Genomic DNA, 52,396 nt, shown 5'->3' on the forward strand with positions numbered 1-52,396 from the left:
TCAGAATGCTTAAATTAATGAACCGCCGTATACGGACCCGTACGGACGGTGGTGTGAGAGGTCGGTAGCCTAGCTACCTCCTACTCGATCGGCTGAGGGCTGTATCCCCGGGCCCCTCCGCCTAGGGTAGTGCAATCCCCCCTTTGTTTGGTGGGGAAGTAGGTGCTTCCTAGATTTATGCGCAAGATTTTCTTTGGTTGATTACTGAGCTGCTTCTCGGTGCGCGGGACTAAAGCTCCGCTTATTTTGTTTCCTGACGTACCTTTGTTGTGCAATCTTTTCTTTCTTTTCTTGTTGGATAAGAGTTGATACTTTTTTTCTTCTCTTGCTTTCGCTTCTTGCTTGCGTGCTTGGTTCCCTCGCACTCTCGCCTGGTTCTGGTATTTGTTTTTTTGGTTATATTGTTTGTTTGATCTTTTCTGTTTTGATTGTTTTGATTGAGGTTGATTTTGTTTTTTTATCTCTTGCCTTCGCTTTCTTGCTCGTTTGCTCGATTCTCTCGCACTCTCGCCTTTAGGGGTGTCGCTTTTTTGGCTTTTTTTATTTTTTGCTGTTCGCTTCTCTTTTATATCGGTGTTTTTTTGTTTATCATATAGAGAGTTTGTTATTCAATGGGAGGTAGGTTTGCGCTTATGGCTGAGGTTTTTGATGGGGCTGCTGAGATTCGGAAGGTTTTGGATCTTTTTAAGATTGATTATGCACAGGATCAGACTTTTGATGGGCTTCGTTATGGGCCTTTGGATGCTTTGTTGCCGGTTGAGTTTTCGTTTTCTGTTCAGGGGCGGGAGCTGTTTGTTTTGTTTTTGACTGATGAGTTTGCTAGTGATCAGTTGGAGAAGCTGCTTAGTTTTTCTGAGGGGCATGGGAATTCATTGCTGGTGATCGACTCTCGTGATGGTGGTCGGATCCAGGAGGTTGTTTCTCGGTTTATTGATGATGCTCGAGCTGGTAAGGTTGAGGTTGCTGAGGATTATGCTGATTATTCTCGTGGTTACTTTTTTGCTTCTGTTGATGCTTCTCAGAAGCCAGCCAGTGCTCCTGTTAAAAAAATTGATTCTGATGATCGGCAGAAATTGCTGTTGGAAAATTTGGAATTGAAGCGGCAAGTTCGCGGTTATGAGGCTGCTTTGGCTGATTTTTCGGCACAAGTTAGTGAGCTTTCTGATTTAGTTTTGGCTAATAGTCAGAAGATCGTAGCGTTACAATCCGGTGATTTTTCAGCTAAATTTGATGGAGAATTCCGGTTGCATGGCTCTAAGTATGGTCATCTGACTGATTCTGCTAAGCGTTTAGTCTTTGTCGTTACTAAGAACTTGAATTGTAACTGGACTGAGATCCAACGGTACTTTAAAGACAATTATGATGAGTCGGTTTCGATCAGTTCGATCAAACGGATCTATCGCCAAAATACGGATGAAAAATAATATATTTCGTCAATTATATAAATAAAGCTGTTCAAACGTTTTCTAATGGTTTTTGTTCATTATTATAGTTAAAATCAAGATAAATAATGAATGTGGAGGCGTGTTATGTCAGATAGTTCAAAAGGCGAAGAAGCGGTTAATGATTTTTTAAAAGCGAAGAATGTTCTTTTTGAACGTGAACAGACTTTCCCAGAATTGAGATCTCCTGCCGACAAATCACTGTTACCAGTGGATTTTGCCATTAATATTAATGGTGCAGTTGGCATTATCGAATACAATGGCAGCCAACATTATAATCCAGTGGGTAATTCCCCTGAAGCAGCTGACGCTTGGATTCGTTTGTCAAAAAATGGATCAAGTAGATTAAATTTTTCAAAAAAGCGAAATATTCCTTTGCTGATAATTCACTATAAAGACTTCAATCGGATCCATGAAATTGTGGGTAACTTTTTAAAAGACATGCAAAAGAAGACTAAAAATAAGACGGTGAAATACACGGGACACTCTAAGGGATTTTTTACAGGATATCCTTACCAAACTTTTGAAAATGCGACTAATGTGGTTAAAACCAAGCCTTTTGAGCTGATCCGCGATGAAAAACACGATGTTTTTCAACTGCCTGATGATGCCGTGATCACTTCGAAAACTTACTTGAATAAATTGCAGAGCTATCATGATCTTCGCGAGCAAACGAAGCAAAAGTTCCAAGCAGCCGTTGCCGATTTGGTAGTGCGCGTTAACGAATTGCAAAGCGCCAATCAAGATTTGGAGCAGACTATCAATGAGTTGAGAATGCAGTTACATGAACAAGATAAGATTATTACTAGTCATAATGTCGTCACTTTTGACGGAGAATTTCGGATCTCGCCGTCGAGTCGAAGCCAACTGACAGACGATGCCCGCAATTTCATTAAACGTTTATCGCATCGATTCGACAACGATTGGAACAAAGTACGCAGTTTCATCGGTGACAATTATCAAGAGAAAATTTCGGTGAAAACTATCAAAAAAGTTTGTGCCACTCCGGAAGAAATTTAAAAAAATTCAAATTTTTTTAATTGCAATGAACCCGCTTATTTTAGGGATTTGTTTTCAGAAAATTAAAATTAAATGAAAAAAGCAGCTTGACTTTAAAAACGAATGACAGTACTATCCAAGTTAATCAAATACTTGTGTTGACGAGAAGAGTAAAAAGATGATTAAAGTTGGATAGCGACCACCGTCGGTGAAAGGGTGGACTGGAAAGTCTTTTGAAGATGAGCTCTGAGCAAATGCCGAAAGTGCAAGCTTGAGGCACGTGTGGATCACGATATCATCCCGGGCATGTTTGTGCCTCAGAGGCATAGGTGGTGACATCTATGTAAATTTGGGTGGTAACGCGAAAAAAATCGTCCCAGTACAGAATTAATCTGTACTGGGACTTTTTTTGTTTTAAGTATAGAAAGTGTGGCGAGGTTGGTCTGCCAAAAACAACTCCAAAAAAACCAACAATAAAAATGCGACAACACAATAAATAATTTAATATAAAAGATATAAGCAACAAAAAAACAGAGGGGGAAACCAAAATGTCAGAATTTGATACAAAGCTAGTTCACGGGAAACCACAAAACGACAACCACACTGGTGCAGTTAATGTACCGATCTACAACTCTTCAACGTACATCTACCCATCAGTTGAAGCTAAAATTCCATATGATTATTCGAGATCGGGGAATCCAACGAGAAATTATTTGGAAGATCAAGTCGCTGAATTAGAAAATGGTTACCGTGGCTTTGCCTTTTCTTCTGGATCAGCTGCCATTCACGGGGTATTATCGATTTTTTCACCGGGAGATCACATCATCATCGGTAAGGAAATTTACGGTGGGACCTTTAGATTGATCAACGAATTTTTGAAACGTTGGCAACTAGAATTCACCGCAGTTGACACTCAAGATCCAAAGGAAGTTGAAGCAGCAATCCAACCTAACACTAAAGCGATTTACTTTGAGAGTTTCACTAATCCGCTGTTACATGTGACTAGTGTCAAAGCTACTTCTGAAATCGCAAAAAAGCACAATATTTTAACGATTGTGGATAATACTTTTTTGACGCCGTACTTGCAACGACCTTTGGATCTGGGTGCTGATATCGTTTTGCACTCGGCCACAAAATATTTAGGTGGACACTCGGATGTCATTGCCGGGATCGCGGTCGCCAAAGATGAAAAAATCGCTGACCGGCTTTATTTCAACCAAAACAGTATCGGAGCTGTTTTATCGCCAGAAGATTCCAGTTTAGTTCGGCGGGGCATCCAAACTTTAGCCGTGCGGATGGATCGACACCTCAGCAATGCTCAAAAAATTGTCGAGTTTTTACAAAGCCGACCTGAAATTTCAAAAATTTATTATCCTGGCATTCTCGGATCGAGAAATTATGAAATCGCTAAAGAAGAAACTGACGGATTTGGTGGCATCGTTTCCTTCGAATTGAAAGATGGACTGGATTCAACCAAATTTGTCGAAGGAACGAAATTGATCCAACTTGCCGTAAGTCTTGGGGCAGTGGAAAGTTTGATCGAGCTCCCTTACAAGATGACTCATGCCGAGTTATCGCCGGAAGATCAATTGAAAGCTGGGATCACGCATCAATTAGTCCGCTTGTCCGTCGGCATCGAGGATCCAAAAGATCTGATCAACGACTTAGCACAGAGCTTAGATAAATTAGAAAAATAAGCATGAATGAGTAGATAACTAACAAAGCTACAGAGAGCCGCGTTTGCTGAAAAACGGTGCCGAGAAGGTTTTCGAATATGGTTCACGCACAACCGTCAATTCGAACAATTAGAGTTGGCCGGGCGTCTCCGTTATCAGACATTAGAAACTTTGGGTTTCTTTTTGAGGAGCGACTCGTGAGGGTCGCTCGAATTAAAGGTGGTACCACGCGAAAACGTCCTTGATGAAGCAATTCATCTGGGACGTTTTTTATTTTGTTTATTAAATTGTGTGGGAGATCGGCGAGTGTTGTTTTTGGAATGAGTTTATTGATCGGGCTGGATTTTAGTTTGGTTTTGCGGGGATTTTTTATACCAAACGTTGCCCGATTGATAGTGGAAACGCGTTCCAGGAGGCAGCGGCCTCCGGTTAACAAACTATCAGCAGGCACTGCTTCGCAGCACCTTTGTGCTGATAGTCCGTTAATCCTCAGCAGCTAACCGCCTCCTTCCACGCTCTAAATATATAGGGGGATTTGAGAATATGAATTTGAAGAAATGGATAGGATTTATCGTTGGTGTACTTGCACTAGCTTTTACGTTAACAGGATGTGCCAGCAATAATGCTTCTGGCAATGGTACGGATAAGGAGTATAAATACGGTTCGATCACGATTCCAGCTAAGGATGGTTCGGTCTGCAATGCTCCTAACTATATTGCTTATGAAAAAGGCTTTTTTAAGAAGAATGGTTTGAAGGCTGAGATCGTTGCTAATCCGCGGGATATTAGTGATTTGGAGGCTGGTTTTGCTAGTGGTAAATACGATGCTCAAAACGGGGACTTCCAATATTTGCCAGCTATTCAAAATGGAGCTCAGATCAAGGCAGCCGGTGGGATCCATCAAGGTTGTATCAAGCTGTTAGTTACGAAAAATTCCAGTATTAACAGTGTCAAAGACTTGAAAGGCAAGACGATCGGTATTCCTGCTCAAGGTTCAACGCCACAATACGTGACTTCGATTGCTTTGCAAAATGCCGGTATCGATCCTAAGAAAGATGTTACTTGGAAAGTCTTCAGTACTGACTTGTTGGCTAAGGCCGCTGAAAAGGGTCAAGTCGATGCTATTGGTACCGTTGATCCATATGCTTATCAAGCTCAACAAGAAAATGGTTTTAGAGCAATCATCGATAATAACAACTCCGATGGTAATCAAAAGATGGCCGACATGGGAATGAAGAAAAATGGTTCTTGCTGCTACTTGTACATTTCTAATAAGTTGATCCAATCGAATGAACCAAAGGCAAAAGCTATCGTGAAGTCTTACCAACAAGCTGCTGAATGGATCAATAAGCATCCCGAAGAGACAGCTCACATTGAATTGAGCAAGGGTTACGTTTCTAAAACGAAATTCATCAATGAAGAAAATGTCGCACAGATCTTGAAGGATGAACATTTCGAACTCAATCTTGATCAAGGTAAAGAAGACATGAACTACTACATTTCCCAACTTAAAAAAGCTGGCTATTTGAAGAAAGATACCAAAAACTCTGAATTGCTCAAGCAAGCTTATTGGAATCCTAACGAAGAAAAATAAATGGGGGAAAACATATGTTGGAATCCGTCACGGCATCACACAAAGTGCCTACAAAATTAGTAAAAAAATCGACTAGCCAAACGAAATATTGGAAACCGTATCAAACTCGCTGGAATTTGATCAGTTTGTTAACGTTAGTCGTAGCTTTTTTGGAAAACTTATTAGTTCCAGCTCAAGAATTAGTCAATAACGTAACTTATCGCTGGTTTTTGGTCGCTTACTTCGCCTATTTAACGATCGTCTACGTGGCTGGAGCAGTCGTTCACGGCAAAGTCCGCTTGTATAGTGGTCATTTTGCTCAATTGAATGCCTCAATTGGAATATTATTAGTGATCCAAGATCTTTTGACGGAAAAATATGCCAACATTCAACAACCTTTTTTCGTCAGTTTCGCCCAGATCCTCGATCAAATGAAGACCGATCACGCCTTATTGCTCGCTTCAACTTGGTCGTCACTAGGTTTGTGGCTAGTCAGTTTCGTTATTGGAACGATCATCGGGATCGCCCTCGGTCTATTCATGGGTAGATATCGTCAGTTCAACTACTGGGCTTTTCCATATTTGAAGGTCATCGGTATTATCCCAGCCGCTACTTGGATGCCACTGACGATGGTGATTTTTCCGACGAGTTATTTAGCCGAAATTTTCTTGATTGCTTTTTCCGTCTGGTTCCCAGTCGCCTTCATGACGATCGGCGGCGTGCAAAGCATCTCAAAAGACTACTTTGAGTCGGCCAAAACTCTGGGATTCAGTGAGTCGCAGATCTTGAAAAAAGTCGTGATCCCTGGAGCCTTGCCGAACATCTTCATCGGAATTTTTACCGCTATGGGCTTGTCATTTACCATGCTTGTAATTTCCGAAATGATCGGGGCCAAAGTGGGACTCGGTTGGTATATCAACTGGGCTAAAGGTGTTGGTAATTATACGCAAGTATATGCAGCTATCGTCATCATGGCCATTTTGTTCTCAGTGATTTTTTCATTATTAAATAAATTTCAAGAATACGCCTTACGTTGGCGTGAAAAAACTAATTAGGGGGTCGTTTCGATGGTGCAATTAGCAGTTGAAAATGTTGATCGTGTTCTCGACGACAACAACGGACAAAAGATCAATGTGTTAGAAGATATCAATTTAAACGTCGGATCCGGCGAATTTATTTCCATCATCGGACCGTCCGGCTGTGGCAAGACGACTTTGTTGCGACTGATCTCGGGGTTAGATACTCCGGAAAAAGGAAGGGTCGAAGTTGACGGCAATGTCATCGACCAACCTGACGTTTCCAGAGGCTACGTTTTTCAACACGGCAGTTTGTTTCCTTGGGAAACGATCAAGGACAACATCAGTTCCGGATTGAAAGCCACCAACGGGCGCAACTACGATAAAAAATTAGTCGATCACTACATTGAGCTAATGGGATTAAAAGGTTTTGAAAATGCCTATCCTCATCAAGTTTCTGGTGGTATGGCTCAAAGAGCTGCACTAGCTCGTTCGATCGTCTTGAATCCAGAATTATTGTTGCTCGATGAACCAATGGGAGCTTTGGATGCCTTCACACGTGCTGACGTCCAAGATGTCATCCAGCGTGTTTGGAAACAGACTAAAACGACCATGATCTTAGTAACGCACGATATCGACGAAGCAATTTATTTAGGAACGCGGATCGTAGTAATGACACCACGTCCCGGACGCATCAAGGAGATCGTCGATAATCCCTTGGAATTTCCACGGAAGAGAACTAGCGATGAGTTCTTACAGTTCAGACGGCAGATCCAAGATAAACTCAATTTTTAATCTATCGTATCAGGGGTGAACGAAGTGAAAAAACGTTATTTAATCAGCTTTTTAGGGGTAGTGTTTTTCGCCTTTTTGATCACTGGCTGCAGCAATAAGAAGAGCTCAGCTAGTCAAGCGGGTTACGCGAACGGCACGATCACCATTCCCGCTAAGAATGGTTCGATCTGTGGAGCTCCCAACTATATTGCTTATGAAAAAGGCTTTTTTAAAAAAAATGGTTTGAAAGCTAGCTTAGTTGCCAAGCCAACTAATATTTCTGACTTGGAAGCCGGCTTTGCCAGTGGCAAATATGACGCCTTAAACGGCGACTTCCAATATTTGCCAGCCATTCAAAATGGGGCTCAGATCCAAGCGGCCGGCGGGATCCATCAAGGCTGTGTCCAAGTCTTGGTACCAAACGATTCACCAATCAAGTCGGTCAAGGACTTGAAAGGTAAGACGATCGCCACACCGGGCCAAGGTTCAACGCCGCAGTTTGTCGCTTCGATTGCCTTGCAAAATTCCGGGATCGATCCTAAAAATGGCGTAACTTGGAAGACTTACGATTCCGATGTCTTGTCCACGGCTGCCGAAAAAGGCCAAGTGGATGCCATCGGAACAGTTGATCCATACGCCTATCAAGCCATCAAGGAAAAGAATTTCCGGATCATTATCGACAACAACAATCATGAAGGTAGCACCAAGATGGATAAGATGGGCATGAAAAAGGATGCTTCATGTTGCTACTTGTACTTATCCGATAAGTTGACAAAGCAAAATCCTAAGAAGGCCAAGGCCATCGTCAAAGCTTATCAAGAAGCGGCCGATTGGATCAATCATCATCCTAAGGAAACTGCCTCGATCCTTTTGAAAAAAGATTACGTTTCATCGAGCAAGTTCGTTAACGAAGAAAATGTTGGCAACTTGATCGCGGACTATCACTTTGGGCTCAAGAAGTCTCAAGGTAAATCAGATGTGAAATTTTATGCACAACAACTAAAGAAAGCCGGCTTTTTAAAGAGCGACACCAATGTCGATCAATTAGTCGAGCATGCTTATTACGAGAAATAGGGGAGTGAAGTCAATTGAGCAAGGAAAAATTCGATACGTTAAGAATTCACGGGGGTTATGACCCAGCTGAACACAACAATTCAGTCCAAATACCGATCTACCAAACAGCAGCTTTCACGCTAGGAACGGCCGCACAAGGGGATGCCGTCGCTTCTGGAGTCGTGACCGGTTCGTACACTTATTCTCGAGTAGGAAACCCGACCGTAGCCACTTTAGAAAAAAGAATTGCTGCACTAGATGGCGGAGTCGACGCCGTCGCAGTTGGTTCGGGAATGGCTGCGATTACCTACGCCATCTTGAATGTTGCCGAAGGAGGCGGCCGGATCATCGCACCGTATGATATTTACGGGGCAGCCTTAGATGAATTCGAAACGCTTTTTCCCAAGTTCGGGATCGATTTTGACTTGGTCGAAGACATCAATGACATTGCCACGATCAAAAAACTGATCAAGCCTGACACCAAGGCGATTTATGCCGAAAGTGTTTCCAACCCGACGACCGAGATCTCCGACATCGAGAAATTAGCCGAGGTAGCTCATAATGCCGATATTCCGCTGATCATCGATAATACTTTTTCAACACCATACTTGTTCCAACCGATCAAATATGGTGCCGACATCGTTGTCTATTCTTCAACTAAAGGTATCAGCGGCCACGGCAACGTCGTCTCGGGATTGATCGTCGACGGTGGCAATTTTGATTGGGACAACGGCAAATACCCGCAATTCCAAGAAAATGAATACAGCTTGAAAAACGTCAACTTTCCAAAAAACTACTCGTTCTCAAACGTCTTCGGAAAGCAAGCTTACATCAAACGGATCCGCATGAAATACGTACGCTTGATGGGAGCGGTCTTGGGACCAGTCGATGCTTATTTGGAACTGTTGGGACTAGAAACCATCACCGAACGGATCGACAAAGAAGTAGCGACAAGTTTAAAAATCGCCCAATTTCTAGCCGATAATCCTCACGTCAAAAAGGTTTACTACAGTGGACTTCCCGGCGCAGATCAATATGACTTAGCTCAAAAATATTTTCCTAGGGGTATCGGTACGGTCTTGTCTTTTGAACTAGATGGAACGTCACAACAGACGGATCAAGTCATCGATGCCACGCACTTATTCTTATACTTACCAAACGTCGGCGACAGTCGCTCATTGATCGTCAATCCTAGTAAGATCACACATCGGGAGATCCCCGAAGAGCGACGGATCAAGAGTGGCGTGACCGACCAATTACTAAGATTGTCGATTGGCCTAGAAGACGCCGACGACTTGATCAACGACCTAAATAGTGCAATCAACGCAACTTTCAAGTGAGGCGATAACATGGCAACATCAACCGAAACAGATTTTTTAACAGAAATTATTCAACTAAGACACGAATTCCACCAAAATCCCGAGCTGTCCAATCAAGAATTCCAGACAACAAAACGGATCACTGAGATTTTGACTGATTGGCAGATTCCCATTGAAAAAACCGATTTAGACACCGGACTTTTGGCGGTGATCGAAGGCACTGAACCCGGACCAACAATTGCCTTAAGAGCTGACATCGATGCCTTACCGATCCAAGAACAAACGGACATACCGTTCAAGTCGCAAAATCCCGGAGTAATGCACGCTTGCGGACACGACCTGCACTTGGCAAGTTTATTAGGAGCAGCTTACCAACTCAATCAGCAAAAAGACAGCCTCAAAGGCACCATCAAACTGCTTTTTCAACCAGCTGAAGAAGTTGGTCACGGCGGTGATCAAGTTTTGGATAAACACGTCTTAGACGGAGTAGAAGCTATCATCGGTTTCCACAATCAACCAGACTTACTGGTAGGAGAAATCGCTTTAAAATCAGGAGCCTTAATGGCTGGTTGCTATCACTTCGACATCACCATTGAAGGAAAGGGAGCACATGCGGCCCAACCCCAAAATGGAACGGACGTAGTAGTAACCCAAGCGGCCATAGTAACGCAGCTACAAACAATAGTAAGCAGAAACCAAGATCCCTTCCACGCAGTAGTAGTCAGCGTAACCAAAGTAAATGCCGGCAAAACCTGGAATGTCCTACCAGAAACAGCCACCCTAGAAGGCACAGTAAGAACCTTCAACCAAGCAGACACCGAAAAAGCCAAACAAAGACTGATCCAAATAGCCAAAAACACAGCAGCAACCTACAACCAAACGGCCACAGTAAACTGGACCACAGGAGCCGACCCAATTAACAACAACGAAAAAATAACCAACCTAGTAAAACAAGGCCTAACCAAAAAAGTAACCCAACCAAAACTAACCATGACAGCAGAAGACTTCGCCACCTTCGAAACAAAAATCCCAGGAACCTTCGCCTTCATAGGCTCCAACGGAGCAAAGAAAGCAAAAGGAGTCCACGATCCAAACTACAAAGGAAAAGACGAAACAATAAAAACAGGCATCCAATACTTCATAGAAAGCGCCAAAAGCGTACTAGAGGGGCTGGATAAGTAGATCAAAGAAATCAATCAAGATAGATATAAAAAGTTTTCAAGCGTTCGAGGTCTAAAGGTCTTTGGGTTTCCCAGAAATGAACCACTAACACAGATCGACAAGATAGAAATACAGCCCAAAATCGTAAGAACGAAACAAAAATAGACCAAAAAAATCAATCAAAGCAACATACCACTATAAAAATAAGTACCGTACCCCACCCAAAAAATTGGTTTAATTTAAAACCTAGGTTCTGGGGGGTGGAGGGAATTCGCTGTCAGCTGTGAAATTCCACTTAGCGGTTTACCGCTTAGTGGAAGGCTCGTATTGGAGATGTCCGGGCGAGCTTCCCGGATAGCTTCAATCGATGCCCACAGCGTTCCACAGCGCAATTCCCGGAACCCCCCAGAACCGGCAGTGAACCTCAACAAAAACAACAAAAGCAAATAAAACTCAAACACAAACAAAAAAAAGAGAGCAATCAGAAAAATCTGATTGCTCTCTTTTTAAATTAAACCAAAGAAGAATCTCCCGAAAAATCCATCTCTTTTATCCTTGACTTCCTCCGCATATAGAAAAGCATAGTAAGGAACATAAATACCAAGCCAATAGATAACAATATCAACATCTCAGGCCAAGCAGCGTTCCCAGTCATCAAAGTATCACGCAAACCTTGAACCGAATAAGTCATCGGAAGGAATGGGTTGATAGCTTGGAAGAATCCATCGGAAAGCTGGATCGGATAAGTACCGGCTGACCCACCAAGTTGGAGCACGAGTAAGATCATACTCAAGAATGCTCCGACTTTTCCAGCGACGAGGTTCAGCCACGAGACAATTTCCATGAAGGTTAGTCCCGTTAGGAAGATAACGCATAGTGTTGCGAATGGATGGATCGGTGCAAGACCATCGATCAATCTCAATAAGATATAAACTGTAATACTTTCGAACAAGGCGAAGCCTGTCTTAAGTGAAGCTTTACTTGCCCACCAGCCAATACTGCTGTGTGGGTATTTTCTTGGTGTGTAAAGATCAAACATCAAGTTGAAAGCTAAGGCACCAACGAAGAGTGATACGGAGATCATGTAAGGGGCCATACCAGTTCCGTTGTTTGGTGCATCATCACGTTCAGTGTGCTTCGTCGTAGTAGGCTTAGCAACTTGAGCGTAAGTTAATTTCGTTGGATCGACTTTCGACTTTTTAGCACCATTGGCTAATTGAGTCGTTAGATCAGTCGTTCCATCACTCAATTGACCAAGGCCGTCGCCCATTTGGGTTGAACCTGATTGCAATTGACCAGCACCACTCGAGATTTGGGTGGCACCACTAGACAATTGACTAGCACCGGATGTGATAGTTGAACCATTGGCGTTTAATTGAGCCAAGCCGGAATTCAATTGATCAGCACCGCTGCTTAATTGAGAAATACCACTAGTCAATGTTGGAACTTGATTGTTCAGTGAAGTTAAGCCGCTGTTCAAACTGCTTGCTCCATTGTTCAAACTAGCATTGTTATTCATTAATTCTAAAGTCCCAGCGGAAACTTGATTAGCACCGCTAGCTAATTGATCACTGCTTGATTGCAAGCTACTGATTCCGCTAGACAATTGACCCAGGCCGGCTGAGGCGTTTTGGATCTGACCAGTTAATTGTGCAGAAGCTGCAGCTAGTTGTTGGATGACTGTGGTCATGTCGGAAGCTGCTGAACTAGTTGAGTTAGCTGAATTACTTTGTGCAGAAGTTAAATTACTTAAATCAGCGCTTAAAGCATTAGCTGAATTTTTCAAAGCCGTTGTATCAGTTCCGGTATCAGAACCATCGACTGAAGCTAACATGGCTGCTTTTTGATCAGCAGTTAAGCCTTGGGCATCAGCTGTGGCAGCTAATCGTTCCTTGATGCCATCGGTCGAACTTGAGCCGACATTATCGATAGCTTTTTGTAAGGAAGCTAGATCATTTTGTAAAGCTGCTACTTGGCTAGAATTGCTGCCACTGAGCTGACTTTGCATGTTGTCGATCGAACCGCTGACTTGGTTCAATTGACTCGAACTAGTATTGCCGTTACCGATCTGTTGCAATTGTTGAGTCAATTCATTACTTGCTTCAGCAATTTGTCCCAGTCCGGAATTTAAAGTATCGGCATTTGTTGCTAAAGTCCCTGCACCGTTGGCTAATTCAGTTGAACCTGAACTTAGTTGCGAAGCTCCGGAATTCACTTGGCCAACGCCGTTGGTGTAACTTTGGATACCAGAAGCTAAAGTCGAACTTCCGGAAGTTAGTTGACCGACACCGCTAGATAAGCTGGCAGTACTGCCGTTCAACTGATTCAAACCGGTTGCTAAAGTTTGACTACCGTTAGCAGCAGAAGAAACACCGTTAATATAAGTACTTAAACCGTTGTTTAAGGTGTTAGCTCCATCGGCGAAGGTCAAAGAGCTCGAAGCTAGTTGATCTAAACCGGTAGTCATTTGTTGATTGGCGGAAACTAGTTGCGTTGTTCCGTCGCCTAACTTTTTACTACCGTTAGAAGCTTTTTTCATGCCATTACTTAATTGTTTGATCGAACTAAACATTGTTTTGGCATAAGTATTAGTAACTTCATCAGAGACGCTTTGAGCTGCTTGTTTGGCAGCCGAGGCGGTCATCTTCGATGCTACGTAGTTGTGACCGGCACTAGTTTTATAGTGCAAAACCATTTTTTCTGGTTTCTTGTTCAACAAGGTCGTAGCGTTTTTGGAAAAATTACTAGGTATGGTGATCGTCATGTAGTACTTTCCAGTATTCAAGCCATCATTGGCTTCTTTTTTATCCATGACTTTGAAGTCCATCGCTGACGATTTTTTCAAGTTGGATGCCAGATCTTTTCCGGCGTTCAACTTTTTACCTTGATAGGTCGTTGCCTTGTCTTCATTGACGACAGCAACGGGGATGTTTTCCAATTCTCCATATGGATCCCACATGGATTTTAGAAAAGTTACCGAGTATATCGAGGGTATAAAAATTATCGCAATTAGAACTATGGTCATAAATTTGTGCTTTTTCAGGTATTCCCATTCTGCACGAATCATATAAAAACCTCTATTTCTAAAAATAATTAATACACATCCTGTGTAATAATGATAATATAAGGTTGAGAATAAAATATCAACAGCAAAGTTATATTTTTTTTGAAATAATCATTATTTGAAACACAAATATGGAGTATATGAGAATTATGGCAATTGATAAACGAGTTCAAAGAACGAATAAAGCATTACGAGATGCATTTCGTGATATTTCCAAGACTAATAGTTATCACGATGTTACTGTTAAGAAATTGACTGAAAAAGCCGGGATCAATCGGAAGACTTTTTACCTGCATTACGATTCGATCGATGATTTTTTGAATACTTTTGTGGAGGAGCTTTCTGAGCAGTTGTTGGATATTATTACTGCGCAGCCTTTTGATCGGTATCGGTTGGAGACTGGGGAGATGTTTGATCCTTTGTTTGATTTTTTTGATCAGTCTCGGGAGTTTTTTACTTTTATTTTGATGTCGGATGAGTATAGTTTTTTGTCTCGGAAGGTGGAGAATCGGGTGGCTCGTGGGTTTACTGATGCTATTGAGTCGGCTTTTGGGATTTCCCGGACTGATGCTTATATTAGTGCTAGTTTTATGATCCGGAATACTGTTATGTTGTTTCGGATGTTTGATCGGGGGCAGGTTCGGTTTACTAAGAGTGAGTTTAAGGATCATTTGGTGCGTTTGAACCATTCTGGGTTGTCTACTTATTTAGATTAGTGGCTTTCTTGAGGTGAGAGAGTTTTTGGCAGACGAGGTGCGTTTTGCTTGGGTGGACGTTTGTGATTTTTGGTGGTTTTGGGTTGAGGTGGTAGTTTGGTTGTACGTTCACTGCCGACTCCGGGGCCCGGGGATACAGATGCTGGAACGCACCTGACGTCGATTTGAGCTTTCCGAAGAAGATCGCTTCGCAAATCTCAAATACGAGTCTTATTGTAAGCGATAAATCGCTAACAATAATTTAGGTGCTGAGGTCTGTATCCCCGGGCCCCTCCGTCTAGATGGTGCCACAATCCTTCTTTTTTTTGATGGGGACCGAGTTTTTTTGTACAAATTGGCACTTTTTGAGCGTCCTGGTTTTTGCAGTCTATCTCAGTTTCTACCTTGGTTTGTAAGATTAAGACCTAAATCAAAAGTCAAAATCAAAACCTAAATCAAAACCTAAATCTTATGCTTTTTTTTCTTTTGGGCTCGCGTGCTCGATTCTCTCGCACTCTTGCCTTTGCTTTTTCTCCTTTTTTTATTTGTTGTATATACATATTTAAATAACTAATTGATGAAGACGTTTGGAATTTTTTTCCTTTCGTCTTTTTTTTGTCTTAAATTTCTCTTTTCTCGCTTCTTTTTTCGTTCTTTACCAGTTTAATTGAATCATGTTGCCAGATTTTTCTGTAGTTTTACGCTTTCAATTTTTATTTTTTGCGCTCTTGTATTGTATGTATTTCAGCGCTTTTACAGATTGATTGGTATCAAGTTTTATCGATTGTTTTTTTATTCTTGGGGAAATCATTGATTGATTCGATAAATAATATTACAATTAATTTAATTTATTTCTAATTTATGGAGGGTATTATGATGGATTATTCTTATTTTCAAGTAAGCGAGCAGTCTTTGGAAGTTGAATTCCCCGAACAGATCAACGTTGAAGAAAATAAACTTATCCAAAACATTGCTCGTGAACTGATTGACCAGGATGCGGTTGGGGTTACGGGCGTTATACCTGCTTACCATACGTTAACCGTTAATTTTGATTTTGACTTAACCTCTTTTAAGGATTTGGTTGATCAAATTGATGAGATTATTGTAAATTCTAATGAACTAACAAACACGGGCAGGTCAATTATTGAACTGCCCGTTTGTTATTGCCCAAAATTTGGTCCGGACTTGGAAGATGTGGCTGAATTTGCTTCTGTTAGTGTTGAGGAATTGATCAAATTGCATTCGGGGACGGATTATTTTATTTATATGATGGGCTTTTTGCCTGGGTTTGCTTATATGGGGTCTGTTCCTGAACGAATTGCTATGCCTCGACTTGAGGTTCCTCGTAAGAGTATTGCTCCTGGTAGTGTTGGTATTGCTGGGGCTCAGACTGGGATGTATCCTGTGGAGTCTCCTGGTGGTTGGCGCTTGATCGGTCGGACTCCCGTTAAGTTGTATGATCCGGCTCGGCCGCAGTTGAAATATCGTTCGGGTGATTATATTCGTTTTGTGCCGATCGATGAAGCAGAGTACCAGCGAATCCAAAAATTGGATGCGGCTGGGGAATATTCTTTGAATGTTATTAAGGAAGGGGACGTTGATCATGGCTAATTTTGTTCGAGTGATCCAACCTGGTTTATCTACTACTGTTCAAGATCTGGGACGTCCTAGTCATCAGATCGAAGGCTTTCCTGAATCGGGGGCCATGGATAAATTTAGTTATAAGCTGGCCAATTTGTTAGTTAATAATCATCGAAATTCTGCTTCCTTGGAATTCGTTTCGACGGGACCCACTTTGCGGTTTGGTTGTGATTCTTTCATCGCCTTGACGGGTGGGAAGGTAAACGCCACTTTGAACGGTCAGCCGATCTTGCAAAATGAAGTAGTGGAAGTTGTTGCTGGTTCGATTTTAAAAGTGGGACCGGTGACTGAAGGTAATTACGGCTATTTAGCTTTTTCCAACGGTGGAGTCATTACTCAGCCGGTGCTCGATAGCCGTTCGACAACTTTGCGGACGCAGATGGGTGGACTCGATGGTCGGGCCTTGGAAACGGGCGACACGATCCCGATTAGAGACAGCGTGGTGATGCCGAGTTTGACTTCACGGAAGATCTACATTAAACATGAATTGATCACCGAGATCCACTTCGTCAAAGGTTTACAGTGGGACTTGTTTTCGCAAAAAGCTTTGCAGCAGTTTCAAAGTGAGACTTATCAAATATCTGAACAAATGGATCGAATGGGATATCGTCTCAATGGGCAAAAATTAGATGTGCCGGAAAAAAGTCTTTTATCTGAAGGAACGGTTTTTGGTAATATCCAGATTACTCGTGATGGCAGTCCCATAGCATTGTTGGCCGATCGTCAGACGACTGGTGGTTATCCAGTCATTGGTACTATCATTCGGGCAGATTTGAATCGATTCGTCCAAATGAAGCAAGGCCAGCAGTTCAAGTTCGTCATGACGGATATGGATACGGCTGTTGAAAAATTAGTTCAGCAACAAAAAATTATTAACGATACGTTTGAAAAATGGTACGCCGGACGTTACGTCGAACCAATCGGTCCGATCAGACGTGATGCCATCAAGATTGCTCGTTTGATCCGAGCTAATAAGTAGAAGGGATGAATAAAATGGAGTTAGATAGAGTCAAAAAATTGATTGAATTGATGAATGACGCAGGTTTGATCCACTTGGAGATCGACGACAAGCAGGGACACATCGTTTTAGAACGAAACATTACTAGTGCCGTTGCCGAAAACGTGGCTCCAGCAGTCCAGTCTGATCCCGAAGTGACCGCAGAAGAAAAAACTATCACAGCACCATTTGTCGGCACCTTTTATTCATCCGAACAGCCTGACAAAGCACCACTGATCAAGCCAGGCGACAAAGTTGAGAAGGGTCAGTCGATCGCAATTATCGAAGCGATGAAAATGATGAATGAAGTCAAATCTGATAAAGACGGCGTCATCGATAAAATTTTAGTTTCAAATGGTGATACAGTCGAATATGATCAACCATTGTTTACGTTGAAGTGAGGTGTGTCGAATGAAAAAAATGTTGATCGCCAATCGTGGCGAAATCGCCGTTAGGATCATTCGTGCCTGCAAAATTTTAGATATTATTAGCGTCGCCGTCTACTCAACCGCTGATAAAAATGCGATGCACGTGGCAATGGCCGATGAAGCGGTTTGTATCGGTGGACCTAATCCAGAAGATAGTTATTTGAACCAGGATGCCATAATCGCAGCCGCTCAAATCACCCAAGCAGATGCGATCCATCCGGGATACGGCTTTTTATCAGAAAATGCCGATTTCGCAAAGTTGTGTGAAGAACAAGGAATCAAGTTTGTGGGACCGAGTTCAGAAGTCATTGCCCGAATGGGTGAAAAATCCACAGCCAGAGAAACGATGATCAAGGCCGGCGTTCCGGTTATTCCTGGCTCTGGCAACGACTTTGTTGATTTTGCTGATTGCCAGACCGCTGCCGAAAAAATCGGTTATCCAGTGATGCTTAAAGCTAGTGCCGGTGGTGGCGGTAAAGGTATGCGAGTAGTGGAGCGACCAGAAGATCTGGAGAAGGAATTCGACTTAGCTCAAGCAGAAGCTCAAGCGGCTTTTGGTGATGGGCACATGTATCTTGAGAAATTTTTGGCTCACCCCCGCCACATCGAAGTCCAGATCGCCGCTGATCAATTCGGCAACGCTATTGCCATCGGCGAACGGGATTGCAGTTTGCAGCAACGCCACCAAAAGGTGATTGAAGAAGCTCCAGCTAGCACTTTAGACGAGAAGACACGCCAACAAATGTATGATGTCTCGGTCAAAGCAGCTCAGGATATTGATTATGAAGGGCTTGGGACGATGGAATTTTTGGTCGATGGTCCCGAAGAATTTTACTTCATGGAAATGAATACCCGAGTGCAAGTGGAGCATCCAATCACTGAATTGACTAGTGATGTGGACCTGGTTGACTTGCAGATCAAAGTTGCACAAGGAGAACCGATCCCCTTTGCTGAAATCCATAAACACAATTTTGCTTTAGAATGTCGGATCAACGCAAAAACGGCCGGCAAAGTCGATGCCTTGCACTTGCCAGCGGGACACGGGATTAGAACTGACAGTGCCTTATATCAAGGATATAAAGTCCCATCAAATTACGACTCGATGATCGCCAAAGTAATCAGCTTTGCGCCCGATCGCGAAACGGCCATCCGCCAAATGTCTGAAGCTTTGGAGGAAACGGTTATCGCCGGAATCCACACGAATTTAGACTTTTTAATGCAAGTAATTGAAGAACCTGATTATAAGATCAACCATACAGATATTAGTTGGCTCGATAATTTAGCTAACTAACAGGAGGTTTTTAAAATGACAGACGAACTTAAAAATCTTTCCCCGGTGCAATTGCGCCACTTGATCCGCCAAGGAAAATATACCGACAATACGAGTGGACTAGCTCCGGGATATACACAAGCCAATTTGGTCATATTGCCCAAAGACTTGGCATACGATTTCCTGCTTTTTACCCAGCGAAATCCGAAACCTTGTCCGGTACTAGAAGTTAGCAATGCTGGCAGCAAAAAATTAACTGAGATGGCGACCGATATTGATCTGGCCAACGATTTTCCGAAGTATCGAATCTATGAAAAAGGCGAATTGACCCAGGAAGTTACTAGTATCGACGAATATTGGCGCGACGATCTAGTCAGTTTCGTGATCGGCTGTAGTTTTTCCTTTGAATCAGAACTGTTAGCAGCCGGGATCGAAGTGCGCAACATTACTGAAAACGTCAACGTTCCGATGTATGACACTAACATTCCTTTGAAGTCAGCCGGACAATTTCACGGCAACATGGTCGTCAGCATGCGACCGATCCCACAAGATCAAGTCGTTGAAGCAGTCAAAGTGACCAACGCCATGCCGAAAGTTCATGGGGCTCCGATCCAGATCGGTGATCCAGAATACATTGGCATTACTGACTTAGATCAACCGGATTACGGGGATGCTGTAACCATTAATCCAGGCGAAGTTCCAGTTTTTTGGCCTTGTGGAGTAACGCCTCAAAACGTCATCATGCAGACGAAACCCGATTTCGTCATCACACATTCGCCGGGACATATGTTAGTGACCGACGTTAAAAATACTGAATTGAAATACCTTTAAAAAACATCATTTATTAAATAGGGGGATACTATGACAAAAATTGATATGAACAGTGATTTGGGCGAAAGCTTTGGTAGATATAGCTTAGGTCGCGATCCCGAGATCATTCCGCTAGTTAGCTCAGTCAATATTGCTTGCGGATTTCACGCTGGCGATCCTGATGTGATGGCAAAGACTGTTGCTTTAGCTGAAAAAGCTGGCATTGGGGTCGGAGCCCATCCTGGCTTTCCTGACTTGCAAGGATTCGGCCGTCGTAAAATGGCGATGAAACCAGCCGAAGTTAAAAACATGGTCACTTACCAAGTGGGTGCCTTACAAGCTTTTACTTCAAATAAAAAACTGCAACACGTCAAACCACATGGGGCTCTTTACAATATGGCAGCGACTGATCACGATTTAGCCGTAGCGATTTGCGAAGGGATCAAGCAAGTCGATCCTGATCTGCCGATTTATGGTTTGGCCAATTCAGAACTGATCAAAGCAGCGAAAGAAGTGGGAATTCCTTACGCTCAAGAGGCCTTTGGTGATCGCAACTATAATGCTGATGGTACTTTAGTGAGTCGTTCGCTACCTAACGCTGTCATCAAAGAACCTAAAGAAGTTGCCCAGCGAGTTTTAGCTATGATCCAAAATGAAGAAATCGTAGCACTCGATGGCACCAAGATTCCTCTTAAACCTGATTCCATTTGTGTTCACGGGGACAATCAAGCTGCCTTAGATATCGTTTCGGAGTTAAGATCCACTCTAACTAATGCAGGGATCGAAATTACTCCTTTTTAAAAAATCTAAGAAAAGGTAGATCAGTTTATGAATGATAAAGAAAAAGAATTTGCGGACAAAAAAATGACCAAAGCTCGCTCGCCACGAAGTATTGCCATGGGTGCTGCTTTTTTGATGGCAATGGCAGCTGTTGGACCAGGATTTTTAACACAAACAGCTACTTTTACTGGGGAAATGGGCGCAAACTTTGGTTTTGCAATTTTACTATGTATTATCGTCGACTTCATCGTTCAAATGAATGTCTGGCGCATCATCGTCGTTAGTGGAAAAAGAGCGCAAGTGATCGCTAACGAAGTTTTACCAGGACTAGGATACGTCCTTTCGTTTTTAGTTGCCGTCGGCGGACTCTTGTTCAATATCGGTAACATCGGTGGGGCAGGTTTAGGACTGAATGTCTTATTCGGCATCTCACCTGAAAACGGTGCCGTCATAGCGGCCTGTATCGCCATCGCCATCTTCGTAGCAAAAAATGCGATGACTGTCGTTGATCGGACGGTCCAATTGTTGGCGGTAGTAAAGATAGGGATTTTGATCTACATCATTTGTGTCATGGCCGTACCTTATCAATCAGCCGTGACGCACACTTTCATGCCAACGGACGTCAACTTTTATTCAATCGTAACCATCATCGGTGGAACCGTCGGAGGATATATTTCCTTCTCTGGTGGACACCGTTTGATTGAAGGTGGAATGAAAGGTGAAAAAGAATTGAAGTACGTCAACGAAGGTGCCATTACCGGAATCGGTGTCGCATCTTTGATCCGGATCCTCTTATTCCTCGCTGGACTAGCCGTAGTTAGTGTCGGCTACAAACTAGACCCAAGCAACCCAGCAGCCTCGATCTTCAAATACGCTGCCGGAAACTTCGGTTATAAATTTTTCGGACTATTATTATTTGCGGCCGGAATGACTTCGACCTTAGGTTCAACATTCACCTCGATCTCATTTTTAAACTATACGAGAAAAGTGAAATCTGAAGTAAAAATGGCTCGTTACAACCGTCTATTAGTAATGGGCTTCATCATCTTCTCGACCGCCGTATTTTATTTCATCGGCCAACCAGCAAAGATCCTAGTAGTAGTAGGAGCCATCAACGGCTTCATCCTACCGGTCTCACTAGCAATCTTACTAATAGCCGCCAAGAAAAAAGATATCATTGGCAAATATCACCATTCATGGTTCTTAACCATAACAGGCTGGTTCGTAGTAGCCTTCATGCTCTACGCCAGTGTACAAGCAGTCATCAACTTGCTTTAAAACTAAATAAAAATTTTGGAAACTTCGCCACTATTAAACAAGTGGCGATTTTTTTTGTCATCGATCACGACCAAGGCTCCCGAGTCATCCACATCAACAGCCTGACCGACCACCCGACGATTACCGGCAACCACTTCCACACGCTGACCAAAAGTAGAACAAAGCTGACGAAAAGCAGGCACGATCGAATCGGCTTTTTGCAAAAGAGGAACCAAAGAATTAAGCACCGAAGCCACAAAGACATTTCGATCAAAAGACGCACCGGCACCAGAATGACCAGCGATCCCAGCCAATTCATCAGGAAAGGCATCAACAGAAAAATTAACCCCGATCCCCAAAACCACAAAGCGCATCCGCCCAGAATCATCAACAACAGACTCAGCCAAAATTCCGCCACACTTAAGCCCATCAACCAAAATATCATTGACCCACTTCAAAGAAAAATCCCGCCCAGAAATCATCCCAGACAAAGCCCGACAAACACAAACCCCAGCAGCCAAAGTAAGCAAAGAAACATCCTCAACCAACTCAACTGGCAACAAAACACTAAAATAAACCCCAGAATCCGAAGGCGAAAAAAATACACGCCCAAACTTCCCATACCCCCCAGACTGAGAATCAGCCACAACCAAAGAAGGCTCAGAAGCAGAAAACTCAGAAAAATGACGCTTCAAATAAGCATTAGAAGAATCAATCTCATCAAAAACCTCCACCGAAGCAGGAAAATCAAGAGAAGAAGAAATAGAGTCAGCGTTTAAAGGAATCAAGAGCAAAACCTCCGAGTAATTATTAAGTTCATTATACAAGATGAAAGAGAAGTAATAGAGGAGAGAAGCCAGTAAGTCGGAGGATACAAAAAAATAATAGAAGAAAAAAAGACTAATCAGAAACCCCAAAAAGGGTAAATCTGATCAGTCTTTAAATATATGTTTTTGATTTTTAACTTAAGGTTTTGGTCTTAAGGTCTTGACCCGAAGGTCTAGGTTTGAAGATTTTGATCTTACCAACCAGGATAGAAATTGAGATAGACCACAAAATATAGGACGAGCAAACACTGCCAACTTGTACTGTAAAACTCGGTCCCCACCCAAAAAAAGGGGGATTGATGCACCATCTAGACGGAGGGGCCCGGGGATACAGCCCTCAGTGGTGAAATTCTTCTTAGCGACGAAGGAGCTTAGAAGAAGGTGCAGTTTTGAAACAAGCGAGCGGTTTGTGATCGATTGGTTCAAAATGTGCCCACCACGTTCCAGCGGATGTATCCCCGGGCCCCGGAGTCGGCAGTGAACCACCACACCAAACTACAACCTCTATCCAACGAACTAAACCATCAAAACATCAGCCAAGCAAAACGCCTCTGTCCGCTAAACTCTCTCACCTCTAGGCTTATTACCTCGACCAATTAATTCCTTGGTTAGTCTCACGCATACTATCTCCATCCATAACAAATGAATCATTGTTACCAGGACCACCGCTACCATCTTTAAAGTTAACATGAATAGTATTACCAGAAATCTTAGTAACAGTATAAGAACCGCTCTTAATATCAGAACCATCACCATCGTCACGGTCATAAGTACCATCATCATAGAAAGTAAACGTAGAATCATTATCATCATTACTCCAAGTACCGACAAGATCAGAACTAGAAGTAGAATCTGAATCATAATCATCACTATCATCGTAATCAGAGCTAGAATCAGAATCGTCGTCATCATCGTAATCACGATAAATGATCTTCGTCTTAGTGCTTTCTTTCTTATTCTTATCCTTCTTCACATTGATAGTCTTAAACTCAGGATCGCCGGCCAAAGGAACCTCGACCTTCTTCGAAGCCTTCTTACCACTACCATTGATCTGAACAGTATAAACACCAGGATATTGGTTATCGATAATATACTTACCACCCTTATTAGTAGCAGAAGCAGCTTTACCGTTGACCTTGATAGCTGGATTTTTTGCATTAGTACTGATCCGGATCTCTTGTTTCTTGATTTGGACCCGATACTTCGGATAAATTCCTAAAAATTTACCTGATTGAACGACTTCGAAGTTCGTACCACTTTCATCTTCATCGTCGGAAGCGGCTTTCACGTCACCGTTGCCACTTTGAACGATTCGTTTGATTTGATCCTTGTTGGTCTTATCTTGCAAGAACAAGGCGCTCAAAGGTTCAAGGTCGTCAGATTTGATTTGGTCACCGTTTTCGTCAACGGCCACACTAGACATTTTTTCAGTGTCACCACTGCTCAAGTTGTTAGCTAGCATGTCGACTTGGCGAGGGCGACTGTAATATTGCGTTCCACCGAAGTAAGCGCCGGCTGCGACAATGATCAAAATGAAGAAGAACAAAAGACCACGATGTTTCTTTTTCTTCTTATTTTTTTTCTTAGGTTTCGTTGCCACGTTGTTTTGTTGAACTTGTTGATTAGGATCAAAGTTTGGATCAACTGGTCCGTTTTGATTGAAATTATTAGCGCCATTTTGCGCTTGAGCGTTGCTTTGGTTTTGATCATATTGCATTTGACCAGCTTGATTCATTTGACCGTTATTTTGTGCTTGATCAAAGTTGTTAGGATCAGCATTTTGACTAGGGTCGGTATTGTTTGCTGGATCATTATTTTGAGATGGGTCAACATTGTTGTTTGTTGGTTCACCGTTATTTTGATCAACTGAACTATTGTTAGGAGTTTGATTGGATCCATTGTTTGTAGCTTGATCCGTTTGGTCATTTCCATTGGCAAGGTCAGTTTGATCTGTATCGTTTGATTCACTGGAACTAGTTGATTCAGCTGCTTCATCATCCGACTTTTTGCTCATTGATTGAGCTTTGGCTTGGTCAGCAGGTGAAACGGTATTTTGATCAGGTGTTGTTGAAACGTTATTGTCCTCGTTTAAGCTGTTAGTATATTTTTCATTAAAATCAGCTAAGTTGTAGCCACAGTTCGGGCAAAAAACGTCACCTATTTGAACTTTTGTACCACAGTTGGGACAAAAGGTCGTATTTTCGTTCATAATATTATCCCCTTATTTGTTATCTATCGGTTGGTTCAAAACTTTTGTTAAGGCTTTGGCAATTTTGTCGTGGCCTTTTTGGTTAGGATGCAAAGTATCGGCAGGGCGGTTCCAGACTGATTCGGTGATCGATGCTGGAGTTCCGGCGACACTCGGGTCACCTTGCCAAATGTCGGCTAAGTTGACGACTGGCAAATTGCGGCTTTTTCCCTCGGCTTTGATAACTTTATCAAAACGTAAGTCGTTTTCTTTGTTGGGACCGTCAGCAGGTGACCAACTCGTCATCAAGATGATCTTGGCGTGAGTCTTTTGCTGCAACTGGTCGAGAATTTGCTTGATCGAACTACGATAGTTCGGCAAGGCCTTTTCGTTGTTAACATCGGCTGCATCGTTAGTACCGAATTCAACGGTCACGATATCAGGATCTTGGTCGATGATTGTCTGCACGTTAGGCAAACCAAAGTTAGTTGCCGTCTTTCCGACCATGGCCGTGCCTTTTTCTTCGACCTTTTTACCAGTAGCTTTAGCTATTTGACGCGTGAACTGGCTCGTAAAGCGGTCAGACTGCGAGTTTACCATTAAACCGACACTCAATGAATCCCCCAAAGGCGAGTAGACTAGAGATTTCTTCGATGAATTCTTTAGTTCACTAGCCAAAGTTTTCGGTTGTTTTTGATCTTTCTTGGTCTTTTTAGGCTTTTGTTTTTGCTCAGTTTTTGTGGAATCATCTGACTTTTTAGTCGACTGCGAACAGCCACTGGCAAAAATCAGTAAGAAACTTAAGCAGAACAAAGTTACCAACCATATTTTCTTATTTTTCCCCATAATAACTTCCAATGATTTTTTTAAAAATAACATTATTAGTATAACAAATATTATTTTATTTATCTTTGAGCGAGCTATAAATCTATTCAAATTTTGAAAAAATATTTTTATATAGTCAAAGAGAAAATCGAATAGTTCCGGTGGTAAAATTTTTAAAAGTAAATTTTTAATAATAGCATTGGAAAAGTTATTACTGTTGACCGAGCAACCGTCGAAACAGGCTAAGGCGTAAAGCCGCTATATCATGGCCTTTATCAAGCTTTGAAAGCGATGCAAATTTTTGAATAATTATGTTAATAGTGTTAAAATTATATAACTTAAATTTACGAGGTTACTATGACTAACAAATCTGAATTAGAACACTTAGACGAGAAAAAAATCGAACAACACCATCTCGATGAAGTCATTGAGATCGTGAAAAATACTCAACAAAGACTGCAAGAGCATATCGACATCGCCGAAAACGACTTGGAAGTTATCAACGATGCTTTCGATAATATCCACGTCGGAATGGACGGAGATGCTATTTCCTTTGACGCTGCTTTGTCGATCCGTCAGCAACAACAAATGCTCGACGAAAGAAACAATAGTTGGCAACAAAATCGTCAACGAATGGATATCTTGAAGCGTTTGGAAAAGACGCCTTACTTTGCCCGTTTGGATTTCCAAGAAAAAGGCGAGCCCAAGAAGGAAACGATTTATATCGGGATGAGCTCTTTGACTGACTCTGCCGATCACTTTTTGATCTATGACTGGCGAGCACCGATCTCCTCAATTTACTACGATGGTAATTTAGGTGAGGTCCACTATCAGTCACCTGATGGCGATCAAACAGTCGACCTTTATTTGAAACGACAATTTTTGATCGAAAACGGCAAGATCACCTCGTATTTTGACACGCAAGAAACTATCGGCGACCAAATGTTGTTGGAAGTTCTCGATGAGAAGTCTTCGACCCACATGAAGGGGATCGTCAAGACTATCCAAAAGGAACAAAATAAGATCATTCGGAATACCAAGTCGAAGCTGCTCTTCGTTCAAGGTGCCGCCGGATCTGGTAAGACTTCCGCCATTTTGCAACGGATCGCCTATTTACTTTATCGTTACCGGGGCAATTTAACTTCCAGCCAAGTGGTAATGTTTTCGCCAAATATGCTTTTTAATGACTACATCAAAGACGTTCTGCCCGAAATGGGTGAGCAAAACATGGTCCAGATGACATACAGCCAGTACGTGGCCCGTCGTTTGCCAAACTTGAGCGTTGAAACACTTTCGGAAAAATTCGAACACGACGACAACCAAAAACGGAAGCAACTTTCTAAGTTCGTCTCCGATACCGAATTTTTCAAGATCTTAACCAACTATAGTAATTTACTGAACCAAAGCGGGATCAGCTTCCGTGACTTGAAATTCAAAGGCAAAGTCTTTATCCCTAAGGAAAAAATCGCCGAGATCTATTATGGCTTTGGTCCCCAATACAATTTAGGCAACCGACTCGATGCGACAGTCGAGCGTTTGATCAAGATGCTCCACCGCAAGATCGGCGCCGAAATGCGTTCGAAGTGGGTCGCTGAACGAGTAGAAAACTTGAGCCAAGAAGAGCTACAAGAACTTTATCGCTCTGCTGATCAAGAGTTCAAAAATGGTGATCAGGAGCAAAAATTCTTAGCTCGTCAGATCGTAACGAAGATGATGCAAAAAGTTTATCGCCAAATCGTTCGTTTCCGATTCATCAACGTATCGACTAACTATTTAAACTTTTTGAAGTCAGTGCCTAAGATCACTGATCTATCGACCTTTGGCGTCACAGAACAACAGTGGGATGACTACGTTCAAGAGTTCGTTGATGGGATGAACAATAAGACTATTTCGATCAACAACATCACGCCATACTTGTACTTGTACGACCTCGTGACCGGAAAACACGGTGAACTCGATATGAAGTTCGTCTTCATCGATGAAATCCAAGATTACACACCGTTCCAACTAGCATATTTGAAATATAACTTCCCAAGAGCACGCTATACGATGCTAGGGGATTTGAACCAGTCGATCTTCACCAAGAAAAACAGTCAGACGTTGTTGTCAGAAGTTCAACAATTGTTTGATGCTGACGATACTAAAGTGGTGCAGTTAACACATTCATACCGTTCAACTAAGCAGATCACCGACTATACCAAGTCGATCTTGACTAACGGGCAAAAAATCGAGCCATTCAATCGAGATGGTGATCTACCTAACGTCATCATGTCCGATAGCGTGCAAGGTTCGATCCAACAAGTGATCGGTCAGTTGAAGAAAAATGAAGCGGATAACTTCACGACCGCCGTCATCACTAAGACGCTTGAAGAAGCTCAAAACGTCCAAAAAGACTTGTTGAAGCAAGGTGTCAAAGCCACATTGATCAAGTCAGAAAATCAACGACTAGCAGCTGGAACCATTGTCTTGCCATCATATTTGGCAAAAGGACTCGAGTTCGACTCGGTCATCGTTTGGGATGCTTCAAAAGATAAGTTTGACGAAGATGAGCAACAATTGATCTACACGATCACCTCAAGAGCAATGCATCGTTTGACGATCACAGCCATCGGCGAGTTGTCTCAGTTGTTGCAAAGAGTACCGAAGAAGTATTATATAGTAGATTAGAATATACAACATGGCTTGCTTTTTTGAGCCGTGTTTTTTTATGAAATGGAGAAACCAAATTGACTCAATCACTTTATTGGAATCGGATCGCCGAAAAAGCTAAATCAGAAAATCGACCTTTTTTCAGCTTGGCACCCATGGAAGCCGTCACGAGTTCAGTCTTCCGTCGCGTCGTAGCCAAGGCAGCAGCGCCGGATGTTTTTTACACCGAATTCACTAACGCCTTGAGCATTACGCATCCAATCGCCAAAAAGACGACCAAGGGCCGGCTATACATCGATCCAGCAGAAGACCCAAAACCGGTCATCCAATTGTGGGGCAACAGTAAAGAAGACTTTGAAAAAGCCGCAGTAGAAGTAGAAAAAGACGGCTACGAAGCCATCGACATCAACATGGGCTGTCCCGACATAGCCGTCATCAAAAATCACAGCGGAAGCGACTTGATCCGCCACTTCGACACCGCCCAAGCAGTAATCGACGGCGCCAACACATCCAAACTACCAGTAACCTTAAAAACCAGACTAGGCTACAGCGAAGTAGAAGAATACAAAACATGGATCCCATTCCTACTAAAACAACACGCCCCAGTCCTAACCATCCACCTAAGAACCAGAGAAGAAATGAGCAAAGTCCCAGCTCACTATGAACTGATCGACGACCTAGTAAAAATGCGAGACCAACTAGCCCCCGACACATTACTACAAATAAACGGCGACATAATGGACTACCAACAAGGCCTAAAACTAGCCAACGAACACCCAGGAGTAGACGGAATAATGATAGGAAGAGGAATCTTCACCAACCCCTACGCCTTCGAAAAACAAAAACAACCCCACACCACAGAACAACTACTAACCTTATTCAAATACCAACTAGACCTATACGACCAATTCACAGCAAAAGGAATCCCAGGCCACTTCGCCCCACTACAGAGATTCTTCAAAATTTACGTAAGAGGTCTAAAACACGCAGCCGAAATAAGAAATGATTTAATGTCGACCAAGACAACAGATGAGGCTAGACAGGTGATAGAAAAAATTGAAAACGGTGGGTATAACTAAAAAAGTACTGATCTCGGAAGAAAAGAGATCAGTACTTTTTTTTAATAATCAATCATTACGGTTCAACAATTTAATGTGAGAAAAATCCATATTTGGCTTAATACGTTCAATACGTAAACGCTGTTCTTCAACAGAATAAGACTTATTAATACGGTCCAAAACAATTTTCAGTTCCTCATCATTTTTAACAGTAACACGCGTACTCAAAGGCTTCATAAAAAATCACCATCCTAGTAGCAAAACAGTATCATGTAAAAGATTTGAAGTAAAACCATAGCAAAAATAAGTGCAGAAAAGAACGAACCAAGTTAAAAATGCACGAATCAAATCAAGATAATAATAATCTCACGAGCGAAGCAAGTGAGTCCGAAAACAAGATAGCAACCGATGATAACACAAGAAAAAAATCAAATAGATAGAGCGAGTGACCAAAATCGTAAGAGTAGGAAAAAACTAAACACGTAGAAATCAACCAAAGAAACATACCACTATAAGAATAAGTACCGTATCCAACCAAAAAGGGATGTTATTACCACCTTAGGTTCTGGGAGGGTGGAGAGAATTCGCCGTCAGCCATGAAATTTCACTTAGCGGTTTACCGCTTAGTGAAAGACCCAGCTTTGAAACAAGCGAGCGGTCTGTGCTCGATTGGTTCAAAGTGGCGTCCATGGCGTTCCACGGCGCAATTCTCGGAACCCTCCCAGAACCGGCAGTGAACCACCCTAAAAACAACAAACACAATAAAATTAAAACACCAAAACACCCAAACATCTTAAACAAAACTAACGATTATAATAAAACCCCACACCAACCAAATATAAATGTTAAAATAACATGTGAAAACACCAACAAGAAATTACTACTTTTTGAATCAACAGGGGGTTCACACTTTGAACATATTAATCACCGGTGGAGCCGGCTACATCGGATCAAACATCTACCTGTCGCTGTTCAACAACGGCTACAACCCGATCATCGTTGACAACTTCTCAAACTCAGACACACGTCGGATCAATGAACTAGAAACGTTGACCAAGCAACAAGTAAAATATTATGAATGCGACATTCGCGACATCGATTCCATGGAAAAAGTCCTCAAGGAAAATGACATCGTTGCCGTGATCGATGCTGCCGGATACAAAGTTACTCCTGAATCAGTGACCAATCCGCTGAAATATTACAAAAATAACACGAACGGCATTATCGATTTATTGATATCTATGCAAAATGCCAACGTCAAAAAAATCGTCTTCAGTTCTTCTGCTAGTGTCTATGGTGACGCCAAGATCTTGCCGGTCAATGAAGAATCGGAAACAAACCCTGTCAGCCCTTATGGAACGACAAAACTACAAAGTGAACAAATCATTAAAGACTTAGTTAAAGCTGACCCTGAATGGAGTGCCATTTCCTTACGTTACTTCAATCCTCTGGGGATGGACAAGTCAGGAATGCTCGATGATTACAGCAACAATATGACTAACAACGTTTATGACTCGATCCGCGAAGTGATTGATGGCAAGCGTGACCACCTCGATATTTTTGGAAATGACTATGATACAGTTGATGGAACTCCTGTCAGAGATTATATTCACATCACTGATTTAGCTGATGGACACATTTCTGCACTCAAACGTGCTATCGACAATAAAGATGCCTTTGAGATCTTCAACCTCGGTTGTGGAAACGGCGTGACAGTTCTCCAGTTGAAGAAGATCTTTGAAGAACATACGCATAAAGAAATACCTTCAGTCTTCCAAGATAGAAGAGCTGGGGATGCTCCGGTCAGTTATGCTGATATCACTAAAGCTGAAAAAGTTTTAGGCTGGAAACCGATGCATACACTTGCTGGCGAAGAAATAACAGTTGAATAAGAACACATCAAAAAAGCAGAACAAACTATAAAAAGTTTGTCCTGCTTTTTTAAAACCATAGTGGTAATAAGATGGCTGCAGCAGCAGTCCCATCGTAGCGCATGGCACGGGTTGAGATTTGGTTGAATAACTCAACCGCTGCTTTCGGGAATTCCTTCGAATGATCCATATGGTACAAGGTCATTTGTTTGGAAAGCTTACTACTTATTAGGTCAACATCTTGTCTTTTTTCTAATTCCGTGGCGGAATTCAAGATCAACTTTTGGAGGTCAGGGTATTTCTTGACCTCGGAATCTCCGTAAGCTGCTGATAGTTGGTCCATTAAGGTTTCGACTGATTTTTGCTTTGCCATTTTATTATCTTCTTTCGTTATCCTAGCACCGTTAAAATAACCATGTTCAACCTCTTCGACAAGCTAATAAGTTTATCGTAAGTAGGGTCGATCGAGGCTTCTTTTATCTTAGTTTTGAGCTGCTTTTGTTCAAACGGCGTGAAGAAGATCTTCAGGTCGTGGTTACCGTACAATGTTGAGAGCACGGCAAAGGTGTCTGGTGAGATCTTGTCAGCGTTCAAGATCTCATCACGCATGTTTTGGACGATTTCTTTTTTGAGATGATAGTCTGGGATGTAATTGATCGTCTTGTGCAAAATACCTGTCGTGGCTTTAGTGACGTCAACTTTCGTGACGAGTGAATCGCCGATCTGGTTGTAAATATTGCGGGTGATCCGTTCTTTGGTTGCCATGGCACGCAGCACGTGGGTGACACTTTTTCCTTGGTTTTTATTGATGATTTGGAAAAAATCATTCAAATAAGCTTTGTCTTTTGGCAATAATTTGTTTATGATAACGCTATTGTCGGTTAGATCGATAATATCATTCAAAGCTAAGTCAAAGAAGGCGGCTTCGACTAAAAAAGCTCTCCGGCGAGTATTTTTAATGATGCGAACACTGCCTTTTTCGTTGCAAGATAAAATAAAATACGTTTGTGGGATATTGAGTTCCATATGGTTCTCCTTTTAGTTGGACACTAATGTGTCATGACCCGTGAGACAGTCTTGGATCTTAGGTACCAACAATTTTTCCAATAGATCATAACCCTTGTCTGAGAAGTGAAGACCATCTCGTTGCAGCAATTCATCGACATTTTCTACCGCTGACATCGCATGCAAGAGATCAACGTATTCTACGTCTAATTGTTTACTGAGATGTTCAGTGACTAATTCAAATTGAATTTGTCGAGTCCAAGGGCGTCTAAGGTTTTTATGCCAATCTGTATACGGTGGCGAGACTAAAACGGTCTTATCAGCACCGATTTCGTTTATGATGTAAGTTAGATTGGATGCGAATTTGCCGGGTTTGATTTCTTCAAAAGTTGAGACGTCATTGGCACCCAGCATAATAACGCAGACGTCTGGTTTAAGATTCGTAACTTTTTTCGTAACAGGTACAGCGTCACTAGTTTTGAATCCCGCAACTGAAAGGTTGAGGACTTTGTTGGCTGGAAAGGCGTCTTTGATGCGATTTGTGAATTCGCTGCTGACCATGCCATCGTGATAACCTGCCATGATAGAGTCACCAAATAATACAATTCTTTTCATTTGATATAAGTTCCTCTATAAAAATGTTCTATACTATATACTAGAATAACAGAAAAACGCCAAAAGTTAATTAACATTCAATAAGTAGGTTGAAAATATGCAAGATTTATCAAATTACTACCAATTTTCTCGCGATGAATGGCAAAATTTCCACGGCGAGCATCATAATCAGGCAATTACCGACACTGAATTACGAAAGATCAAGTCGTTGGACGATGAGATCTCGATCGATGACGTGAAGGTGATCTATGCGCCGATCCGCCATTTGTTGCATGTGTACTTAAAGAATTATCGTAAGTTAGTTAAATTAAAAAATGAGTTCATGGATATGAACAATAAGAAGATACCTTTCATTATCGGTGTCTCTGGTTCGGTTGCGGTCGGAAAAAGCACGACAGCGCGGCTATTAAAGATCATGCTCGAAAGAGCTTATCCACAGTACAATGTCGGTCAAATGACCACAGACGGCTTCTTATATCCTAGCAAGGTCTTGAAAGAAAAAGGCTTGATGGATAAAAAAGGCTTTCCGGAAACGTACGACATGGAAAAGCTGATCAAATTTTTGAGTGACGTCAAGACTAAGACTGGTCCGATCAAGTATCCGTTGTACTCGCACAACATTTATGACATCATTCCCGACAAGTATGAAGAAGTCAATGACCCAGATATTTTGATCGTCGAAGGTATCAACGTCTTGCAGCTACCACAAAACACTAACATCTACGTCAGTGACTTTTTCGACTTCTCGATTTTTATCGACGCCGAAGCCAACGACATCGAGCAGTGGTTTTTAAATCGGTTCGACACTTTGCTCGATATGTCCAAGGATGATCCGGACAGTTATTATTATCACTTCACCCAAATGCCACGGCAAAAAGCTAATCAAATCGCCAAAGACGTTTGGGACCAGATCAATTTTCCTAACTTGCAGGAATACATTGAGCCAACTCGAAATCGGGCTAATCTCGTTCTTCACAAATCAGCCGAACATCAGATCGATACGGTTTTTTTGCGTAAATATTAGAAAGTCCGAGTTCAAGGGTTGTACTGGAAACGATTTATCATATACAATAGTATAAATTAAAAAAAAGGGGATTGTGATTTGAGCAAAAAATGGCCAGATGCTGACGGTATCGTAGTTATCGATTATGGTAGTCAATACAATCAATTGATCACACGTCGTATTCGTGACTTCGGAATTTATTCTGAACTCATGCCTAACACGATTACTGCAGCTGACATTAAAGAAATCAATCCTAAGGGTATCATCTTATCAGGTGGACCAAACTCCGTTTATGACGAAGATGCCTTTACTATTGATCAAGACATTTACAAATTAGGCATTCCTATTTTAGGTATTTGTTATGGTATGCAACTAATGTCATACAACCTAGGTGGAAAAGTCGAATCAGCCGACAACCGTGAATACGGTAAAGCCGACATTGAAGTAACAGACGACTCAGCCGCATTATTCAATGGTCTTCCTAAAGATCAATACGTTTGGATGTCACATGGTGACTTAGTACGTGAAGCCCCAGAAGGCTTCAAAGTTACTGCTACAAGTAAGAACGCACCGATCTCATCAATTGCCAACGACGACAAGAAGATGTACGGTGTGCAATTCCATGCTGAAGTTAGAAACACTGAATACGGACTAGACATTTTGAAGAAATTTGCTTTTGATGTTTGTGGCGCCAAAGCAAACTGGTCAATGGAAGACTTCATCGACCAACAAATCAAAGAGATCCGTGAAACAGTCGGCGACAAGAAGGTCCTATTGGGACTTTCCGGTGGTGTCGACTCATCAGTTGTTGGTGTTTTACTCCACAAAGCAATTGGTAAGCAACTAACAAGTATCTTCGTAGACCACGGTTTACTCCGTAAAGGCGAAGCTGACCAAGTTATGGAAAGTTTGGAAGGCAAGTTCGGTTTGAACATCATCAAAGTTGATGCTCAAGACCGCTTCCTCAGCAAACTTCAAGGCGTTTCTGACCCTGAAAAGAAACGTAAGATCATCGGTAACGAATTCATCCAAGTGTTCAACGACGAAGCTCAAAAGCTCGATGGAATCGAATTTTTAGCTCAAGGAACACTTTACACAGACGTTATCGAAAGTGGTACCAGCACAGCTCAAACCATCAAGTCTCACCACAACGTTGGTGGACTCCCAGAAGACATGAACTTCAAGTTGATCGAACCACTACGTTCACTCTTCAAGGATGAAACACGTGAACTAGGTGAAAAACTAGGCATGCCACACGACCTAGTATGGAGACAACCATTCCCAGGCCCAGGTCTAGGAATCCGTGTCATCGGTGAAGTAACCGAAGACAAACTCCAAATCGTCCGCGATTCAGACTGGATCCTAAGAGACGAAATCAAAAAAGCCGGACTAGAAGAAAGCATCTGGCAATACTTCACAGTTCTACCAGGCATCCGTTCAGTAGGTGTCATGGGTGACGGAAGAACCTACGATTACACAGTCGGCATCCGTGCCGTAACATCAATCGACGGAATGACAGCCGACTTCGCCAAGATTCCTTGGGATGTATTACAAAGCATCTCAGTAAGAATCGTAAACGAAGTAGACCATGTCAACCGCATAGTGTATGACATTACTTCTAAGCCGCCTTCAACTATTGAGTGGGAATAAACTGAATAATAAATAGAACACCAAAATTACCAATGTGTAGTTTTGGTGTTTTTTTTGAACAAAAAGAAAGGAAGTATAAATGATGAAATTTGATGAATTTGATATGAGGTCAGAATTTACAATACCCGTTTTTGTTTCTTATGGATTAAAGAAATTTGGTGATGATATTGAAGGCATTGATCCAAAGAAACGAATTGCAGGTCAGTTAACCAAAAAAATGGAACAACATATTTAGATATTGCAGATTTACCGATTAAAGAAAATTATCAATCTAAAGGATTTTATGTGGACTTTGAAGACAAGGTACAGTCACAAGAGGATTATGGCGATTGGTATGCATCAACTTGGACGGGTGACTTATTATTTGTAATTCATAAATATTTGAGAGTTAGCGTTAACAGTCATGTTTCATTTAATGGAGTTGGCCAAGAGACGTCAAGTTGGATTATTACTGATTATGATATAGTAAATCAATTCATGTTATCTCCAAATGTATATCAAGTGAAAGTATATATGGATTATCTTCATTCATGGCTTAATATTTTTAACCCATTGCAGAATTTATCCGATGAAAAATCTATTTTGTATAAAAACTTAACTTTTCAAGCAATACGATTTAGTCTATTAATTCAAGGACAAGGCAACATTGCAGAAGACACACATACAGTAACAAAAACAGCAAATACATGTCTGGTTCTGAAATTTGATGAACCACAGAAAAGAGAACGTATATATAAATTATTGAAAGTTCTGAGAAATATGTTTCATATTTTAATAAATAAAAAAATTGGAATTTCCAAAATAGTTCTAAATGCTGATAAATCTTGGGATGCTAAAAGTCAAAGTTTGAGAAAGAAAGATGAGCGTGAGAATTGGATACTGAATCAATCATTTTTGCCTGACAATATGGATGATAAAGTATCTCGTCCATCTTTATTATTTAAAGATATTAAGAATGATTTTGGGAAAATTATTCAAGGATTTCTGGACGATGTTAAATTACAATCTTTAGTCTCAACCTATTTAACTATTGAACATTTTGATATTCCTTTAGATACATCTATAGTAACTTTATTGTCGGGAGTAGAAACTTATTACAATAATTTGAAATATTCTGACGGAAAAAGAGTGAAATCGGCAAAGAAAAAATTGACTATGTTTATTAAGTTGGAACCACATGCCCAAAATATTATTAATCATATTTCTTCTAATATTGATGTAAGCGTGGAATCTTTGATTACCAAACTTCAAGACAGCCGTGATTATTTTGTTCATGGTGTTAAGGAAGAAAAATTTACTTCAGAAACAGACTTGGTCCCATATTTATTTAAATTTGAGAGACTTTATCAGCGCATTCTCTGTGATTTAATAACTTTAAAGGTTGAGAAAAATAATGAATAAATTATGAAAATCACAATATCTTTTTACACCAATTTACCAAGAGAGTCGAGCTAATGCTTAATAGTAAATTTGCGTATATTGAAAAATTAGCAAGCATAGCAAGCCTGCTGGAAAAGGTATCGTAAAAAAGTGTGTTGAAAAAATAACGTTTCTTTCAACTGGAATTAATAAATTAATCAGATGATTTTTTCAGAAAACAACTCCATATATTCATGAAAAAATAGTGTTTTTTTAGTCAATAATTTTATGTATATTGCATTATTTCAAAATATACATTATCATACCTAAATATAAGCATTTAACTTAGATTAAGTTAAAGTATTACTCATTTGTTGCTCAATTCAAGCAATAACAAGGGATGGGCGATACGAATGGATAAAAGAGAACGTTTTAAAACCAGTATTTGTCTCTACATGAACTATTTAGTTCATGGTATGGGCATTGTAATTCTTGCTCAGAGTATGTTTGAGCTTGGACAAAAATGGAATGTCGGTAATGCCGGAGTTTCGATGGTGATCTCATCATTGGGAATCGGACGTTTATTAGTGTTGTATGTGTCAGGAAATCTTTCAGATAAATTTGGCCGCCGACTTTTTATAAAATTAGGAATCATAACTTATGTGTTTTTCTTTGTGGGCATTTTACTGTCAAGAAATATTGTTGAAGCTTATTTCTTTGGAATTTTAGGAGGAATGGCCAATTCTTTCTTGGATTCAGGTACGTATCCTGCACTGATGGAACTGTATCCTACAAAACAAGCATCAGCTAATATTATGATCAAGGCTTTTGCCTCGATTGGTGAGCTCGTTCTACCAATACTTGTCGCCCTATTTTCAAGTATCCAAGTTTGGTACGGATGGTCATTTATTCTTTGTGCAACGATCTTGATTGTTAACTTTTTCGGATTAAAAAAGGTGAAATTTCCAGCTGTGAATAAAGTTGCAGATGCGGATGAACCGGATCTTTCGAAAGTAGCTAGCTCAAAGGGAAATAACTATACTCGTATTTTTCTAGGCGTAGTGTTAACTATTTTTGGATATGCATCTATGGCGACTTTTTACTTAATAAGTCAGTGGATGACCGAATACGGTAGAGCAGTTATTAATTTAAATATGACTCATGCTAGATTATTAGTTTCGTTGTATAGTGTTGGCTCGATTATTGGGGTTTTGATTACCGTTTTACTAGTTGAACGGGTCATTAAACCAATTTGGTTTATGGTATTTGATACGATTGCATCTTTACTAATATTATTTGCTATTTCAGCTGTCCCAACATTCTCAGTCGCCACGGTTGGCTCATTTCTTATCGGCATCACCGCAGCTGGTGGAGTTATGCAAATTGGCTTGACGGAAATGGGTAAACTGTTCCCAGCAGAAAAAGGGAAAATCACCGGAATTTACTATACAGCCAGTGGATTGGCTTCATTTACGATTCCTGTCATAACGGGAATTATCTCAAAAAATAGTTTTCATAACATTTTGTGGTTTGATGTAATAATTGCTTTAGTGGGTGTCTTTTGTAGTTTGACCCTGCTGATCGTGACAAAACTGAATTTTAAACCAGAACAAAAATCAGTAACAGAAGAATAAAGAGGTTATCACAATATCCCCTCTATAAAAAATAGATGAAAGCCAATGATGGTTTTTATCTATTTTTTTGTGGAAATTTATAACATTGTATTTTTATTAATGTAATTCTTCAAACAATATTTTAAAGCGAAATTTTGGAATCTATGCACAGATGGTGGGGAGAAATGATTTCTAGAAATTATCAAATATAGATTGTGCTCAAGATGATTGTCTTCAATGGATCTTAAAGCCATTTTATCTTGCTTTAATTGCGGCAGATTGGGTACTAGGGCAATTCCCATATTGTGTTCAACAAAACCAATAATGCTGTGATCTTCTTCTAATTCATACTTGATGTTTGGTTTTGCTTTCGTCTGATTAAGGATTTTTTTGATCAAAGAATTTAAACCACTATGCTTGGAGAATGTTATGAGATCTTCACCATCTAAATCGTTAAGTGAGATTGTCTTTTTCGAATATAGGGGATGATCTTTAGGTACTGCAAGTTTAATTTCTTGTTGAACTAAGGGAATAAAATCGAAAATTTCATCCGAATGTCTAGCCATACGGAGCTCAACTTTCGAAGCTAGAATCATATCAAGTTCATCGTGATACAAACTTTCCAGTAAGTTGTATGAGTTGTCCTGAATCAAAGAAAAAGAAACTTCACTGTTCCCGGGAACATTTAAAAAACTAGTCATAATATCAGGTACTAGTTTTTGACCAAGAGTATAAGTAAATCCTAAATTTATATGACCAGTATTTGGATTCTTGAGCTGTTCCACAACTTTATTTCCATAGTCCAGACTTTTAAGAGAATCAGAAATATAGCCGTAATATTTTTTACCGATGATGGTTAGCTTAATATTCCTTCCATCTGGCTCAAATAGGGGAACTTGTAGTTCATCTTCCAGTTTTTTGATGGCATAACTAAGCGATGGTTGTGAAATGCCCAACTTTTCAGAAGCTTTCGACATGTGCTGAGTTTCGGCTAGAACTTTGAAATATTCCAAATGATTTAAATTCAAAATGTTTTCCCCTTTTCCATTCATAGAGAGAGTCTATGAATAAATGCATAACTTATTATGTATTATGATAAATTAAAATGCTAGAATTTCAAGTGAATTGAGTAACAAAGTTTAATTAATTTTCCGAGAATCGAAGGGAGAAAAGTTAATGTCTGTAAATAAAGTTCAAATTAAAAAAATAACTCTTGGAGAAGGGCGACCAAAGATTGCCGTTCCTATCACGGGTAAAACGAGTCAGGAGATTCTTGATCAAGCGAAAGGGATTATCGCTGTAAAGCCTGATCTAATCGAATGGAGAATCGACTTCTTTGATGGAGTCACAGATGATAATGCTCTAAATGGGGTCGGTAAAAAACTTTCAAGTGTTTTAGGAGAGATTGCATTATTGGTTACTTTCCGAACAAAATCAGAAGGTGGAGAATTGGAACTTTCCGATGAAAAGTATTTTGAAAATTGTGAAGATATTGGTAAAGAAGGCTATGCAGATGCAATTGATGTCGAAAGATACCATGATGAGCAGCAAGTTAAATCGACCGTCAAATATTTGCATGAACATGGCAAGGTAGTAATCATGAGTAACCATGATTTTGATAAAACGCCAGCTGAAGCAGATATTCTTCAAAGATTATCGAGCATGCAGGATCTTGATGCAGATGTATTGAAAATTGCAGTGATGCCACAAAATGTTGACGATGTTTTGACTCTCTTGTCAGCAACAACTCATGATTCAGCAGCGTTGAAGCAACCTATCATCACCATGTCGATGGGTGATATAGGTAAGGTTTCTAGAATCAGTGGTGAAGTATTTGGATCAACTCTTAGTTTTGCAACTGTTGGTGCTGCTTCAGCTCCAGGACAAATTTCCAGCAGTCGAGTTACCGAAACGTTAAATGATCTCAAGCTAGACTAAAAATTGTTAAATCAGAAATGTGTGTAATTTATGAAAAAAAAGTTTGTTTATCAATTTCCAATAATGGGCACTGTAGTTACCACAACCTTGTATGAAAAACGTCCAGACATAATTGAAGAAATTTATGACTATTTAAAGCAAATGGACATGCTATTTTCGGCAAACCGTAATGATTCTGAATTATACAAAATCAATTCAAACGCCGGTATAAAACCAGTAAAAGTTAATCAAGCAACATTCTCGTTGATCAAAGATGCAGTGTTTTATTCAAAGAAATATTATGACAGTTTCAATGTTTTAATTGGTCCATTAGTTAAGTTATGGTCGATCGGATTTGGTGGAGACTCAGTGCCTGACTCAACAGAGATCAAACGATTAATACCGCTGATACATCCAGATGATGTTGAACTTAATGAAACACAAACAACCGTATTCCTTCAAAGACCGGGTATGCAGTTAGATCTGGGAGCTATTGCAAAAGGGTACTTTGCAGACAACATTATCAGCTTTTTAAAGACTAAAAACATTGAATCCGGAATTATTGATCTTGGAGGAAATGTTAAGTTTCTGGGAAAAAATCCGACTAACAGTACTAGCCTTTGGAGCTTAGGGATTCAAAATCCGTTTCATAAACGAAATGAACCAATTATCAATGTTCATTCATCTGCCAAGACATTCGTTACTTCGGGGATAAGTGAGCGATACATGATCAAATTTATCACCACATCTTAAGTCCGGAAACGGGTTATCCAATTCATAATGATGTTGGCCAAGTTACGATAATCACCGACAACTCAGAACAAGCTGAGATATTATCCACAGTCTGTTTTTTTAAAGGAAAAGATGATGGATTAAATTTAATTGAAAAATTACCAAATGTGGAAGCCGTATACGTAGATTCAAATAATGCCGTTTTTCATTCTTCAGGTTTGAAGAAAGCGGAAGAAGGAGTTTTAGTTTATGAGTAATCAAGAGAAACAAATTAAAGCAGAAGCTCAAGGACATAACGGGATCATTAGTTATGAAATTGATGTTGACGATAATAAAGTAGAAGATCTGAAAATTTTAAAGCATTCCGAAACTTCGGGTATCTTTAATCAAGTAATAGATAAATTGAAGAAATCTATTATTGATGAACAGTCATTTGATGTCGATGCAATCAGTGGAGCAACCGTCATGACTGAGGCTATTTTAAAATCAGCAAAAGAAGCTATCAAAAAAGAGGGCGTCAAATTAACACCGATACCGAAGAAAGAAAAGTCGCATGAGATGAATCGTCTAAAAGCCGATGTAGTTGTTATCGGTGGTGGTGAAGCAGGACTTGTCGCAGGTTGTCGTGCACTCTCGAGAGGACTTTCAGTGATTCTTGTGGAAAAGAACGGTTATCTTGGTGGTGCAACGATTTTAAATGGATCAAACGTTATTGGTACTGGATCTGAAGTATCAGCCAATATATTCGGAGATAACGGAGACAATCCTGAAAAAGTCGGAGAAGATGTCGCACGTGAAAGCAAAGATACTAACTATAGTGAATTAACTGACCTAATGACAAAGAACATCGGTCCTGCCATTGATTTTATTAGTGATTTTGCAAAATTAGAATATCAAAAAGCTCAAACGCAAACACCTGAACATTCGATTGAGAGACAAATTGAACTTCCTTCAGCAAGTAGTTATGAATTTATTCAAAAAGTTTCCAAAGCATTTGAGGAAGCGGGAGGGAAAGTATTACTTGGAACGACTGTTACCCAAATGATAAAGAATAGTGATGATGAGGTTCAAGGAGTCGTTGCCGATCAAGACGGTCATCCAATTAGAATAATTTCTAGTTCTGTCGTGTTAGCATCAGGAGGCTATGGTGCTAATAGAGAAATGCGAGGAGCTGAAAGTACAGGGATTGATTATTATGGCCCAATGACATCAACCGGTGATTCATATTCATTTAATGCCGACCTACACTTAAAGACTCGCGATTTGGGTTGGTATAAAGTTTATCCTCACGGAGTCGAAGTTGAACCAGGAATTGCCAAATTAACAACTTACGCTTCGAAGCTAGCCACTGATATGGGTGCAATTTATGTCAACAGTAAAGGAAAACGAATCGTTGACGAATCTGATGTATACACTAAATTCAGGGATGCCATTCTAAAACAAGATGATAAAATTTCATACTTAGTAATGGATGAGCGTACATGGAAAGACTTTTATAATCTACTCATTCTTCATGACTTTACTAAAAAAGAAATCAAGTCATTCTTTGAATCAGATTCCAATCCAATTTTTGCTAAAGGATCACTCGAAGAAATTGCTGATGCAGCAAGTATCGATGCTGAAGGATTGAAGCAAACAGTTTCTGATTATGAAGAATATGTTGACGCTGGAAAAGATGAACAATTTAACCGTGATCCAGAGTTTCTTCATAAATTTGAAGGAAATACATATTATGTAGTCGAACAAAGAGCAAGATTCGCCACAACCTTAGGTGGATACTCTGCTGATCCGACAAATATGCAGTTACAAAATGAAGATGAACAAGCAATTGGAAATTACTTTGGTGCTGGCGAAGTAGTCGGAGGTGCTAACGGGCATGATTCAATGCCAAGTATGATGAATACTTGGGGTATCTCATCAGGATTAGTGGCAGGGGATGCTGCTACTGATAATGCACTCTTAAGACAAAAATTTGGCACTGATAAAAAGATTGTGGCAATCGTTGGAACGAATGCAAGTAAGTCATATAACAGACGTTTACTAAATGCTATGTCAGATAAATTTGAAACCAGAGTGGATTTGGAAATTTTAGAAATCAAAGACTTACCATTGTTTAATGAGGACTTATTAGATGATGTTCCAAAATCTGTTACTCAATTTGCACAAAAGGTAACAGATGCCGATGGTGTTGTCATTGCGACACCGGAATATGATCATGCCATTACATCTTCATTGAAGAGTGTCCTGGAATGGCTTTCTTGTGCCTATCATCCATTCATCAGTAAACCAGTAATGATAGTAGGAACGTCACTGGGTATTCAAGGAACTGTTCGTGCGCAAACCAACTTAAGACAAATACTAGATTCTCCAGGAGTTGAAGCACTGGTATTACCGGGACATGAATTCATTCTACCATCAGCTGGCAATCAGTTTGATGAGGATGACCATTTAACAGATCCAGGAAGCGAAGCCTTTTTGGACACATGCTTTACAGCATTCTTGGAATATATTGATACACTTAATCGGAAGAAAGCTAATAAAAAAGTTGCCAATCTGTCTGATTATGAAGTAGCAATTTAGAAATAAACACCGAGTTAGGAAATTACCACACTGAAAAGACAAAATTGAAAAGAGGATATTATAATGAAAGACCGTATCGATGGACACACAATATTAATCGGATTAATGGCATACCCTATTCGCCATTCAATGTCACCTACAATGCACAACAGTGCCTTTGTTAAGTTGGGGCTTAATTATGCTTACTTGGCATTTGAAGTTGAAAATGATCAACTTCCCGACGCCATCCAAGGAATCCGTGCTTTAAGATTGCGTGGAAGCAATATCTCTATGCCGAACAAACAAAAAGTTATTCCTTTATTAGATAAACTTGATCCTGTTGCTGAAATGGTGGGAGCAGTTAATACAGTTGTGAATGATGATGGAGTATTAACTGGTTATACGACTGACGGAACTGGTTTTATGAAGTCTTTGCAGGATGAAGATTTGAACATTATTGGACGCAAAATGACATTAGCTGGTGCTGGTGGTGCCGGAACAGCGATTGCTATTCAAGCAGCTATGGATGGTGTCAAAGAAATTTCTATCTTTAATAGAAAAGATGACCAGTGGGAAAATGCATTACGTAATGCAAAAATCATCAATGAAAAAACTGATTGTAAGGCTAATGTCTTTGATATTGCGGATCAAGAAACGTTCAAGAAAGAAATTGCTGATTCTTATATTTACTGTGATTCAACTGGTGTAGGGATGAAGCCACTTGAAGGTAAATCTTTGATCAATGATCCTTCAATTTTTCATAAAGACATGATCGTTTATGATACTGTCTATGCTCCAAGGACTACCAAGTTGATGGAAGTTGCCGAAGAAGCAAATGTTGAACATGTTTTCAATGGCTTGGGCATGATGTTAGAACAAGGTGCAGAAGCATTTAAGCTATGGACCGGAAAAGAAATGCCAGTTGATTACATTCGGGAATTACTTTTTAACGATGACAAATAGGGGGGCACTTACATGGAGACTCAAGAAGCAACAATCAGTAAAAAACAGAGTAATGCTTCACTTGCCACGGGGATTTATTTAAACTATGCAATTTTAAGTATTGCTCAAATAATTATTTCTCAATATAGTTCTTCATTCCAAGTTCAATGGAATACAGATCTTAAGGGGATCTCGACCGTTATTTCAATGATGGGTATCGGAAGACTGCTGACAATTCTTTTTGCAGGTGTCTTTTCGGATAAATATGGTCGAAAGCCGATATTGATTGTAGGTATGGTTTCGAATTCTATTTTCTTTGCTGGTTTAGTATTTAGTAATAGTTTGATAGCTGCATCAATATTTTCACTTTTCTTAGGATTTGCTAATTCATTCGACGATTCAGCAGCATATCCGGCTCTATCGGAAGCCTTTCCTGCTAAGTCCGCAAGTATGAACTCGTTAGTAAAAGCAGCGATGTCAGTGGCACAATTCGTACTACCATTTATAGTTGCTGCAATTTCAAATGCCAAGGTTACCGTTGTTATCTTAGCAATTGTTATTATTGCTAATATTGTCTTAGTAATATCGAGCAAATTTCCTAAAACGAATGCTGTTCCTCAAGAACAACCCAAGAAAAAAGCTGAAAACTTGGATACAACAACTTTGAGTGGCAATAAACCAAGCATGAAAATCGATGGTTTATTATTGATCTGCCTAGGATTTACCATTTCATTTACTTTTTATGTCTACACACAATATATTCCTAATTACGGAACTACTGTGTTAGGGTTAGATCCTAATGTCGCCAAATCATTAATTTCGTGGTATGCAATATTCTCACTTATTTCAGTCTTTCTAACCACAGTAATTGTTACTAAAGTTAAGCCGATTATTTTAGTTATTGTTTATCCACTTATTTCGTTAATATTCTTATTTGCATTATCAGCATTTCCAAGTGCTGGACTTGCCAGAATTACCAGTGCAGTAATTGGTTTCTTCGCTGCTGGTGGTGTTTGGCAGTTGGGATTAGCTGTTTTGACAAAGTACTTCCCAGGAGAAAAAGGACGGATGACAGGGTACTACAGTTTTGCCGCTGCATTGACATATTTTGTCGGACCATTTGCTTCAAGTTTCATTATTGGATCAACTCCTGCAAGTGTACTAACTGTCTTTTGGCTAGATGTTGCCGTCACTTTAATTGGAGTACTAGCAGCATTAACGGTATTTGTAAGAGCCAAAAAGTATAAGTTTGATATTTAATACCGAATTAGAATACTTGAAAGAGCCCCTAATACACGCTATATTAGCGTTGTATTAAAATCCTTTTGATACATAGTTTTTAAATTTTCATGTTTGAAAAGTTAAAAACTTTTTATGATAAATACCAATTCATTGTTTATAAAGTACGCTAAATGCCCTCATACTATTTTGAGGGTATTTTATTTTCCCAAACGGTCCAACCAACGCCACCAAATTTGGTATCCTAGACTTAACAACAACGACTAATTAGGGAGCAATAAACATGAAAGACGAGACGAATTTACAAAACGCTCTGACCGATTTTCTTGGTTCTGATGAATTCTATATGTTAAAAAACTATCCTACAGATATGGTTCTGACTGCTGTGTTGCAATTTTCGGATTTGGTTTTTGCAAGAGATGTTGATAAGCTGAAAGACTGGGATTCTGGCAGTATTATGAGAGCGTTCAATGATATCCAAGATGTCGCTAATAAGGATACCGATTCACGGGCATTTGCTACTCTCGCATATTTTTACTTCATTGTCCGTGAATTCCTAGAATTTGCTATTCGAACTGATTACATTGATCTAACTCCTACGCAATTGGCTGACACGTTGATTGATTTTGAGGTTGAAAATAATCTTGCTGGAGATCCTGTTCCATACTATTCAGAAATTCCTGATCAACAAGATGATGATATGCCAAGATTTCAACAACATACATTAGATAGAATTATCAAGGAAGTTCAAAAATGGGTTGAATTTTACTCCAGAAGTTCGCTTTGGTCGAAGCGTCCGGAAGGTGTAAATAAAGGCTTGTTGTATGAGGCTATCACGGCTATGACGGATCTGATCTATACTAACTTCCGCAGAACTCCTAGGACATGGACTAAAAAAGTAATCACTGCTGTAATGACTGACGATTTTGTTAGTTACGACATTTTTTTACAAGAAGAAATAGAATTAGTTGTTCCGGCGTTGTTAAAATACTTGGATTATGTTGGAAAAATTGGCAAACTTCCAGTCACAACAGTAGAACGCTATCAACGTTTTATTACTGCTGCTGAACCAGAAATGCTTGCAGCATATGAAGCAAGAAGTAAGCGACTAGCTGAGGTGCTTGGCCAGGGGATGTCGATGGATAAAGCTTTAGATATGGCAATCGATGATCTTGACCCTGATCCTGAACAAGTTTTTCTAAAACTCAATCATCCAAAGACTAACAATTCCAGAACTTGGAACAAGAAAACGGCTATTGCTACGCATAAATTAGGTGTTAAACTCGGTTTAGAAATGTGGTCGACGAGAGACCAATACAAATTAATTCAAGGTTTAGGGGTCGACGTCATAATCGAAATAATCAGTGACTTGGCTGACGTGCTTTACTCTATCAGTCTGGAAACGCCAGCTCAATTGTCAACTACGACCATGGCATATTTTGGACGCTTTTCAAGCACAGGGTATGATAGGACTAAAAAAAATCTAATTATCAGTTACCTGGAATTACTCGGGAATAATGGGACTGTTTCAAAACAAAAATCCACAGAACTTCTTGGAGCCTTTGAAGGTAAAATTGTACCATTTAAAAAGAAAAATTAATTAGCTAAAGAGACTAGCGCAGATACAAAACGTTAGTCTCTTTTTTGAAACCCCCATTCAAAGATATCCCCAAAAAAGGTAAACTAGAATTAATAATGTTATGAGGAGAATATAAAATGGCTGGTGTTTCGATAGGGGAAGTGCTCCACTTTTATGATGAGAGCGATGAGAAAAAGAGTTTGATTGGATATCCGAATGGCAGGATGTTGACGACTATTACTGATTTCGCAGCTACCCTTTCTTATATTGGAATGGAAGACTTCAAGTTGTGGACTGAAAAAAACGTCGAATATTTCTTAAGCGAAACAATTTCTTATGAAGAAAATTTGGATATTCCAAATGCTAAAGCTAATGCCTTTCATGCTTATAAAACGTTAGCAGCCTTTTTAACATTCGCTGCTAAGAAAGGGTATCTAAGTTTATCCGAAAAGCAGATAGGAAAGCTTTTGTCTAAGGTTGAAAAAGGAACTTATTTGGCAGATCCAGTGGTGCCTTATGATCCAGAGGGTAAAGGTAAGGGATTGTCTAAGTTTCAAGAAAAAACGATCCGCCAGTACTTAGAATTGACCGATAAATGGGCCGATAAGTATGTCTCCAGTCCAAACTATGTTGATCTTTTTGGAAGTTCAGACGGAAATACGCTGAAACTGATCATGTACTATTTAGTGGTCAATAATTATGAGGTTCATCGAAAGACGCCACAAACTTGGACTAAAAAATCAATTGCCGATATCATGACCTATGATTTCGTTAAACAACTAAATTTCCCAGAGCAAGATAGAGATCAAATTGTGCCAACTTTGGTTAACTTTATGGATTATTTAGCGGACAATGATTTGTTGAAACGGGAAAAAGCAGAGAAGTATCAACGATTTTTTACTGAAATTGAACCTAAAATGTTGAAGCTAATGCGAGATGACCTACTGGTAAATCCGGAAAAATTAACGATTGAGGAGATTTCTAAACGTGGGTGGTCGTTGCCTGAAGATGCAGAAGCGATTAGTGAATTCGGCGAAGAATATATGAAAAATGGAGCTTTAGAGTCGTCTAAAGAACGTTTGAAGTTCGAGAATGATGACGATTATGGCGACATGGATGATGAGGATTTTGCCGAATTACTTGATTCCGATGCTGATATGTTAGGTGCGGATGCCGATGACGATGGAGATCCACGACAAATTTTGAAGAACCCTGAACAACTCCGACAGGTTGCTGAAATCTATGATCCAGACAAAAATCAAGAATTTCTACGTGGTGATCATATTGACAGCAAGGGTTTGAAAACCTGGAATGAAACTGATGCTATGAAAAACCATGCTCGTGGTGTCCAATTAGCATTGAAATTCTTTTTACTTCGCACAGATTATGGTTTGGGTTACGATTTACCATCATTTGAAACCATCCAAGCAATCTCGCAAATAGTGGACCATTTCTATAATCATTTCTTGGAAACACCTGAAGAATGGAAAACACAATCAATGATCACTTTTGCCGGAATAATTCGGGGGCATGCTTCAAGTGAAGGCATACTAATATTCACTAATTTCTTCAGAATGTTAGCAAATGATAGGATAATTTCAATTGAAAAGAGTCAGAAATTTATTGATACCTTACACTGGAAAAATAAAAAAACTTTAGGATCATTTAGCATCTCGAAAGGAAAGTTAAAGCGTAAGAAAAAGAAGAAGAAAAAGAAAAAGAAACGTAAATAATTATTTGTTGGGGACTGTATTCAAATGTGAATGCGGTTCTTTTTTTGAATACAAAATAGTTGAACAAAAAATCAAAAAATATCTGTATTCAACTATTAAACAATTAAGCGCTTTCTTAAAGCCATTCCATATCCGTATAAGTAAGAAAGAGCAGCTATTGACAATACATAAACGGATACCTATATTATATATAGATAACCATCTATGTATTTAAAAAACGAGTTACTCAATTGTTAAGAAACTCGTTTTAAGAAGACAAAATTGATTATTTGGGGGATGTTGATTATGGCAGGTGTAACAAAAAAATTATCATTATTAGATCGTTTTTTGACTCTCTGGATTTTCCTTGCGATGGGTGTTGGGATTGGATTAGGTTATTTTGTACCAGGGATTGTAACAGGGATAAATAAACTTGAAGTTGGAACAACTTCTATACCCATTGCGATAGGCTTGATATTAATGTTGTATCCACCATTAGCTAAGGTGAAATATGAAAAGTTGTGGCGAGTCTTTAAGGATTGGAAGGTTTTATTACTATCACTTTTCCAAAACTGGATTATCGCTCCCATTTTAATGTTTATTTTAGCCGTTGTCTTTTTGCATAATTATCCTGAGTATATGGTGGGCTTAATTTTGATTGGTCTGGCTCGTTGTATTGCAATGGTGATTGTGTGGAGCAACTTAGCTCAAGCGGACAATGAGTATACAGCAGGATTAGTAGCACTAAATTCCATTTTTCAAATTATCTTTTATTCAGTGTTTGCCTATGTCTTTGTGACAGTTATTCCTGGATGGTTAGGTTTAGAAACGCATGCTATTTCGATTGGGATGGGTCAGATTGCAACAAGCGTCTTCATTTATCTAGGTATTCCTTTCGTTGCAGGCTTTTTATCTCGTTGGATTCTGATTAAGACAAAAGGAGTGAAATGGTACGAAGAAAAATTCATTCCTAAAATTAGTCCAATTACATTGATTGCCTTATTATTTACGATCGTTGTGATGTTTTCCGTTAAAGGAGAGAAAGTTATTGAACTTCCAATGGATGTAGTAAGAATTGCCATTCCATTAATCATTTATTTTATCGTTATGTTCTTTGTTTCATTTTTTGTTTCTAAACGTATGGGCGCCGGTTATCCAATTACAGCTTCATTATCGTTTACCGCAGCAAGCAATAATTTTGAATTGGCAATTGCGGTAGCGGTTGGCGTATTTGGTATTAATTCAGGAGAAGCTTTCGCAGCAGTGATTGGTCCACTAGTGGAAGTTCCAGTTTTAATTGGTCTAGTAAATGTAGCATTGAAATTGAAGCAAAAATATTTTAAGCAAGTCTAAAAAAGCAATCAAGTATTCTTATGAAAATTTTGATTATTGATTCAGTTGCGACTGTGACAAGTACGGCTGTAAAGGCTAGACGAAAAAAAGAGTAAGAAAAAGGTTACCCGCTTCTTCCTAATATGGAGGAAATGAGTAACCTTTTTTCATCTAGCTTTATTAATTTCTAGACCCCAGTCTTACCACCGCCAAAGATATCGTCCATGGCGCTGTTGAAGAGTGATCTGTCGGTTGTTTTGTCTGTGCTTACTTGCATTCCTGGTCTAAAGGATTGCATTAAGAAGTCCCAGAACATACCGGATAGACCAAGTTCGTCGTGGTCGTCCATTGATAGGGTGTAGCGAATGCCTTTTTCGTCGCCACTTTCGACTTTTTCGACCCAGTTTGGTTCACGGAGCGATTCACGTCCGATGGCTGCGAAGTCGATGCCTTTGTCCAAGACTTTTTCGGCTTCTTCAGGTGTTTGGATGTCACCGACACCGATCAGTGGGATGTCGTCGCCTAAGTGTTCTTTAATGGTCAAGTTTAGTGGTGTATCGATTGACTTGTCGTTCAAGGATTTGCGCCAAACGTCACCCATGGAAACGTGTAAGTAGTCGATTGGCTTTTCTTTGATAGCATCAACGAAAGCTAGAGTATCGTCAAAGCTGATACCTGGTTTTTCGACTTCTTCTGGTGAGAGACGATAGCCTAAGATGAATGGTTTATCAGCATATTTGTCGATAGCTTTTTGAGCTTCATCGATGACGGCGAATGGGAAGGCCATTCTCTTTTCTAGTGAGCCACCCCATTTGTCCTCACGACGGTTACTGTGTGGTGAGAAAAATTGTTGGATCAAGTAAGTATTGGCACCGTGGATCTCAACACCGTCAAAGCCGGCTAAAATAGCACGTTTTGTGGCTTGACCGAAGTCTTTGATCGTTTGTTCAACTTCAGCTTCAGTCAAAGCACGTGGTTCTTCAGAGTTTTCCCGCAAGGCTGTCACTGCACTAGCACTGACCGGCTTTTTGCCACGAAGTACAGATGTGAAAGTCATCCGTCCCGCACTAAAAATCTGCAAGATAGCTTTCGTACCATTTTTGTGGATAGCGTCAGCCAAGCTCTTCAAACTAGGAATGAACTTGTCGTCGGATGCGCTAAGTTCACCCTCGAATCCTTTACCTTCGTCATTAACGTAGGCAACGGCAGTAACGAACATACCAGCGCCACCAGTGTGGATCCGGTAATAGCGAAGTTCATCCCGCGTAACTTCACCGTTAGCAAAACTCATCATTTCTGTCATTGGAGGAATTACGATGCGATTCTTAACCGTGATGCTTTCTTCTTAAAAGTATAAGGTTTTAAAAAATTATAATCTGCCATAATGTCTTCTCCTCTTTCCCGATAAAGTCATGTTACCGCCATCATTTTTATTTGTGAAGTATTTAACATTGCTTATCATTCGATAAAAAACAGTGGATAAATTGATATCACTTGATTAGTCAACGATGAAAAATATTTTTCTGATAGGGGAAAATACGATAAAATAAAAACACAAAAGAACGCAAAAACTACCACAAAATCATGTGGAGTTTTTGCGCTCTTTTTTTTGTAATTATCATCTAAAGGTTGAAAGCACGAAAATAGCCCTCAACTCATTCGTATGTTGAGGTTGGGTACAATCAAATAGTTTTTTAACATCATGAAGCATTATCCAAGAGCCTGATCAGGCGATTGGGTAATGCTTTTATAAATTCGTCAAAAATA

Annotated in this window: 41 protein-coding genes and 2 pseudogenes; 33 read left to right on the top strand and 10 right to left on the bottom strand. The window is 40.2% G+C overall.

What is annotated here, in order from left to right; translation table 11 throughout:
- Positions 1–632: 632 nt before the first annotated feature.
- The 9 genes from EKM69_RS08250 to EKM69_RS08290 all read left to right on the top strand — a co-directional run bounded on the left by EKM69_RS08250 (position 633) and on the right by EKM69_RS08290 (position 11,033).
- Positions 633–1,424 (top strand): hypothetical protein, encoded by a 792-nt coding sequence (locus EKM69_RS08250; protein ID WP_125710034.1) that lies wholly within the window; start codon positions 633–635, stop codon positions 1,422–1,424.
- A gap of 105 nt (positions 1,425–1,529) precedes the next feature.
- Positions 1,530–2,462 (top strand): hypothetical protein, encoded by a 933-nt coding sequence (locus tag EKM69_RS08255; protein ID WP_125710036.1) that lies wholly within the window; start codon positions 1,530–1,532, stop codon positions 2,460–2,462.
- A 527-nt stretch (positions 2,463–2,989) separates the two neighbouring features.
- On the top strand, positions 2,990–4,138 hold the full coding sequence (locus EKM69_RS08260) for a trans-sulfuration enzyme family protein (RefSeq protein ID WP_125710038.1): 1,149 nt from the start codon (positions 2,990–2,992) through the stop codon (positions 4,136–4,138).
- 522 nt (positions 4,139–4,660) lie between these two features.
- Positions 4,661–5,710, top strand: a complete 1,050-nt coding sequence (locus EKM69_RS08265) for an ABC transporter substrate-binding protein (RefSeq protein WP_125710040.1) — start codon at positions 4,661–4,663, stop codon at positions 5,708–5,710.
- 14 nt (positions 5,711–5,724) lie between these two features.
- Positions 5,725–6,744, top strand: a complete 1,020-nt coding sequence (locus EKM69_RS08270) for an ABC transporter permease (protein ID WP_125710042.1) — start codon at positions 5,725–5,727, stop codon at positions 6,742–6,744.
- A gap of 12 nt (positions 6,745–6,756) precedes the next feature.
- Positions 6,757–7,500, top strand: coding sequence for an ABC transporter ATP-binding protein (locus EKM69_RS08275; protein WP_125710044.1), 744 nt, complete (start codon positions 6,757–6,759; stop codon positions 7,498–7,500).
- Positions 7,501–7,524: 24 nt separating this feature from the next.
- Positions 7,525–8,553, top strand: coding sequence for an ABC transporter substrate-binding protein (locus EKM69_RS08280; protein WP_404825413.1), 1,029 nt, complete (start codon positions 7,525–7,527; stop codon positions 8,551–8,553).
- Positions 8,554–8,567: 14 nt separating this feature from the next.
- A complete protein-coding gene (locus tag EKM69_RS08285) occupies positions 8,568–9,872 on the top strand; it encodes an O-acetylhomoserine aminocarboxypropyltransferase/cysteine synthase family protein (RefSeq protein ID WP_125710048.1) in 1,305 nt (434 codons plus the stop codon).
- Positions 9,873–9,881: 9 nt separating this feature from the next.
- Positions 9,882–11,033 (top strand): amidohydrolase, encoded by a 1,152-nt coding sequence (locus tag EKM69_RS08290; RefSeq protein WP_125710049.1) that lies wholly within the window; start codon positions 9,882–9,884, stop codon positions 11,031–11,033.
- Positions 11,034–11,523: 490 nt separating this feature from the next.
- Here EKM69_RS08290 and EKM69_RS08295 read toward each other — a convergent pair whose 3' ends face one another.
- Positions 11,524–14,079 (bottom strand): YhgE/Pip domain-containing protein, encoded by a 2,556-nt coding sequence (locus EKM69_RS08295; RefSeq protein ID WP_125710051.1) that lies wholly within the window; start codon positions 14,077–14,079, stop codon positions 11,524–11,526.
- A 146-nt stretch (positions 14,080–14,225) separates the two neighbouring features.
- On the opposite strand from EKM69_RS08295, the gene EKM69_RS08300 reads away from it, so the two are divergent.
- The 8 genes from EKM69_RS08300 to EKM69_RS08335 all read left to right on the top strand — a co-directional run bounded on the left by EKM69_RS08300 (position 14,226) and on the right by EKM69_RS08335 (position 21,975).
- Positions 14,226–14,792, top strand: coding sequence for a TetR/AcrR family transcriptional regulator (locus EKM69_RS08300; RefSeq protein WP_125710053.1), 567 nt, complete (start codon positions 14,226–14,228; stop codon positions 14,790–14,792).
- A gap of 852 nt (positions 14,793–15,644) precedes the next feature.
- Positions 15,645–16,382, top strand: a complete 738-nt coding sequence (pxpB, locus tag EKM69_RS08305) for a 5-oxoprolinase subunit PxpB (RefSeq protein ID WP_318530662.1) — start codon at positions 15,645–15,647, stop codon at positions 16,380–16,382.
- Positions 16,348–17,391: a 5-oxoprolinase subunit C family protein gene (locus tag EKM69_RS08310; RefSeq protein ID WP_225423869.1), complete on the top strand. Its 1,044-nt coding sequence runs from the start codon at positions 16,348–16,350 to the stop codon at positions 17,389–17,391. Before pxpB ends, EKM69_RS08310 begins: the two co-directional genes overlap by 35 nt.
- Before the next feature lie 14 nt (positions 17,392–17,405).
- The gene (locus EKM69_RS08315; RefSeq protein ID WP_125710057.1) at positions 17,406–17,810 is read left to right on the top strand and encodes an acetyl-CoA carboxylase biotin carboxyl carrier protein; all 405 of its coding nucleotides are present in this window, start codon (positions 17,406–17,408) and stop codon (positions 17,808–17,810) included.
- Positions 17,811–17,820: 10 nt separating this feature from the next.
- A complete protein-coding gene (locus EKM69_RS08320) occupies positions 17,821–19,128 on the top strand; it encodes an acetyl-CoA carboxylase biotin carboxylase subunit (protein ID WP_125710059.1) in 1,308 nt (435 codons plus the stop codon).
- 15 nt (positions 19,129–19,143) lie between these two features.
- Positions 19,144–19,938, top strand: a complete 795-nt coding sequence (locus tag EKM69_RS08325) for a putative hydro-lyase (protein WP_125710062.1) — start codon at positions 19,144–19,146, stop codon at positions 19,936–19,938.
- 30 nt (positions 19,939–19,968) lie between these two features.
- Positions 19,969–20,718 carry a LamB/YcsF family protein gene (locus tag EKM69_RS08330; RefSeq protein ID WP_125710064.1) on the top strand — a complete coding sequence of 250 codons (750 nt, stop codon included), beginning with the start codon at positions 19,969–19,971 and terminating at the stop codon, positions 20,716–20,718.
- A gap of 27 nt (positions 20,719–20,745) precedes the next feature.
- A complete protein-coding gene (locus EKM69_RS08335; RefSeq protein WP_125710066.1) occupies positions 20,746–21,975 on the top strand; it encodes an NRAMP family divalent metal transporter in 1,230 nt (409 codons plus the stop codon).
- Between the two features lie 2 nt (positions 21,976–21,977).
- On the opposite strand, the gene EKM69_RS08340 is transcribed toward EKM69_RS08335, so the two are convergent.
- From EKM69_RS08340 to EKM69_RS08350, 3 genes are all read right to left on the bottom strand, one after another.
- Positions 21,978–22,871, bottom strand: coding sequence for a biotin--[acetyl-CoA-carboxylase] ligase (locus EKM69_RS08340; RefSeq protein WP_125710068.1), 894 nt, complete (start codon positions 22,869–22,871; stop codon positions 21,978–21,980).
- Between the two features lie 493 nt (positions 22,872–23,364).
- Positions 23,365–24,990, bottom strand: a complete 1,626-nt coding sequence (locus EKM69_RS08345; RefSeq protein ID WP_125710070.1) for a zinc ribbon domain-containing protein — start codon at positions 24,988–24,990, stop codon at positions 23,365–23,367.
- A gap of 12 nt (positions 24,991–25,002) precedes the next feature.
- Positions 25,003–25,848 (bottom strand): SGNH/GDSL hydrolase family protein, encoded by an 846-nt coding sequence (locus EKM69_RS08350; protein ID WP_125710072.1) that lies wholly within the window; start codon positions 25,846–25,848, stop codon positions 25,003–25,005.
- A 303-nt stretch (positions 25,849–26,151) separates the two neighbouring features.
- Between EKM69_RS08350 and helD the strand changes: the two genes are divergently transcribed.
- Both helD and EKM69_RS08360 read left to right on the top strand, forming a co-directional pair.
- Entirely contained in the window at positions 26,152–28,461 is a 2,310-nt protein-coding gene (gene helD, locus EKM69_RS08355; RefSeq protein WP_125710074.1) for an RNA polymerase recycling motor HelD, read from the top strand.
- A gap of 59 nt (positions 28,462–28,520) precedes the next feature.
- Positions 28,521–29,522 (top strand): tRNA dihydrouridine synthase, encoded by a 1,002-nt coding sequence (locus EKM69_RS08360; protein ID WP_125710076.1) that lies wholly within the window; start codon positions 28,521–28,523, stop codon positions 29,520–29,522.
- A 48-nt stretch (positions 29,523–29,570) separates the two neighbouring features.
- Here EKM69_RS08360 and EKM69_RS12330 read toward each other — a convergent pair whose 3' ends face one another.
- Complete coding sequence (locus EKM69_RS12330) at positions 29,571–29,738, bottom strand: hypothetical protein (protein ID WP_164505900.1); 168 nt, start codon at positions 29,736–29,738, stop codon at positions 29,571–29,573.
- Positions 29,739–30,412: 674 nt separating this feature from the next.
- Here EKM69_RS12330 and galE point away from each other — a divergent pair.
- On the top strand, positions 30,413–31,393 hold the full coding sequence (galE, locus tag EKM69_RS08365; protein WP_164505901.1) for a UDP-glucose 4-epimerase GalE: 981 nt from the start codon (positions 30,413–30,415) through the stop codon (positions 31,391–31,393).
- Positions 31,394–31,442: 49 nt separating this feature from the next.
- On the opposite strand, the gene EKM69_RS08370 is transcribed toward galE, so the two are convergent.
- The 3 genes from EKM69_RS08370 to EKM69_RS08380 are packed head-to-tail and all read right to left on the bottom strand — an operon-like array spanning position 31,443 to position 32,992.
- On the bottom strand, positions 31,443–31,745 hold the full coding sequence (locus EKM69_RS08370; RefSeq protein WP_125710080.1) for a bacteriocin immunity protein: 303 nt from the start codon (positions 31,743–31,745) through the stop codon (positions 31,443–31,445).
- Between the two features lie 17 nt (positions 31,746–31,762).
- Positions 31,763–32,398, bottom strand: a complete 636-nt coding sequence (locus tag EKM69_RS08375) for a GPP34 family phosphoprotein (RefSeq protein WP_125710082.1) — start codon at positions 32,396–32,398, stop codon at positions 31,763–31,765.
- Positions 32,399–32,410: 12 nt separating this feature from the next.
- Positions 32,411–32,992, bottom strand: coding sequence for an SGNH/GDSL hydrolase family protein (locus tag EKM69_RS08380; protein ID WP_125710084.1), 582 nt, complete (start codon positions 32,990–32,992; stop codon positions 32,411–32,413).
- A 97-nt stretch (positions 32,993–33,089) separates the two neighbouring features.
- On the opposite strand from EKM69_RS08380, the gene coaA reads away from it, so the two are divergent.
- The 5 genes from coaA to EKM69_RS08400 all read left to right on the top strand — a co-directional run bounded on the left by coaA (position 33,090) and on the right by EKM69_RS08400 (position 38,638).
- Positions 33,090–34,016, top strand: coding sequence for a type I pantothenate kinase (gene coaA / locus EKM69_RS08385; RefSeq protein WP_125710086.1), 927 nt, complete (start codon positions 33,090–33,092; stop codon positions 34,014–34,016).
- Between the two features lie 78 nt (positions 34,017–34,094).
- Positions 34,095–35,645 carry a glutamine-hydrolyzing GMP synthase gene (gene guaA / locus EKM69_RS08390; protein ID WP_125710088.1) on the top strand — a complete coding sequence of 517 codons (1,551 nt, stop codon included), beginning with the start codon at positions 34,095–34,097 and terminating at the stop codon, positions 35,643–35,645.
- Positions 35,646–35,724: 79 nt separating this feature from the next.
- Positions 35,725–35,880, top strand: coding sequence for a hypothetical protein (locus EKM69_RS12335; RefSeq protein ID WP_164505902.1), 156 nt, complete (start codon positions 35,725–35,727; stop codon positions 35,878–35,880).
- Positions 35,881–35,930: 50 nt separating this feature from the next.
- Positions 35,931–37,046 carry a hypothetical protein gene (locus tag EKM69_RS08395; protein WP_125710090.1) on the top strand — a complete coding sequence of 372 codons (1,116 nt, stop codon included), beginning with the start codon at positions 35,931–35,933 and terminating at the stop codon, positions 37,044–37,046.
- 371 nt (positions 37,047–37,417) lie between these two features.
- Positions 37,418–38,638, top strand: coding sequence for an MFS transporter (locus EKM69_RS08400; protein ID WP_125710093.1), 1,221 nt, complete (start codon positions 37,418–37,420; stop codon positions 38,636–38,638).
- Positions 38,639–38,715: 77 nt separating this feature from the next.
- On the opposite strand, the gene EKM69_RS08405 is transcribed toward EKM69_RS08400, so the two are convergent.
- Complete coding sequence (locus EKM69_RS08405; RefSeq protein WP_125710095.1) at positions 38,716–39,645, bottom strand: LysR family transcriptional regulator; 930 nt, start codon at positions 39,643–39,645, stop codon at positions 38,716–38,718.
- 148 nt (positions 39,646–39,793) lie between these two features.
- On the opposite strand from EKM69_RS08405, the gene aroD reads away from it, so the two are divergent.
- The 8 genes and pseudogenes from aroD to arsB all read left to right on the top strand — a co-directional run bounded on the left by aroD (position 39,794) and on the right by arsB (position 50,650).
- Entirely contained in the window at positions 39,794–40,555 is a 762-nt protein-coding gene (aroD, locus tag EKM69_RS08410) for a type I 3-dehydroquinate dehydratase (RefSeq protein ID WP_125710098.1), read from the top strand.
- Positions 40,556–40,618: 63 nt separating this feature from the next.
- A pseudogene (locus tag EKM69_RS08415) lies at positions 40,619–41,523 on the top strand (FAD:protein FMN transferase).
- Positions 41,516–43,846, top strand: a complete 2,331-nt coding sequence (locus tag EKM69_RS08420; protein ID WP_125710100.1) for an FAD-dependent oxidoreductase — start codon at positions 41,516–41,518, stop codon at positions 43,844–43,846. The pseudogene EKM69_RS08415 and the gene EKM69_RS08420 overlap by 8 nt, the downstream one beginning before the upstream one ends.
- A 63-nt stretch (positions 43,847–43,909) precedes the next feature.
- Positions 43,910–44,788: a shikimate dehydrogenase gene (locus EKM69_RS08425; protein ID WP_125710101.1), complete on the top strand. Its 879-nt coding sequence runs from the start codon at positions 43,910–43,912 to the stop codon at positions 44,786–44,788.
- A gap of 12 nt (positions 44,789–44,800) precedes the next feature.
- On the top strand, positions 44,801–46,027 hold the full coding sequence (locus EKM69_RS08430; RefSeq protein WP_125710103.1) for an MFS transporter: 1,227 nt from the start codon (positions 44,801–44,803) through the stop codon (positions 46,025–46,027).
- Positions 46,028–46,289: 262 nt separating this feature from the next.
- Entirely contained in the window at positions 46,290–47,606 is a 1,317-nt protein-coding gene (locus EKM69_RS08435) for a hypothetical protein (RefSeq protein ID WP_125710105.1), read from the top strand.
- A gap of 116 nt (positions 47,607–47,722) precedes the next feature.
- Positions 47,723–49,318, top strand: a complete 1,596-nt coding sequence (locus tag EKM69_RS08440; RefSeq protein ID WP_125710107.1) for a hypothetical protein — start codon at positions 47,723–47,725, stop codon at positions 49,316–49,318.
- Between the two features lie 276 nt (positions 49,319–49,594).
- Complete coding sequence (arsB, locus tag EKM69_RS08445; protein WP_225423870.1) at positions 49,595–50,650, top strand: ACR3 family arsenite efflux transporter; 1,056 nt, start codon at positions 49,595–49,597, stop codon at positions 50,648–50,650.
- Between the two features lie 166 nt (positions 50,651–50,816).
- Here arsB and EKM69_RS08450 read toward each other — a convergent pair.
- Positions 50,817–52,012 (bottom strand): annotated as a pseudogene (locus EKM69_RS08450) (NADH-dependent flavin oxidoreductase).
- Positions 52,013–52,396 lie beyond the last annotated feature (384 nt).

This window comes from Companilactobacillus zhongbaensis, from assembly GCF_003946515.1.
GTDB classification, from domain to species: Bacteria; Bacillota; Bacilli; order Lactobacillales; family Lactobacillaceae; genus Companilactobacillus; species Companilactobacillus zhongbaensis.

Bases quoted from the DNA above. Each gene is read 5' to 3' on its own strand.
- EKM69_RS08250 (WP_125710034.1), top strand. From the start codon at position 633: ATGGCTGAGGTTTTTGATGGGGCTGCTGAGATTCGGAAGGTTTTGGAT.
- EKM69_RS08255 (WP_125710036.1), top strand. From the start codon at position 1,530: ATGTCAGATAGTTCAAAAGGCGAAGAAGCGGTTAATGATTTTTTAAAA.
- EKM69_RS08260 (WP_125710038.1), top strand. From the start codon at position 2,990: ATGTCAGAATTTGATACAAAGCTAGTTCACGGGAAACCACAAAACGAC.
- EKM69_RS08265 (WP_125710040.1), top strand. From the start codon at position 4,661: ATGAATTTGAAGAAATGGATAGGATTTATCGTTGGTGTACTTGCACTA.
- EKM69_RS08270 (WP_125710042.1), top strand. From the start codon at position 5,725: ATGTTGGAATCCGTCACGGCATCACACAAAGTGCCTACAAAATTAGTA.
- EKM69_RS08275 (WP_125710044.1), top strand. From the start codon at position 6,757: ATGGTGCAATTAGCAGTTGAAAATGTTGATCGTGTTCTCGACGACAAC.
- EKM69_RS08290 (WP_125710049.1), top strand. From the start codon at position 9,882: ATGGCAACATCAACCGAAACAGATTTTTTAACAGAAATTATTCAACTA.
- EKM69_RS08295 (WP_125710051.1), bottom strand. From the start codon at position 14,079: ATGATTCGTGCAGAATGGGAATACCTGAAAAAGCACAAATTTATGACC.
- EKM69_RS08300 (WP_125710053.1), top strand. From the start codon at position 14,226: ATGGCAATTGATAAACGAGTTCAAAGAACGAATAAAGCATTACGAGAT.
- pxpB (WP_318530662.1), top strand. From the start codon at position 15,645: ATGATGGATTATTCTTATTTTCAAGTAAGCGAGCAGTCTTTGGAAGTT.
- EKM69_RS08310 (WP_225423869.1), top strand. From the start codon at position 16,348: ATGTTATTAAGGAAGGGGACGTTGATCATGGCTAATTTTGTTCGAGTG.
- EKM69_RS08315 (WP_125710057.1), top strand. From the start codon at position 17,406: ATGGAGTTAGATAGAGTCAAAAAATTGATTGAATTGATGAATGACGCA.
- EKM69_RS08320 (WP_125710059.1), top strand. From the start codon at position 17,821: ATGAAAAAAATGTTGATCGCCAATCGTGGCGAAATCGCCGTTAGGATC.
- EKM69_RS08325 (WP_125710062.1), top strand. From the start codon at position 19,144: ATGACAGACGAACTTAAAAATCTTTCCCCGGTGCAATTGCGCCACTTG.
- EKM69_RS08330 (WP_125710064.1), top strand. From the start codon at position 19,969: ATGACAAAAATTGATATGAACAGTGATTTGGGCGAAAGCTTTGGTAGA.
- EKM69_RS08335 (WP_125710066.1), top strand. From the start codon at position 20,746: ATGAATGATAAAGAAAAAGAATTTGCGGACAAAAAAATGACCAAAGCT.
- EKM69_RS08345 (WP_125710070.1), bottom strand. From the start codon at position 24,990: ATGAACGAAAATACGACCTTTTGTCCCAACTGTGGTACAAAAGTTCAA.
- EKM69_RS08350 (WP_125710072.1), bottom strand. From the start codon at position 25,848: ATGTTATTTTTAAAAAAATCATTGGAAGTTATTATGGGGAAAAATAAG.
- helD (WP_125710074.1), top strand. From the start codon at position 26,152: ATGACTAACAAATCTGAATTAGAACACTTAGACGAGAAAAAAATCGAA.
- EKM69_RS12330 (WP_164505900.1), bottom strand. From the start codon at position 29,738: ATGAAGCCTTTGAGTACGCGTGTTACTGTTAAAAATGATGAGGAACTG.
- EKM69_RS08370 (WP_125710080.1), bottom strand. From the start codon at position 31,745: ATGGCAAAGCAAAAATCAGTCGAAACCTTAATGGACCAACTATCAGCA.
- EKM69_RS08375 (WP_125710082.1), bottom strand. From the start codon at position 32,398: ATGGAACTCAATATCCCACAAACGTATTTTATTTTATCTTGCAACGAA.
- EKM69_RS08380 (WP_125710084.1), bottom strand. From the start codon at position 32,992: ATGAAAAGAATTGTATTATTTGGTGACTCTATCATGGCAGGTTATCAC.
- coaA (WP_125710086.1), top strand. From the start codon at position 33,090: ATGCAAGATTTATCAAATTACTACCAATTTTCTCGCGATGAATGGCAA.
- EKM69_RS12335 (WP_164505902.1), top strand. From the start codon at position 35,725: ATGATGAAATTTGATGAATTTGATATGAGGTCAGAATTTACAATACCC.
- EKM69_RS08400 (WP_125710093.1), top strand. From the start codon at position 37,418: ATGGATAAAAGAGAACGTTTTAAAACCAGTATTTGTCTCTACATGAAC.
- aroD (WP_125710098.1), top strand. From the start codon at position 39,794: ATGTCTGTAAATAAAGTTCAAATTAAAAAAATAACTCTTGGAGAAGGG.
- EKM69_RS08420 (WP_125710100.1), top strand. From the start codon at position 41,516: ATGAGTAATCAAGAGAAACAAATTAAAGCAGAAGCTCAAGGACATAAC.
- EKM69_RS08425 (WP_125710101.1), top strand. From the start codon at position 43,910: ATGAAAGACCGTATCGATGGACACACAATATTAATCGGATTAATGGCA.
- EKM69_RS08430 (WP_125710103.1), top strand. From the start codon at position 44,801: ATGGAGACTCAAGAAGCAACAATCAGTAAAAAACAGAGTAATGCTTCA.
- EKM69_RS08435 (WP_125710105.1), top strand. From the start codon at position 46,290: ATGAAAGACGAGACGAATTTACAAAACGCTCTGACCGATTTTCTTGGT.
- EKM69_RS08440 (WP_125710107.1), top strand. From the start codon at position 47,723: ATGGCTGGTGTTTCGATAGGGGAAGTGCTCCACTTTTATGATGAGAGC.
- arsB (WP_225423870.1), top strand. From the start codon at position 49,595: ATGTTGATTATGGCAGGTGTAACAAAAAAATTATCATTATTAGATCGT.